The sequence below is a fragment of the Pseudomonas sp. SMV7 genome, assembly GCF_052041995.1.
In the GTDB taxonomy this organism is placed as follows: domain Bacteria; phylum Pseudomonadota; class Gammaproteobacteria; order Pseudomonadales; family Pseudomonadaceae; genus Aquipseudomonas.
On sequence record NZ_JBKGGT010000016.1, the window covers coordinates 1 to 55,552 of the forward strand.

Genomic DNA, 55,552 nt, shown 5'->3' on the forward strand with positions numbered 1-55,552 from the left:
TTTCGTCTCAACCGAGGCGCGCATTCTACGCTTTCCTCATTGCCTGTCAAGCGTTTATTTTGAAGTTTTTCGCGAGAAACTCGTTTAGCTTCAAACACTTGACCCAACATGATGGCTTGCTTCGCTTCGCTACCGCGTTGGAGTGGGGCGCATTATAGGGCGATATCCGAAGCGGTCAACCTTTAATTTCAAAGATCAGAATATTTCTGAAAATCGACGGCGACAGGGCTGACGTGTGCCCGGGCCAACCCACCTGTGCGGTCCCTGGTGCCTGCGGTGTCTGTTCCCTTCCAGAGCAATTGCGCACTATAGTGCTCACTTCAACCTGCCACGGATCGCCGCACAGAAATGAACACCCAACCCCGCAGCCTGGCCGCTACCCTGTTCCCGATCGGCCTGCTGCTCATCGCCATGGCCTCGATACAGTCCGGTGCCTCCCTGGCCAAAAGCATGTTCCCCATCGTTGGTGCACAAGGCACGACCACCCTGCGCCTGATCTTCGCCAGCATCATCATGCTGCTGATACTGCGCCCGTGGCGCGTCCGCATGACAGGCAACACCCTGCGCAACGTGATCATCTATGGCCTGGCGCTGGGTGGCATGAACTTCCTCTTCTATATGGCCCTGCGCACGGTACCGATCGGTATCGCCGTGGCACTGGAATTCACCGGGCCACTGGCGGTGGCGATCTTCTCCTCGCGTCGGCCAATCGACTTCCTGTGGATTGCCCTGGCCATCGTCGGCCTGCTGCTGTTGCTGCCGGCTGGCGATGGCGGGCAGGCCCTCGACCCGGTCGGCGCCGCCTATGCCCTGGGCGCCGGTGTGTGCTGGGCCCTGTACATCCTGTTCGGGCAACGGGCCGGGGCCGAGCACGGCATCCAGAGCGCAGCGCTCGGGGTGGTGGTGGCTGCCCTGTTCGTCGCCCCCATCGGTATCGCCCACGCTGGCACCACCTTGCTCACGCCCGCGGTGATCCCCATGGCCCTGGGCGTTGCGGTGCTGTCCACCGCCCTGCCCTACAGCCTGGAGATGGTCGCGCTAACGCGTATTCCGGCGCGCACCTTCGGCACCCTCATGAGCATCGAACCGGCGTTCGGCGCGCTGTCCGGCCTGCTGTTTCTCAGCGAGGTGCTGACGCTTACCCAATGGCTGGCAATTCTGGCGATCATCACTGCGTCGGTCGGCACCACATTGTCCATGCGCAAGGAGCCGAGCCCGGCGGTCGCCGCAGACTGACATGAGAAATAGTTTCATTTGAGGCAGGAATAGTGATTGTGGCGACCGCCCTCGCTGATTAAGCTGTCACAAAATCATCATCTTTACGCTATCTACTGGACCGAACACGGACGCTGGGGAATTTTCAGGAAGAACCAAAGCGATAACGACGGGGCCAGACAGCTGATCCGCTCCGCATTTAAGGACAGGAATGAAACGTATTTTTCTCATCCTGGCCATCTTGGCCATTGCTGGATGTGCTGCCACGGCCAAGACCGAGGTCAAAAGGGGCAAGAAGGGCCTGCATATCAGTTGCTCCGGCCTTTCTTCGTCGTGGGACAATTGCTACAGCAAGGCTGCAAGTTCCTGCAGCACGCGTGGTTACCGCGTCATTGCCCGGTCTGGCGATAGCGACGAAGAAGCCGGTGACTACCTGTTCGGTATCAACCCGGCGGGCTACACCAGCCGCAGCATGATCGTCATCTGCAAATAACGGAAAGGGCAGCTTGCACGCTGCCCTTTTCGTTTGCGCTGCCTTACACCGGCGCAGTGCGCGCTTCCAGCCAAGCCAGCGCTTCGCCCTGGAGCAACGGCGCCAGTCGCTCACGCACCTGGGCGTGGTAACCATTCAACCAGTCCAATTCCTCTCTGGCCAGCAGTTCGGGCAACAGGCAACGGGTGTCGATCGGGCACAGCGTCAGGGTTTCAAAGTTGAGGAACTCGCCAAACGCGCTCTTGCCGGCCTCGCGCGTGGCGACCAGGTTTTCGATGCGCACGCCCCACTGCCCTGGTCGGTAAGTGCCCGGCTCGATCGAGCTGATCATGCCCGGTTGCATCGCGGTCTGCGGTGTAGGCGCCGCCTGATAGGCAATCACCTGCGGCCCCTCGTGCACGTTCATGAAGTAACCCACCCCATGCCCGGTGCCGTGGCCATAATCCACCTGGTCAGCCCAGATCGGTGCCCGCGCAATGGCGTCCAGCAAAGGCGACAGCACGCCACGCGGGAAGCTGGCACGCGACAGGGCGATCATGCCCTTGAGCACCCGCGTGCAGTCTTGCTTCTGCTGCAGGCTGGGGCTGCCTACCGGCACCATGCGGGTGATGTCGGTGGTACCGCCGAGGTATTGCCCACCCGAATCGATCAGCAGCAGGCCATCGCCCTCGATGACCGCGTGCGACTGTTCGGTGGCGCGGTAATGCGGCATGGCGCCGTTGCCATTGAAGGCGGCAATGGTCGCGAAACTCAACGAAACAAAGCCTGGACGGCGGGCGCGCGCGGCCCGCAACTGTTCGTCGATGGTGAGTTCGGTAATGACTTCCTGACCGAGGCGGGCTTCGAACCAGGCGAAGAATTCGCACAAGGCTGCGCCGTCCTGCTCCATCGCCTGGCGGATGTGAACCAGGTCGTCCTCCCCCTTGCACGCTTTGCTCAGGGTGGTGGGGTTGATCCCCTCTATCAGTTCAACCCCGGCGGCCAGGTTGTCCAGCAGGCCACAAGTGACCCGGGCCGGGTCGACCAGCAAGCGGCTGCCGGCCTGCAGGGCGCCAAGGGCCGCGCCTGCCTCGGCGTAGTCGCGCACCTCGATGCCATCGGCGTCCAGCACCTGGCGCAGATGGTCATCGAGCTTGTCCAGGCCAACGAACAGGACGGCTTGCTGCTGGCTGATCAGGGCGAAGGCCAGGAACACCGGGTTATAGGACACATCACTGCCGCGCAGGTTGAACAGCCAGGCGATGTCATCCAGGCTGGCGATGAAATGCCAGTCGGCTCCCTTGGCCTTAAGGCTCTGGCGCAACTGCTGGAGTTTTTCCGCCCGGCTGACCGTAGCGTGGGGCGGCAAGTGCTGGTAAACCGGGTTGCCCGGCAGCGCCGGGCGCCCATCCCAGACCTGCTCCAACAGGTCCTTGTCTGTCACCAGTCGTGCCCCGCGCAGCTTCAGCCGCTCGCCCAGCTGGCGTGCTGACGCCAAGGCCATGACCGCACCATCCACGGCCACGCTGCCATCGGGCTCGACGTTATCGCCCAGCCATTCCAGCGCGCCAGGCTTGCCTGGGAGCAGCTTCATCAATTCGATGCCGGTGCCTGACAGCTCATGCTCCGCCTGTTCCCAATACCGGCTATCGACCCATAACCCGGCAAAACCAGCCGTGACCACCAGCGTGCCCACCGAGCCGTGGAACCCAGACAGCCATCGCCGCCCCTGCCAGTAGCCCGGCAGGTATTCGGAAAGATGGGGGTCGGCCGAGGGTACCAGCAGGGCATCGATGCCCTCTGCGTCCATGGCCTGGCGAACCTGCGCCAAGCGCTGCGGCACGCTTTGCTCAAGGGTGGTCTGAACGTTCATGCGCTCTCCTGCGGCTACATCACGGTTGATCCAGTGTGCCGATAATGGAACAGCCGTCGAAGCCCTGCAATCGTGGCGACCGACACACGGCATGCATTGCCCGCCACGCCCTGCGCAAGCCAGACATTTCCTACAGCACGGCCAGGACCACCGATCAACTCCCGCTGAACTTCGCCAAAGTAGCGGCTTCACACAGATACATTCATTGCATAAGGCAAATGACCATGCCCAATGCCTGCGCCCCTAAAAGCGGCGTGGTGCTGCTCGACACCCGGGTGCGCACCCCTGACCATGAGCATGCCGTGCATCTCAAGCTTGCCGAAGGCCTGGCCCGCCTGCTGGGTTGCCCGCATGTGCAGCCCAGCCAGCCGCCGACCGCAGCCGATGGCTATTATTACTTGCCCACCGAAACCTTGGTCGACCCCAGGCGCCAGTCCGCCCTGGGCATCCAAAGCGAACACGACCTGTTCGGCGGCCTGGTCGCCTACCCCTACATGGCGACCAAGGCCATTTCGCACCCGTTACCGGGCGGGGCCAGTTTCCCTCAGGGCTGGACCGATGCCTTCGCCCGGCACGCCAGCGACGCCCTGTTGCGCGGCTACACAGTGTTCAGCAAAGCCGACGCGCGCAACGCTGCACGCCTGCTGCTGCGGGACGGCCCATTGCGGATCAAGCCGGTGCTGGCTTGTGCAGGCCGCGGGCAAGCGGTCATTACCGCGGCGGATGCGCTGGAACCATTGCTGGCCGGCATGGATGACCAGCAGCTGGCACTGTGGGGGCTGGTCCTCGAAGAAGACCTGAGCGAAGTGCAGACCTTCAGCGTCGGTCAGGTACGCGTCGCCGGGCAGACCTGCAGTTACCACGGCACCCAACACCTGACCCGCGATCATCAGGGTAGCGAAGTCTATGGCGGCTCCGACCTGGTGCTGGTGCGCGGCGGCTACGATGCACTACTGCAGCTAGCACTGGAGGACCACGTGCGCCTGGCCATCAACCAGGCAATCGTCTACGAGCAGGCAGCCGAGCGGCACCTGCCGGGCTTCATCGCCTCCCGCCGCAACTACGACATCGCCCGCGGCTTCACCGCCCAGGGCCACTTGCGCAGCGGCGTACTCGAACAATCCTGGCGACTGGGCGGCGCCAGCAGTGCCGAACTGCTGGCCTTGCAAGCCTTTGCCGACGACCCGGCATTGCAACAGGTGCGAGCTTCCACCCATGAAGTATTCGGTACCCCCGAATTGCCCACTGACGCCACCCTCTTCTACCAAGGAAACGACAGTGAACTCGGACAACTCAGCAAATTTGCGCGGATTCGCGAATATGACCATTCAGAGTGAAACCGTTGAACTGCAGGTCGAGGGTGACAGCATCGTCGGCACCCTGGTCAGCCCTGGCAGCAAGATGCCGGGCATTCTCTTCGTGCATGGTTGGGGCGGCAGCCAGCAACGCGACCTGGCACGTGCCCGGCACATCACCGGGCTGGGCTGCGTGTGCATGACCTTCGATCTGCGCGGCCACGAGAAGACCGAAAGCCAACGGCTGACCGTTACCCGCGAACAGAACCTCATGGACCTGATCGTGGCCTACGACCGCCTGGTCAGCCACCCTGCCGTCGACAGCAGCGCCATCGCCATCATCGGCAGCAGCTATGGCGGCTACCTGGCCACCCTGCTGACCCGCGAGCGGCCAGTCAAATGGCTGGCCCTGCGCGTACCGGCCATGTATTGGGACGAGGAGTGGGAGATTCCCAAGCAGACCCTCGACCGGCAGCGCCTGAACGCTTACCGCCAGCGCCCGCTCGGCCCGGCGGACAACCGTGCACTGGCGGCCTGCGCCGAGTTCGCTGGCGACGTGTTGCTGGTGGAGTCCGAACAGGACGACTACGTGCCGCACAGCACGCTGATGAGCTACCGCTCGGCATTCGTCAGCGCCCACTCGCTCACCCACCGCATCGTCGACGGCGCCGACCATGCGTTGTCCAGCGAAGCGAGCCAGAAAGCCTACAGCTCGATCCTGGCGTCCTGGATCAGCGAAATGGTCATCGGCGCCCGGTTGGACCGCTATCCACACTATGCGCCCTGGTATGCCTGAGCATCACTCAGTTGACAATGCAGGCCGCCATCGGCACCACGCACCAGGCTGCGCAGCGCCTGGTAGGCGGCAAACCTGACGCCACGCGCCTGATGCCGGGCAAGCAGTTCGAGAAACGGCTCTTCGACGAAATGCACGGCTGCTGCTGCCCACGCCTGGCGGGACTGCCATTGCAGGTACTGCAACACCCGGCTGCCATCGTCACTGGCCTGAATGCTGACCCCCTGTAGCCCTTCACAGCGTATGGCCAGCTCTTCGCTGCGCGCCACCAGCGCCTGGGCCAATGCCGGCTGGCAGACGCCGGGCACTTCATATTCGATCAACTGGGTAAACCACAGGGCATGGGGTGTTGCGATCATGAGCAGTCTCCTTGCTACGGACGCATGCAGCGCGATGCCGGGCAGGGTAAAACCTCAAGTTATATCAAGGTCAAGCGTTTTTCCGCGGCGGATGCGCTGCACTCGCCCTGGCCGGATACCGCAAAGCGCCGGCGATAATCACTCGGTGTGAGGCCGGTGATGCGCTGAAACACCTTGCGAAACGCGCCCGGGTCCTGATAACCGACACCCCAGGCGATCTGATCGACGCTACGCCGGGTGAACTCCAGCAAGCGGCACGCCCGGCCAACCCGCACGTGCTGGCAGTACTCGGTCGGCCGTAACCCGGTTGCGGCACGAAAACGGCGCAGGAAGGTGCGTGCCTCCAGCCCCGCGCAGGCTGCCATGCCGGACAGGTCGGCATCCTGCCCGCCATTGCCTTGCAGCCAGTGCTGGACTTTCAGCACCGCCTCGTCGCCATGTTCCAGGCGCGGGCGGAACACGGCCCCCGGCAACGGCGCCGCCACCGGCTCCACTGCCAGGTAACGGGCGGTTTCCCGTGCCAAGGTCGCCCCCATGAAGCGCTCCAGCAAACGCAAGCCCAGGTCGGTCCAGGCCATCAAGCCGGCCGAGGTGATCAGGTCGCCATCATCGAGCAGCGGCTGCTGGGCTTCGACCCGTACCCTGGGAAAGCGCTGGGCCAACGCCTGCACGTAGTTCCAGTGGGTACAGGCCGGGCGCCCGTCGAGCAGGCCACTGGCCGCGATGAAGAACACACCGATGCACACCGACGCCAGCACCGTACCACGCCCGTGCAGCTCGCGTAGCGGCACGCGGTGGCGCTCCAGCAGCTCGGCTTGCGGTGCCGACTCCAGGCTCGGCGGTATGATCAGCACACGCAGCTCGGACACAGCGACGCCAGGGCTTTCGGGGGCAGGCTGCAATTGCCCCGTCTCGTCAGCCTGCCAGAAGCTGACGCGTACCCGCGGCAATTCGACGGCGCCCAATTCGGCAGCTACCCGGTTGGCCACCAGAAACAGGTCGGCCAGGCCGTGCACGGCAGCACGCTGCACGCCCTGGTACAGCAACAGGCCGATATCCAGGCTGGTGGCATTGTCAGTTTTTGCCCGCATAGTGTCGTTTGCGCCAATCCTCAGGTCAGTCGCCACAGCCTATAACTAACGTCATCCAACGACTACTGCCCAGGAGGCAGCATGAGCAAGCAGGCGCTGATCATCATCGACATTCAGAACGACTATTTCCCCGGCGGCAAATGGACCCTCGATGGCGCTGAACAGGCGGCCGACAACGCCGCACGGCTGCTGGCGGCGGCGCGCCAACGGGGCGACCTGGTGGTGCACGTGCGGCATGAGTTCGAGAGTGCCGATGCCCCGTTCTTCGCGCCGGGTTCGCAGGGCGCTGCCATCCACGCCAAGGTCCGGCCCGAAGCGGGTGAGCCGGTGGTGCTCAAGCACAAGGTCAATGCCTTCCTCGGGACCGACCTCGAACATACCCTGGACCAGCATGGTGTCGAAGCCCTGACCATCGTCGGCAGCATGAGCCACATGTGCATCGACGCCGCTACCCGTGCCGCAGCAGATCTGGGCTACCAGGTGACCGTGGCGCACGATGCCTGTGCAACCTTGCCCCTGGAGTTCGATGGCAAGCAGGTGCCGGCGGCGGACGTGCATGGTGCGGCAATGGCGGCGCTGGCGTTTGCCTATGCCAAGGTGGTGAACACCGACGAGCTGCTGAGAAGCTGAGCGGTGCCGGATTCGCTGGGGGCTGCCGTGCAGCTCCTACGCCGGCAAACTCAAATGACCACATTACGCACGAAGCGCACCGCCAAGGCCCCGTCATTGCGGTAGGCATACCGGCAGTTGCTGGGAAACACATGAAACTGGCCTTGCCGCAGGCAGTGCTCGGCCCCTTCGATGATCAATGTCAGCTGACCTTCGGCCACATAGATCTGCTCGCTCCAGCCCTCGGCGTCGGCCTCGCTGCAGTAGCACTCCCCGGGTGCCAGGGTCCACTCCCAAAGCTCCACCTCGCGCCTCGCCGGGCTGCTGCCCAGCAGCACCGCCCTGCTCTGCGGATGCTCACCCGCCCAGGCCAGTTCTTCGATGCGGCCCGGGTCGCGCTGGTCAGGTGCCTGGATCAGGGTACTGAAGGCCACCCCCAGGGCTTCGGCAATCAGGTCGAGGGTCGTCAGGCTGACATTCTTCTCGCCCGCCTCGATCGCCACCAGCATACGCCGGCTGACCCCGGAACGTTCGGCCAGCGCGGCCTGGCTGATACCTGCGGCGTTGCGCAGCCTGCGTACATTGAGGCTGACATGTTGCAGCACCGAAGCCCGGTGCAAAGATTCTTTGTGCACTATAGTGCTCACTGGTAGGAATTGCGCAGTATACTGCCCACTTTGCGGCGATTGTGCGCCGCCCCTTCCGAGTGCGCAAGACCATGAACCAGCCCAGCAGCAAGCCGACCCCTGCCCTCACCTTTCGCCTGAGCAAGGCCGAACTGGTGCTGGTGTTCATCACCATGCTGTGGGGTGGCACCTTCCTGCTGGTGCACAACGTGATGTCCGTCAGCGGGCCGATGTTCTTCGTCGGCCTGCGCTTCGCAGCCGCCGCGCTGTTCGTGGGTGTGGTCTCGGCGCGGGCGCTGCCAGGGCTGACGTTCACCGAACTCAAGGCCGGCATGTTGATCGGCGTGTCGATCATGCTCGGCTACGGCTTGCAGACCATGGGCCTGCAAACCATCAGCAGCAGCCAGTCGGCATTCATCACCGCGCTGTACGTGCCGTTCGTGCCGCTGCTGCAATGGCTGGTGCTGGGCCGGCGACCAGGCCTGATGCCGAGCATTGGTATCGGCCTGGCGTTCACCGGCCTGATGCTGTTGGCCGGGCCGGAAGGCGGCAGCCTGCACTTCAGCGAGGGTGAACTGGTGACCCTGGTCAGTGCGGTGGCCATCGCCGGCGAAATCATCCTGATCAGCCGCTACGCCGGTCAGGTCGATGTACGCCGGGTCACGGTAGTGCAACTGGCGACCGCCTCGCTGCTGGCATTCCTGATGATCGTGCCAACCCAGGAGCGCATTCCCGATTTTTCCTGGCTGCTAGTGGCCAGTGCGGTGGGCCTGGGTGCGATGAGCGCAGTGATCCAGGTGGCGATGAACTGGGCACAGAAATCGGTCTCACCCACCCGCGCCACCCTGATCTATGCTGGCGAGCCCGTGTGGGCCGGGATCGTCGGGCGTGTTGCCGGCGAACGCTTGCCGGGCGTGGCACTGCTCGGCGGCCTGTTGATCGTGATCGCGGTTGTGGTCAGCGAACTCAGGATGCGCCGCACCGAGGAAAACCAGACAGCACTGGCGGCACAGAGTGAACGCTGACGGCACGCCCACCTCTAAACCTGCGGCTATGCTTTGTAAGAAAGTGTTATAAAAAACCAGCGCTTCACAGCCTGTTTGTAGGATTCTGCGACACCTTGCGTGTTGGTGATCACACCGCTGGCACGTATGATTCCTGGCAAACTTCTCCAGAATAGGCCGCTATGTCATTGATAGTGCTACTGCTTCTGCCGTTCGTTGGCAGTTGCCTGGCAGCCGTGCTGCCGCACAACGCACGTAACGCGGAGTCCATTCTCGCCGGGCTCGTCGCCCTGGTCGGCACGGTCCAGGTAGCACTGCTGTATCCTCAGGTTGCCCACGGCGGCGTGATCCGCGAAGAATTCCTCTGGCTACCCAGCCTGGGCCTGAACCTGGTGCTGCGCATGGACGGCTTCGCCTGGCTGTTCGCGCTGCTGGTGCTGGGCATCGGTGCACTGGTGTCGCTGTATGCGCGCTACTACATGTCGCCACAAGACCCGGTACCACGCTTCTTCGCCTTTTTCCTGGCCTTCATGGGCGCCATGCTCGGCCTGGTGATTTCCGGCAACCTGATCCAGCTGGTGTTCTTCTGGGAACTCACCAGTCTGTTCTCCTTCCTGCTGATCGGCTACTGGCACCACCGTGCCGACGCCCGTCGCGGTGCCTACATGGCGCTGATGGTCACGGGCGCGGGCGGCCTGTGCCTGCTGGCAGGCGCCCTGCTGCTCGGCCACGTGGTAGGCAGCTACGACCTAGACAAGGTCCTGTCTGCTGGCAACGTCATCCGCCAGCATGCACTGTACCCAGTGTTGCTGCCGCTGATCCTCATCGGCGCCCTGAGCAAGAGCGCACAGTTCCCCTTCCAGTTCTGGCTGCCCCATGCCATGGCAGCACCGACCCCGGTATCGGCCTATCTGCATTCGGCGACCATGGTCAAGGCCGGGGTGTTCCTGTTGGCGCGCTTGTGGCCGGTGCTCTCGGGCAGTGAAGAGTGGTTCTGGATCGTCGGTGGTGCAGGCGCGCTTACCCTGCTGCTCGGCGCCTTTGCCGCCATGTTCCAGAACGACCTCAAGGGCCTGCTGGCCTATTCGACCATCAGCCACCTGGGCCTGATTACCCTGCTGCTTGGCCTCAACAGCCCGCTGGCCGCCGTTGCCGCCGTGTTTCACATTCTCAACCATGCCACCTTCAAGGCTTCGCTGTTCATGGCCGCTGGCATCATCGACCATGAAAGCGGCACCCGGGACATCCGCCGCCTGAGCGGCCTGGTCCGCCTGGTGCCGTACACCGCCACCCTGGCGATGGTGGCCAGCGCCTCGATGGCCGGCGTGCCGTTGATGAACGGCTTCCTGTCCAAGGAAATGTTCTTTGCCGAAACGGTATTCATCAGTTCCACCGCCTGGGTGGAGGCCACCCTGCCGCTGATCGCCACCCTGGCCGCGACCTTCAGCGTGGCCTACGCACTGCGCTTCACCGTCGACGTGTTCTTCGGCCCCAGCGCCACGGACCTGCCGCATACCCCGCACGAACCGCCACGCTGGATGCGCGCGCCAGTCGAGCTGCTGGTGCTCACCTGCCTGGTGGTGGGCATCTTCCCGGCCCAGTCGGTCGGCCCGCTACTGGCCGCCGCCGCGCTACCGGTGGTGGGGGGCACCCTGCCGGAATACAGCCTGGCCGTCTGGCACGGCTGGAACGCGCCACTGATCATGAGCCTGGTGGCCATGGCTGGCGGTACCGTGCTGTACCTGGTACTGCGCAAACAGCTGCGCCTGGGCCGTTTCCCGTACCCGCCGCTGATCGAGCGTTTCAACGGCAAGCGCCTGTTCGAGCAAGGCCAGGTGCAACTGATGTTGCTGGCGCGGCGCATCGAACGCCTGCTCACCACTCGCCGCCTGCAGTCGCAATTGTTCATGCTGGTGCTCGCCGCCTTCGTCGCCGGCCTCATCCCCATGCTCTATAGTGGCCTGAGCTGGGGTGAGCGGCCAAAGATTCCCGGTTCGGGCGTGTTCGTCGCGCTGTGGCTGATTGCGATCGCCTGCGCCATCGGTGCCGCTTACCAGGCCAAGTACCACCGCCTGGCAGCGCTGACCATGGTCAGTGTCTGCGGGCTGATGACCTGCATCACCTTCGTCTGGTTCTCGGCGCCCGATCTGGCGCTGACCCAGCTGGTGGTGGAAGTGGTCACCACCGTGCTGATCCTGCTCGGCCTGCGCTGGCTGCCACGGCGGATCGAAGGTGTGTCGCCACTGCCGGGCAGCCTGGATCGTGCGCGCATGCGTCGCCTGCGCGACCTGCTGCTGGCGGTGCTGGTAGGTGGCGGCATGGCGGTGCTGTCCTACGCCATGTTGACCCGGCCAACGCCCAACGACATTTCCTCGTTCTACCTCAGCCGTGCGCTGCCCCAGGGCGGTGGCACCAACGTGGTCAACGTGATGCTGGTCGACTTCCGTGGTTTCGATACCCTCGGTGAAATTACCGTGCTGGTGGCCGTTGCGCTGACCGTGTTCGCCCTGCTGCGGCGCTTCCGCCCTCCGAAGGAAAGCATGCAGCTGCCATCGCAGCAGCGCCAGCTGGCACCCGACGTGGTCACCGACCTGATCAACCCGCGGCATGCCACCGACACCGCGCTGGGCTTCATGATGGTCCCCGCAGTGCTGGTGCGCCTGCTGCTGCCGATCGCCCTGCTGGTATCGATGTACCTGTTCATGCGTGGTCACAACCAGCCCGGGGGCGGCTTCGTCGCCGGCCTGGTGATGTCGGTGGCGTTCATCCTGCAGTACATGGTCGCCGGTACCCAGTGGGTCGAGGCGCAGATGAGCTTGCGGCCGTTGCGCTGGATGGGCACCGGGCTGCTGTGTGCAACCCTGACCGGGGTGGGCGCCATGCTGTTCGGCTACCCGTTCCTTACCACCCATACCGCCCACGTGCACTTGCCGTTGCTCGGTGACGTGCACGTGGCCAGCGCGCTGTTCTTCGATGTTGGCGTGTTCACCGTGGTGGTCGGCTCGACCCTGCTGATCCTCACCGCCCTGGCGCACCAGTCGGTGCGCGCCTACCGCCCGGGCAACCCGGCGAAAACCAGCCAAGCAGGAGCCGCCTGATGGAAGAAGTGATTGCAATCGCCATCGGTGTCCTGGCCGCCTCGGGGGTGTGGCTGATCCTGCGTCCGCGCACCTATCAGGTGATCATGGGCCTGTGCCTGCTGTCGTATGGAGTCAACCTGTTCATCTTCAGCATGGGCAGCCTGTTCATCGGCAAGGAACCGATCATCAAGGACGGCGTGCCCCAGGACCTGCTGCACTACACCGACCCGCTGCCGCAGGCGCTGGTGCTCACCGCCATCGTCATCAGTTTCGCCATGACCGCGTTGTTCCTGGTGGTGTTGCTGGCTTCGCGCGGCCTGACCGGTACCGACCACGTCGACGGCCGGGAGCGTGACGAATGAGCGGCATGAGCCAACTGATCATCGCGCCCATCCTGCTGCCGCTGGTAACCGCAGCGGTGATGTTGCTGCTGGGCGAGAAACACCGGCAGCTCAAGGCCCGGCTGAACCTGCTGTCGACCTTTACCGGCCTGGCCATCGCGGTCAGCCTGCTGTTGTGGGTGCGCATCCAGGGCCAGGCAGAATCGATCGGCGTGTACCTGCCGGGCAACTGGCCGGCGCCGTTCGGCATCGTGCTGGTGGTCGACCACCTGTCGGCGCTGCTGCTGGCCCTCACCGGCACCATCGGTTTCAGTACCCTGCTGTTTGCCCGGGCCCGTTGGGATGCTGCCGGTGCCAGCTTTCACGCGCTGTTCCAGATCCAGCTGATGGGCTTGTACGGTGCCTTCCTCACCGCCGACCTGTTCAACCTGTTCGTATTCTTCGAGGTGCTGCTGGCCGCCTCCTATGGCTTGCTGCTGCACGGTTCTGGCCGCGCCCGGGTACGCGCCGGCTTGCACTACATCGCCATCAACCTGTTTGCCTCGTCACTGTTCCTGGTCGGCGCGGCGATGCTGTACGGCGTGACCGGCACCCTGAACATGGCAGACCTGGCCGTGAAGATCCCGCTGGTGCCAGAGGCCGATCGTGGCTTGCTGCATGCCGGTGCGGCCATCCTGGCCATCGCCTTCCTGGCCAAGGCCGGCATCTGGCCATTGAACTTCTGGCTGGTACCGGCCTATGCCTCCGCCAGTGCGCCAGTGGCGGCGCTGTTCGCGATCATGACCAAGGTCGGCCTGTATGCCGTGCTGCGCCTGTGGACCCTGCTGTTCTCGGGGCAGGCCGGGGCTTCGGCGCACTTCGCTGGCGAATGGCTGGTAGCGGGTGGCCTGGTCACCCTGGCGGTGGCGGCGGTCTCGATCCTGGCCGCGCAGCGCCTGGAGCGCATGGCCGCCCTCAGCATCCTGGTCTCGGCCGGCACCCTGCTCGCTGCCATCGGCTTCGCCCAGTCGGCGCTGACCGGTGCAGCGCTGTTCTACCTGGTCAACTCGAGCCTGGCGCTGTGCGCACTGTTTCTGCTCGCCGAGCTGGTCGAACGCTCGCGCTCGGCCAATGAAGCGCCGCTGGAGGAAGAGGAAGACGCCATGCCGCCGCCGCTGGAGTCACTGCACCCACCCAAGGGCATCAACCTCGACGACGAACAGAAGGTGGTGATCGGCCAGATCATCCCGTGGACCATGGCATTCCTCGGCCTCAGCTTCATCGCCTGTGCCCTGCTGATCATTGGCATGCCACCGCTGTCAGGCTTTATCGGCAAGCTCAACCTGATCAGCGCACTGTTCAATCCCCAAGGCCTGGGTGTGCCACCCGAGCAACCCCTGGGGACATCCGGCTGGGGCCTTGTGACCTTGCTGATCCTGTCAGGCATGGCCTCGCTGATCGCCTTTGGCCGCGTCGGCATCCAGCGTTTCTGGAAGCCCGAGGAGCGCCCATCGCCGCTACTGCGCCGCTATGAATGCCTGCCCATCGTCATCCTGCTCGGCCTGTGCATCTTCCTCAGCCTCAGGGCCGAGCCATTATTGCGTTATACCCAGGACACCGCTGCCAGCCTGCAGGCTCCCGAGCTTTACATCCAGGCAGTGATGGCCGCCCGGCCGATCCCTGGTCCCACCTCGCTCGACGTACAGGTACAGCCATGAAGCGACTGTTCCCTGCCCCGCTGTTATCGCTGTCGCTGTTCGCGCTGTGGCTGTTGCTGAACCTTTCGCTCAGCCCTGGCAACCTGCTGCTGGGGGCCGTGCTTGGCGTGCTGGCACCGCTACTGATGGCACCGCTGCGCCCGCAGCATGCCCATGTGCGGCGGCCGCTGGCCGTTGCCCGGCTGCTCGGCCGGGTCGCTGTCGACGTGATCATGTCCAACCTGCTGGTCGCACGTGGCGTGCTGCGTGCCGGCAAGCAGCCGCCATGCTCGGCATTCGTGCACATCCCGCTGAGCCTGCGCGATGCGCATGGCCTGGCGGCGCTGTCGATGATTACCACGGTGGTGCCCGGCACGGTCTGGTCCGAGCTGGCGCTGGACCGCAGCGTATTGCTGCTGCATGTGTTCGACCTGGATGACGAGGCGGCCTTCATCCGGCATTTCAAGGACACCTACGAACGCCCGCTGATGGAGATCTTCCAATGACAGGCCTGCTCGCCAATGCTGTCCTCGCCAGCCTGTTCATCTTCGCCCTGGCCATGGCCATGGCGCTGATCCGGCTGTTCCGCGGCCCCTCCGCGCAGGACCGGGTCCTGGCGCTGGACTACCTGTACATCCTGGCCATGCTGACCATGCTGGTGCTGGGCATCCGTTATGCCAGCGACACCTACTTCGAAGGTGCCCTGCTGATTGCGCTATTCGGCTTCGTGGGCTCGTTTGCCCTGGCCAAGTTCCTGCTGCGCGGTGAGGTGATCGAATGACCGAGTCCCTGCAACTACCGCTTTGGGTAGAGCTGGCTACCGCCGTACTGCTGCTGGTCGGCAGCCTGTTCGCGCTGATCGGTGCCGTGGGCCTGTTGCGTCTGAAGGACTATTTCCAGCGCATGCACCCGCCGGCACTGGCCTCGACCATCGGCGCCTGGTGCGTGGCACTGGCCTCGATCATCTACTTTTCCTGGCTCAAGGAAGCCCCGGTGCTGCACGCCTGGCTGATTCCGATCCTGTTGTCGATTACCGTGCCGGTAACCACGCTGCTGCTGGCCCGGGCAGCGCTGTTCCGCAAGCGCATGGCCAACGAGCCGGTGCCGGAAGAAGTCAGCAGCGGCCGTGATCGCGGCAACTGACAAGTCGCTTCACGCCTGGCTGAGGCGCTGCAACTCGCGGCGGACCATGGCCACATAAGGCGGCGGGCCAAGGCGGTACAATTCGCTGGCGACCCAGGTCAACCAGGCGCCTTGCAGTTCTGCGCGCCTGGCCAGCAAACGCTCGGCTTCGGCCACGGCACCAGCCTGATGCTGGCGATGAAACTCGGCACGCGTGGCGGGCGTGGCGTCACTGTGGGTCATTCACTGGCCTTGAAGGTGGTCAGTTCACCTTTGCGCCACTTGGCGACCTTGCCAGTCACCGTCTTCAGCAACTTGCCCAGGCCTTCCTGTATTTGCTGCTGCGCAGCGAACACCAGCATGACACCGTGGCCTTCACGGAACACGATGCCTTCGCCTTCGGGGACCGAGACGAAGGCGTAATCGCCTACGCCATAGACGTTCAGCTTGATTTCGCGAAAGCGCATTTCCAGTTTGCCACCTTCCCGGCTGGGCAGTACGGCGGCGCGGAAGTGGTCGCCGACTTTCAGTTCGAGGCGCTGCTTGTCATCGACCACCAATGCGCTTTCGGTGTCAATCTCGGCCATGTACAGGCCTTCGGGATTCTGTTCGGTGACATAGACAAAGCGGCCCTGGAACAGCTGGGCCAATTTACCGCGCAAGTCGCCCAGGGCGAATAACGCATGGGTATCAAGAGTGCTAACTGCCAATGAAGTAATCCTCAACCGGTTACATCCCGCGCTCACCCAAGCTCGGTGAAACACGGCCATTTCTTGTCGATGGCGAAAAGAGTAATGAAGCGATATACGAAGCGTCTGTACCCGCCGGCGATGCGGCGTGCGGGATTCTTTACTCTGGCTTGCCAGATCTGGCCTCAATACAGGCTTTCGGCATATTCCCGATCCGGGAAGTGTAATGTCTGACAGCAAACCCGCCAGAAAGGTGCGACAGGTAATGCCGGAACGCACGTGAAAACGGGGCCGGCAATCCATCAGTGCATTACTGAGGGCAGAATATGCACGAAAACACCGAAATCCGTCGAGAGGCAAAGCGCTTTTCTTGTCGTTGAAACAGCCTGCTCTGCTTTTACCGAGGCCGGCGCAATCGACGCGCTCAGGCCGCCCAGCCTTTCTTCAACTTCTGCAACCAGGCTGCCTGGCACTCCAGCGCCTCTTCGCGCGTGGCGAAGACGGTGCCGCGGCGCTCGCCATTGACCAGCACCACCCAGCAGATGCGTTTACCCAGCGCCCGCAGCGTGGCCGGCACACCCGAGCCAATCATCACGGCGACATCGACCCGGCTATTCATCCTTCCTCCCGGAATTTAATTAGCACCCTAACGATGTAACCATGATACGCCCGCTCGCCGCGCGGAAACAGCGCATCCCGGTATAGCAGTATTACGCGCGGGGCAACAAAACCGCCGCCGGCAAAAAAACGCAAAAAGCCCCAGGGATCGCTCCGTGGGGCTTGCTCCACCGCGCGGGATTACACCTGGCGCTGGTGGCGATCGAGCTGCTCGTGGCGCTCCTGGGCTTCGATGCAGTACTTGGTGGTCGGGCTGATCAGCAGACGCTTCAGGCCGATCGGCTCACCGCTGTCATCGCACCAGCCGAAGCTCTCGTCGGCGATACGCTCCAGGGCCATTTCCAGCTGGGGCAGCAGACGCTGGTCGCGGTCGATGGCATTTACCAGCCAGCTACGCTCCTCTTCGACCGAAGCCACGTCGGCAGGGTCCGACGGGGTGTCCAGGCCTTCGATGGTGGCGCGGCTCAGCTCGATGCGTTCATGGGTTTCGACTTTCATCGCCTGCAGCAGGCCAGCGAAGAAAGCCAGCTGCTCAGCGTTCATGTAGTCATCGGCCGACATGGCCAGCAACTGTTCCTTGGTCATCGATTTCTCTATGAAAAAATGTGCATTTGGGCGATTCATATGCTGCCGACGCCTTGGCATCGGTGGCGGAATTCTTCAAGCGCCAACCGGCACTCTTTTACAGGGGGCGGAAGTCTAAGGCGCCACGTCGCGTGGAGCAACTGCAATCGGGTGGTAATTTGCTTCTATTGTGCAGAATCCGCTGGTCGGTGCTTGGTAGAGTGCTGGGGGGGTAGCCCGGGGAAACATGCGAGGGATTGGTTCGGGCTGCCAGGTGCTTGCCACGACATTTGCAGTGCCTGTGAGACCGAGCGCCGTGCGGGCGGCGCTCGGTCTTACAGGCGACGACCTCTCAAGGCCTGCACCTGAAAAGACTCAACGATCCTTGAACTGCGCCTCACGCTTGGCAATGAAGGCCGCCATGCCCTCTTTCTGGTCCTCGGTGGCGAACGCGGCATGGAACACTCGGCGTTCAAAGCGCACGCCTTCACTGAGGGTAACCTCAAACGCCCGATTGACGCTTTCCTTGACCATCATGCTCACCGGAATCGACTTGCTGGCAATGGTCGCCGCCACCTTCAGCGCCTCTTCCACCAACTCCGCCTGCGGCACGATACGCGCCACCAAACCAGCGCGCTCGGCTTCTTCGGCCCCCATCAGGCGGCCAGTCAGGCACAGTTCCATGGCCTTGGCCTTGCCGACCGCGCGGGTCAGGCGCTGGGTGCCGCCCATGCCCGGCAACACCCCGAGGTTGATTTCCGGCTGGCCGAACTTGGCGTTGTCCGCCGCCAGGATGAAGTCACACATCATCGCCAGCTCGCAGCCACCGCCCAGGGCAAAGCCGGCCACCGCGGCGATGATCGGCTTGCGTCGGTTGGCAATACGGTCGGCATCGCTGAACAGGTCGTCGACGTAGATCTGCGGGTATTGGAGCTCAGCCATTTCCTTGATGTCGGCGCCGGCGGCGAAGGCCTTGGCGGAACCGGTCAGCACCACGCAACCGATGTTCGGGTCACGCTCGAGCTGGTCCAGGGCCTGGTTGATCTCGCCGACGATCTGCGCATTCAACGCGTTCAGCGCCTGTGGGCGGTTGAGGGTGATCAGGCCGACCTTGCCGTGGATGTCCAACAGGATGGTTTCGAATGCCATGCAGTCTGCTCCTTCAAAGATTGCGCGCAATGACCATGCGCTGAATGTCGCTGGTGCCTTCGTAGATCTGGCAAACCCGAACGTCGCGGTAGATGCGCTCCAGCGGGAAGTCGCTCAGATAGCCATAACCGCCCAGGGTCTGCAAGGCATCCGAACAGACCTTTTCGGCCATTTCCGAGGCAAACAGCTTGGCCATCGACGCTTCCACCAGCGCCGGACGCCCGGCATCGCGCAACGCGGCGGCGTGCAGCACCATCTGCCGGGCCACGGCGATTTTCGTCGCCATGTCGGCCAGGCGGAACGCCACGGCCTGGTGTTCGATCAGCGCCTTGCCGAAGCTCTGCCGCTCGTTGGCATAGTCGCGCGCCACTTCGAACGCCGCGCGAGCCATGCCCACCGCTTGCGCGGCAATGCCGATACGGCCGCCTTCGAGGTTGGCCAGGGCAATCTTGTAGCCCTCACCCTCCGCGCCCAGGCGGTTGGCCACCGGCACGCGCACATTGTCGAAAACGATCTGGCAGGTGTCCGAAGCGTTCTGACCAAGCTTGTCCTCGACCCGCGCCACCTGGTAACCCGGCGAATCGGTGGGCACGATGAAGGCGCTGATGCCGCGCTTGCCGGCGTCCGGGTCGGTGACAGCGAACACGATCACCACCCCGGCGTTCTGCCCGGAGGTGATGAACTGCTTGCTGCCGTTGAGCACATAGTGGTCGCCATCCAGGCGCGCACGGGTCTTCAGGCTGCTGGCATCGGAGCCAGCCTGGGGTTCGGTCAGGGCGAAGGCGCCGAGCATCGCGCCGCTGGCCAGCGGGGCCAGGAACTGGGCTTTCTGCTGCTCGCTGCCAAAGCGCAGGATCGGCACGCAACCGACCGAGTTGTGCACGCTCATGATGGTCGAGCAGGCACCATCACCGGCGGCGATCTCCTCCAGGGCCATGGCATAGGCCACATAACCGGTGTCGCTACCGCCCCACTGCTCCGGCACCAGCATGCCGAACAGCCCCATCTCGGCCATTTCCTCGATGGCTTCCCTGGGGAAGCGATGTTGCTTGTCCCATTGCTCGGCAAACGGCTTCAAGCGCTCCTGGGCAAAGGCGCGCACGGCGTCGGCGATCTGTTGTTGTTCGTCAGTTACCAGCATGGTCCACCTCAGTACAGGCATTCGACAGCCATGGCCGTGGCTTCGCCACCGCCGATGCAAATGGCCGCCACGCCGCGGCGCAGGTTGTTCTGGCGCAGGGCCGAGAGCAGGGTCACCAGGATACGTGCGCCGGAGGCGCCGATCGGGTGGCCAAGGGCGCAGGCACCACCATGGATGTTGACCTTGTCGTGGGGCAGGTCGAGGTGCTTCATGGCCGCCAGGGTAACCACGGCGAAAGCCTCGTTGATCTCGAACAGGTCGACCTCGGCCAGGTTCCAGCCGGTGCGTTTCATCAGCTTGTCGATGGCGCCGATCGGAGCGGTCGGGAACAGTGCCGGGGTGTCGGCGAAGGCGGCATGGCCATGGATCACCGCCAGCGGCTTGAGGCCACGCTTGTCGGCTTCGGAGCGGCGCATCAGCACCAGCGCCGCGGCACCGTCGGAAATCGAACTGGAGTTGGCCGCAGTCACCGTACCGCCTTCGCGGAACGCTGGCTTGAGCTGCGGGATCTTGTCCAGACGCGCCTTGGGCGGCTGTTCGTCATCCTTGACAAGGCGCTTTTCCTTGCCCTCGGTGACTTCCACCGGGACGATCTCGGCGGCGAAACGGCCGTTGCTGATCGCTTCCTGGGCACGGGTCAACGAGGCGATGGCGAACTGGTCCTGGGCCTCACGGCTGAAGGCATTGGCCTGGGCGCAGTCTTCGGCGAAGGTGCCCATCAGCCGGCCCTTGTCGTAGGCGTCTTCCAGGCCGTCCATGAACATATGGTCGATGACCCGGCCGTGACCCATGCGATAGCCGCCACGGGCCTTGTCCAGCAGGTAGGGGGCATTGGTCATGCTTTCCATGCCACCGGCCACTACCACATCGGCGGTGCCAGCCAGCAGCAGATCATGGGCCATGATCGCCGCCTGCATGCCCGAACCGCACATCTTGTTCAGGGTGGTGCAGGTGGTGTGTTTGTCCAGCCCAGCCCCCAGCGCCGCCTGGCGGGCCGGCGCCTGGCCCTGACCAGCCGGCAGCACGCAGCCGAACAGGACCTGCTCGACACTGGCGGCATCGATGCCGGCGCGCTCGACGGCGCCGCGAATGGCCGCGCTGCCCAGTTGTGGCGCCGTCAGGCTCTTGAGGTCGCCCTGCAGGCCGCCCATGGGCGTGCGCACGGCGCTGACGATTACGATCGGGTCGTTGGCGAGGGTCATGTGGGTTCTCCTTACTTGGCAGCCATGCGCAGTGCACCGTCGAGGCGGATTACCTCGCCGTTGAGCATGCTGTTCTCGATGATGTGGCGGACCAGCGCGGCATATTCCTGCGGGCGACCCAGGCGTGGCGGGAACGGCACACCGGCTGCCAGCGATGCCCGTACTTCTTCGCTCATGCCGGCCATCATCGGGGTTTCGAAGATGCCAGGGGCGATGGTCATCACCCGGATGCCGAAGCGCGCCAGCTCGCGGGCGGCCGGCAGGGTCAGGCTGGCGACGGCACCCTTGGAGGCCGCGTAGGCGGCCTGGCCGATCTGGCCGTCATAGGCGGCGATGGAAGCGGTGTTGATGATCACCCCGCGCTCACCACTCTCGTCGGCCACCCCTTCGGCCATGGCCGCTGCGGCCAGGCGCAGCAGGTTGAAGCTGCCGATGAGGTTGACGTTGATGACCTTGGCAAAGCTGGCCAGGCCGTGCGGGCCCTGCTTGCCAAGCACTTTTTCGGCCCCGACGACACCGGCGCAGTTGACCAGCCCGTGCAGGCTGCCGAAGGCACGGATAGCCGCGTCGACCGCCGCCTGGGCAGCCTGCTCGTCGCTGATGTCGGCCACCGCGAAGCGGGCGTTGGCGCCCAGCTCGCGGGCCTTGGCTTCGACAGCCTGGGCATTGAGGTCGACCAGCATGACCTTGGCGCCGGCCTCGACCAGCATCTGCGCGGTGGCAGCCCCCAGCCCGGAGGCGGCGCCGCTGACGATGAAGTGTTTGTTGGCTATTTGCATGTTCGGTTTCCTTTCAGGCGCTGGCAGGGGTGGCCTGCTGCGCTTGTTGTTTGGCGACTTCCTGGTTACGCAGGATGAAGCGTTGCAGCTTGCCGCTCGGGGTCTTGGGCAGCTCGCTGACGAATTCGATTTCCCTGGGGTAGGCATGCGCATACAGGCGCTGGCGCACGTGCTGGCGCAGGGTTTCCTCCAGCTCGGCGCTGCCGAGATAGCCGCTGGCCAATACCACGAAGGCCTTGATCAGCTCGGTACGCTCGGGGTCCGGTTTGCCGATCACGGCAGCCTCGACCACTGCCGGGTGTTCGATCAGCGCGCTTTCCACATCGAACGGGCCAACCCGGTAGCCCGAAGTGGTGATCACGTCGTCGCTGCGGCCGACGAAGCTGATGCTGCCATCCGGGTTCAGCTCGACGGTGTCGCCGCTGAGGTAGTACTTGCCGACGAAGGCTCTGGTTGGCAGGCCGTGGTAGCCGGCGAACCAGCACAGCGGCGACTGTTCGCGGTCGACGGCCAGGATGCCCGGCTGGCCGGCGGGCAGTTCGTGGCCCTGCTCGTCCAGCACCACAATGCGGTGGCCAGGTATGGCGAAGCCGGCCGAGCCCAGGTGCACCGGGTGCCGCAGGCCATGGTGGTTGCACAGCACCATGCCCAGTTCGGTCTGGCCATAGTGGTCGTGGATGGTCACACCGAGCTCGTCGGCAAACCAGCGGATCACTTCCGGGTTGAGCGGTTCGCCGGCGCTGCTGACCACGCGCAGGCGGCCCTTGACCGGCCTGGCGAAGTCGTCGCCGGCGGCAATCAGCAGGCGGTAAGCGGTGGGCGAGCCGGCCAGGTTGGTGATGCCCAGCGTGTCGATCACCCGGGCGCAGCTGTCGACGCTGAACGGGCCATCGTAGAAGGTGGTGGCGTGGCCCAGCGACAGCGGGCCGGTAACGGCGTAATACAGGCCATAGGCCCAGCCCGGGTCGGCCAGGTTCCAGAAGTTGTCTTCCGGGCACAGGCCGATGGCGTCACGCATGTAGCCCTGGAACGCGACGATCGCGCGCAGCGGCACCTCCAGCGGCTTGGCCGGGCCGGTGGTACCGGATGTGAACATCAGCAGGAACGGGTCGTTGCCTGAACGCATAACCGGCTCGCAGCGCTCCGTCGTGCTGGCCAGGCTCTGCTGGAAATCCAGCTCGCCGCTGCGGGCGTTGACCGTGATGACAGTCGGGCAGCGGTGTACATCGTCCAGCTTGGCGCGGTTGTTGCTGTCGGTGACGACGACGCGGGCGTGGGACTGCTCCAGACGGTGCTCGATGGCCTTGGGACCGAAGGCAGTGAACAGGGGCTGGTACACAGCCCCGAGACGCCAGGTGGCAAGAATCGTGATCAACAGTTCGGCGGTACGCGGCATCAGGCCAGCGACACGATCTCCCGCTTGTACACCTTGGGCCTTGAGCACTGTGGCGAAACGGGCTGCCAGGTTGCTGAGCTGGTCGAAACTGTACCGTGCAGTGTTGCCGTCGCGGTCCATGCAGACCAGCGCCAGCTTGCCGTCCCCGGCGTGGCGGTCGCAGCATTCGACACAGGCATTGAGGGCAGCGAGGTCACCATGCAGCGCCGCAGCAGCAGCCTGGTCATGGTCGAATGCACGAATGGCCTCGGCGTAATCACGCATCGTCGGACTCCTGGTTTGTTGTTTTTGGAGTTAACCATCGGTCCGACGATGTTCGCGCTGCTCAGGCATGGCGACAATGGCCAAAGCTGTCAATCTGGATGACCGGTTTGGCCGCCTTGGCTCAGCCCTCGCCGCGCTCGCCAGCGCGCAGATAGGACTGGGTCAGCCCGCTGATCAGGCGCTCGGTGTCCACGACTTCCTGGTCGCGCAGCCGACCCAGTTGCGCTTGGTATTCAGCCTGCGCCAAGGCAGGCCTCTGCGCCTGAAGCTGGATCGAGCGCTGGTTGTAGTCAGCTGTGATGGCGGCGAACATCTGCTCATGTCGCTGGCGCAGATAACGGCGCCAGAATTCACGCTGGCTCAGGCTATCGGTCAGGGCGTCGATCGTTTGCGCACGGGTCACCCGCTGGAATGCCTCCTCGACCTGCGAATCTGCCAGTTCCGCTGCCTCGGGGTAGTTCATGGCATGGGGTTGGCAGGGCAACTCCAGGCGCGCACGCAGGCGCACTCGGTAGGCCAGTTGCAAGGCCGCTCCGTCGACATGCTGCCCAGCCAGGCGACGCTGCAAGCCATCTTGGTAAGCTATCCCCTCAAGCTGCTCCAGGCGCAACAGCTGTCGGCCCAGCGCCAGCAACCGGCTTCTGTTCGCCGGGTCGAGCGCCTGGGTTTCCGCCTGGGCCTGGGTGACTTCCAGTTGCAGGGCACTGAAGTGGCTGGCGACCGCATCCGAACAGGACAAGGGCAGGCCGGCACGCTCGAATATCCGTGTGCACAGTACCGGGTCGGCGTCCAGCGCCCCCAGCAATCGCCACACGCCCTCGGCCAGTTCTGTTCGTGCCGCTCCCGCCTGACGATAATCGGCGGTGAATTCCAGGCGGGCCAACAGCCTGAACAACCGGTTGCTCGCTGGTTGCTGCAGCATCCGATGCCACAGGCCCTGTCGTAGCAACTGCTCGGCTGCGTCTGCATCAGCAAGCAGAAGCGTGAGCGTCCGAGGCAGGTCTACCGGCCTGACGGCCTCGGGCAAGTGCCCATGTTCATTGATCACGTCAAGGGCATGAAAGCGCTGCAACGCCATGGCCGACAGCGGGTTGCGATCTACCAGGACGGTGCGGCGGAATGCGTAGGGCATTTGCTGGATCTCGTCCGGCACCGTGCGCAACTGGTTGTCACGCAGGTCGGCACGCTCGAGCGAACCACACAGCTCCAGATACTGTGGCCATGTGCCAAGCCGACAATGGCGCAGGTTCAGGTTGGTCAACCGGGAGAAATGGTGAAGCCTCAGGTCCAGCGCCTCCAGCCGGTTGTAACTGAGGTCGAGGTGGACCAGATTGGGCAGGCCGTGGAGGATCTCGATTGCCTGAGCATCGAGCCGGATCTGGTTATGTGCCAGGCGCAACACCCGGACATCCGGCAGATAGGCGATGCCCGAGGGCAGGCGTAGCAACTGATTGCCGCTCAGGTTCAGCTCGGTCAGCGCAGTGAACGGCCGCAGGAAATCGACCGGGATATCGTTGACCAGCGTACCGTGGAGGCTCAGCACCGTAACGCGATGAAACTCGATCTGCGGCGGTAACGACGGCAGCGTGCGCAATTGCGTGCCCGTCAATGACAAGCGCTGCCCCTGCGCCTGACCTTCGCCAGCCGCAACCACATCACCTTGTAATCGCCATGCCCGAAGAATGCTGTCTGCGCTCAACCTGCGCGCGGCTTGGCGACTTTCCTGCAACTCGCTGGCGACCCAGCGGTTCAACTGCTGGACCAGCTGGTCGTGGTCGTCCTGCAGTTCCACCAGCCGCTCGAATATCGGGCGCTCGCCCTCCTGCAGGCGCGCCAGTTCCACATCCAGCGCTGGCTCGTCCAGGCCTGGATACAGCGCGCGCAGCCGGTCGCGAATGATCGCCTGTTCGTCCCTGGGGCTGACGCCAGGATGGTCGCTGAGGGGGTAACCCACACGTCCATCCTGCAGCCGACGGCCCGGGTTGAACCAGCTGCGCTGTTCGGGCCAGCCAAGCATGCGGGTCACGCCCCAATGCGAAGCGGGCAACTGTGCCAGCAACTGGTCACGCAACTGTTCCGCCGAGTCGATACCTGGCCGCTGCGCGGGTACCAGCGCTGCAAAGATGGCCTCGAAGATGCAGCCGGGGTCGGCCAAGGTAACCGCTTGCTGCTCACCCAGGCCGTTGTAAAGCTGGAACCTGCCATTGCTGCGCACCAGTATCCTGTCGGCCTGACCTTGCCCGGCGCTACCGAGGAGCTTGATCGAGCGCCCATCCACCTCACCCTCACGCAGGTCGATCGCGATGTCTTCGAGGTCGAGGCTATCGAGCAAGGTCAGCGCCAGCTCCCCCGTTTCATCGCTGTAGCCGGTACTCAGGTATAACCCGGCCAACGCCCGGTTCAGACGTGCCAGGCGCAACAACGAACGTGCGGCTTGCGCACAATTCAACGGCAAGCGTTGCTCGACCCGTGCCATGTCCCGCTCAAGTTCGCTTGCCTGCCCGACCACTTCTTTCACATAGGCCGAAGGCAACCCCGGAAAGTCACGCCTGAGCAACAGCGTCAGCGGGTCCTCGGCAAATGGCTGCTGCGTCAGCCGGGCAAACAATTGCGGCCGTAGTTCAGCTTCATGCTCCAGCACCTTGGCCAGCCCCTTGCCAACCTGCGGCTGGCCCTCACACCAGGCCAGCAGCTCACTGTCGGGCGGCATCAGGGTGTTCCGGCGAGCGCGCGAGAAGAACGTTTCGATGCGTGCCTGTGCCTGGAAAGCCCGCAGGGTCTGCCCAAGGCTTACCGGGGCGCGGCGGTTCTCCACCAGCACGCCTCGCAGCTCTTCGAGGTCGACACCCGCCACCTGCAGTACCTGCTCTGCCTGCCCAGCCTCGATGGCCGGATGCTGTGGCCACAGCACATCGAGCATCGGCCCGGGTTCTTCCCAGGTCAGCGGCTGCTCGCGCAGCAAACGCCAGCCGCGCTCCCCATTGTGCAGTACCACCGGGCCGTAACCGCCATCCAGCGAGGCATGGCGCAACCGATAGGGCCCATCGGCAACGGGCTTGTGCACCTCCAGGTAATGCCCATCGATGCGCACCCAGCGGCGCTCACCCACGGCAAAGCGCCCGTCCTCCTGCAAATCGATGGTGTCTGGCATGGACCGGTACTGGGCAGGGTCATAGCGCCACAGGCGACTCTCCCCGTTGCCCAGGCTGACCGGTTCCAGGCCATCGACGAAAGCGCTGCGCAGGAAACCGGCCGCCGTCACCGTAGCCGCTGTGGCCGCCAGCGTCTCGGCGACGCAAAGCAGATGATCCAGCGCTTCGTGCTGGTGGCCCCTGGTCCAATCCGTCACCCCTTCGAACACGTCCGAGCAGACCTGGACCACCAGTTGCCCCAGCAGCAAGGCGCCCACCACCGGAATGAAGAACCCGGCCAGGTTCGCAAGGTCCAGCCCTGCGGCTTTCCACTCGGCGTGCCTGGCCCGTACCGCGAGGCTGTCGGCATCGGCGCTCGAGACCAGCAACAGACGCGCATCATCCTTGACCCGCTGTACCTGCAAGGTTGCCAGTTGGGTGAAAATGCTGCCTTTCCGCGGCACGCTTGCAAGCTGCAAGTCTGGCCGCTCGTCACGCAGGCGTTGGCCGAGCAGCGTGAGGAAACTTGCGCGCTGCTCAAGGCTTATCAGCTGAGTGAAGTACTGCCGGTAGGCCTTCTTCTGCAGCTGCTGCGCGATGGCGTTGTTCATGGCTGCCGGCGTTTCGAAGTGACGCAAGGCCTGCTCGGGATCGCTGGGCAGGTACAGCACGGTACCCCGCTCCTCCCCCTTGTTGTCACGTAACTGGATCAGCAGGCCGTCAGCCACCGGTTGCCCGAGCATCGTCAGCAGCCTGGGAGCACCCTTGAGCCCTTGCGGGCGATGCACCTGGCTGTCGTCGACGACCTCGCGCAAGGCAATCTGGACCTCGGCGCTGATGTCGCCCTGTAACGCGGCCACTTCGATCGCAAGCTTCAGGCCCGAGCGCTTGTCCTCGGCCAGGATCACCTGGGTAGCCGGGCTGAACACCCGGCGCAGCTCATCCTGATAGCACCGCCCCACATCCAGCTCGCGGCACGCAGCGATGAACGCGTCCAGCGATGCGGTCAATGGCTGATCCCGGCCTGGCAGCACCAGCCCTGTGCCTTTGAAGTAGCTGGTACCTGCAGCAAAGTTGCGGATTAGCCGCTGCAAGCCGTTTTCACGGCTTTCGCTGTATTCGTAGATCTGCATCAATGTGCCGGGAAGCCTGGCAAACCGTGGTGCAACCTGAAGCCATTCGAGCTGGGCAAACGCCACCCCTTCCGGCAACGGCGCATCCAGCAACGCCGCCAGGCGCTTTTCGGCGAACTGCGGCGGCGGCAGCAGGTCAAGCATCAGCACATGCAGGCGGGCCTGGCTCGCGTGGTGTGCGTTCAGGCTATTACGCAGGGTCTTGATCTGGGCGCGTGAAGCGCGTTTGAGCCAGGCCGGCAACCGGGCTCCGATGAATTGATCGTGACTGGCAGTGGCAGCGGGCATGAGTGGCTCCTGAGTGTTGAGCAGAGCCGCTCATGCTGTACACCTGGCAAGGCACAATGCAGAGGGAAGTGCGTCGTGTACCTGGAGCTGCCGCCTGGCCGCCAGGCCTGCACCTCAACGCCCCGGGGCGCGGGCCTGGATCAAGGCGCGATAGTGCCCGGGGTTGCAGCCGAACCACTTTCGGAAGGCCTTGTAGAACGAACTGCTGTCGGCAAAGCCCAGGCGTTCGGCGATCTCGCCCAGGGCAGCCTCTTCCCCGCTCAGCCAGGCAATCGCCAATTCCCGTCGCACGCTGTCCTTGAGGCCTTGGTAAGTCTGCCCTTCTTCGGCAAGACGACGGCGCAAGGTCGATGGTGACAAGCACAATTGCCGGGCCAGGCTGTCGCCATCCGGCCATTGCCCAGGGGCCTGATGCAGCAAGTCATGGCGAATACGCCGGGCGAAGCTGGCCGGGTCGCGGTACTTGACCAGGATATTGCCAGGGGCTTCGGCAAGAAAACGCTGCAGTTCTTCCTGCGTGCGCCTGATCGGCAGGTCAAGGCTGTCGGCGGCAATGATCATGCGCGTGCGCGGGCGCTCGAACTGCAGGTTTTCCGAAAACATCACCCGGTAGTCATCACAGAACGGCGGCTCGGCACAACGCAGGTCGATGGCCAGGATCGGGATGCGCCGCCCGGCCAGCCAGCAGGTGACGCCGTGCACGATCATCCAGAAGGTGAAATAGGTGAAGGCCCGGCGTGGCGCGTCACGCGGTTCGTTGATGACGATCTCGGCCAGGCCTTGCTGGCGCACCAGGCTCGGCTGCAGGTCTTCAAGCATCAGCGAGAGGAACGCCAGTGCGGTGTCCAGGCCGGCGCCGAGCGTCGGCTGCGCCATGCTGGCCCGGCACATGAAGGCCAGGCTGCCGCTGCGCAGGCCACGTGGGTCCATGGCGAAGAATTCGTCGTTGCAGCGCCGCGTCAGCAAGCGCCAGAGGCGCGCATAGGCTTCGGCGCTGACGCGGGCCTGTGGCAGGTGCAGTTGTTCGACGGCAATGCCGGCCCTGGCCAGCAGGCCGCTGTCGGGCTCGCCAGCGGGGCAGGTCTGCAACAGTGCCTCACGCACCAGCTGCATGGAAATGGTGTCTTTTTCGCTCATCGACGATGGTGTCCGCTCAATCTCGGCCATCTTAGGCCGCCCCATGCAAAACAGCCATCACAGCTGCGCAGCCAGGCCCAGGAACGCCTGAATCAGGCGCAGCTCCCGGCGCCGCTCCAGGCAACCGACCAGGTGCTGGTTGACCAGGCCTCGACCGGCCAATGGCCGCGCCACTACCCGCGGGTCGTTGGCTACCTCGGTCGACGACACCACGCCGACGCCCAGTTCGCAGGCCACGGCCTCGGTCACCGCTTCGCGGCTGTCCAGCTCAAGCACTACCCGGGGCTGCACAGCCGCCTGGCTGCACGCCTTGTCAAAGGTGCGCCGGGTTGTCGAGTTCGGTTCGCGCAACACCATGATCTGCTCGTGCAGTGCGGCCAGCGGCAGGTCGCCCTCGCCGCTGGCCCAGGCATGCCCCGCCGGCAGCAAGGCGCACAGCCGCGAATCGCACAGGCGCTGCAAGTGCAGGCCCTTGCGCGGCTCGATCTCGGTCAGCACCGCCACATCGGCGTGCTCGCCAAGCAGTGCCGCGAGGGTCTCCTGGGCGTTGCCCAAACGCAGGTTGACCGTGATGCCCGGGTAACGCTCGCGCAGCATTGCCAGCATCGGCATGACCCGGTGCGGGCCGTCTGCCGCCACCTCCAGGCGGCCGGTCAGCAACTGGCGGTTGGCCTCGAGCATGGCCTGCGCCTCTTCGGCCAGGCCGAACATGGCGCGGGTGATGGCGGCCAGGCGGGTACCTTCCTCGGTCAACTCCACCCGCCGGGCGGTACGCCGCAGCAAGGTGATCTGGTAATGCTCCTCCAGCGCCTTCACGTGCCCGGTCACCGCCGGCTGGCTGATGAACAGGCGCGCGGCGGCACGGGTAAAGCTGCCTTCACGGGCAACCGCGTCAAAAGCGCGAAGCTGAAACAGGTTCATGGGTATCGGTCTGACTTATAGCTCGGATAACAACAAACAATTTGATTGATGAGAGTCGGAATTGCAACCTAGCCCCCGTAGTTTCAGCCCACCGCTTGCGAGGAATAACGGCATGAGCAACGCCCCGATCCTGCTGACTCCAGGTCCCCTGACCACATCGATCCGCACCCGCCAAGCCATGCTGGTGGACTGGGGCTCATGGGACCGCGACTTCAACCAGCTGACTGCCAGCGTCTGCGAGCAATTGCTGGCGATCATCGCCGGCAGCGCCAGCCACTACTGCGTACCGTTGCAGGGCAGCGGCACCTTCGCCGTGGAAGCCGCCATCGGCACCCTGGTGCCACGTGACGGCAAGGTCCTGGTGTTGATCAATGGCGCCTATGGCCAGCGCCTGGCGAAGATCTGCAAGGTTCTCGGCCGCGCCTGCAGTACCTTCGAAACCGCTGAAGACCAACCGACCACCGCCGCCGATGTCGACCGCCTGCTGGCCGCCGACCCGACGATCAGCCATGTCGCGCTGATCCATTGCGAAACCAGCACCGGCATTCTCAACCCGCTGCGCGAGATCGCCCAGGTGGTCAAAGGCCACGGCAAACGCCTGATCATCGACGCCATGAGTTCCTTCGGCGCACTGCCCATCGATGCCCGCGAAATCCCCTTCGAGGCACTGATCGCCGCTTCCGGCAAGTGCCTGGAAGGCGTCCCCGGGATGGGCTTCGTGTTCGCCGAAAAAGCCGCCCTGGCCGCCGCCGAAGGCAATGCCCACTCGCTGGCCATGGACCTGCACGACCAGCACGCCTACATGGCCAGGACCGGCCAATGGCGCTTCACCCCGCCAACCCATGTGGTGGCCGCGCTGCATGAAGCGCTGCAGCAGTACAACGAGGAAGGCGGCCTGCCAGCGCGGCATCGGCGCTACGCCGACAACTGCAAGACCCTGCTCGCCGGCATGGCCGCCCTCGGCCTGCGCAGCTTCCTGCCAGCCGAGATCCAGGCGCCGATCATCGTCACCTTCCACGCACCGCAGGATGCCCGCTACCAGTTCCAGGCGTTCTACGAGCGGGTCAAGGCCAAGGGTTTCATCCTCTACCCGGGCAAGTTGACCCAGGTCGAAACCTTCCGCGTCGGCTGTATCGGCGTGGTCGGGGCGGACGGCATGCAAGCCGCTGTCAATGCCGTGGCCGACGCGCTGCGGGAAATGGAAGTAGTGGATATCTGACCCTTTGCCCACCCGAATTCAGGAATCAGCGCACATGAACTACAGCAACCCCACCCAACTGCAGGCCGCCATTCTCGACTGGGCCGGCACCGTGGTCGACTTCGGCTCCTTCGCTCCGACCCAGATCTTTGTCGAAGCCTTCGCCGAGTTCGATGTGCAGGTCTCCATCGAGGAAGCCCGCGGCCCGATGGGCATGGGCAAATGGGACCACATTCGCACCCTGTGCAATGTGCCGGAAATTGCCGAGCGCTACCGCCAGGTCTTTGGCCGCACCCCGACCGATGATGATGTCACCGCCATCTACAACCGTTTCATGCCGCTGCAGATCGAAAAGATCGCCGTGCACTCGGCGCTGATCCCCGGCGCCCTGGAAACCCTCACCGGGCTGCGTCAGGACGGGCTGAAGATCGGTTCGTGTTCTGGCTACCCGAAAGTGGTGATGGACAAGGTGGTGGCGCTGGCAGCACAGAACGGCTATGTGGCCGACCACGTGGTGGCCACCGATGAAACCCCGAACGGCCGCCCCTGGCCGGCCCAGGCCCTGGCCAACGTGATCGCGCTGGGCATCGACGATGTGGCAGCCTGCGTGAAGGTCGACGATACCGTGCCGGGCATCCTCGAAGGCCGTCGTGCCGGCATGTGGACCGTGGCCCTGGTGTGTTCGGGCAATGCCCTGGGGCTGACCTGGGAAGGCTACCGCACGCTGAGCGCCGAGAAGCTGGAAAGCGAACGCCAGCGCATCCACGCGCTGTTCGCCGGCTCCCGTCCGCATTACCTGATCGACACGATCAATGAACTGCCCGAAGTGATCGCCGACATCAACCGGCGCCTGGCCAAGGGCGAGATGCCGCAGGCATCCTGAACCTTCATCGGGGCCGCGCTGCGGCCCATCCCCCTACTCCGGCAACTGCACCTGCGGCTTGGTCGCGGCGAAGATCGCCCAGCTCGACAAGAACAGCGCCGCGATCAACGGCCCGATGACGAAACCGTTGAGGCCGAACACGGCCAGCCCGCCCAAGGTCGACACCAGGATCAGGTAATCCGGCATGCGCGTATCCTTGCCCACCAGGATCGGCCGCAGCAGGTTGTCCACCAGGCCGATCACCAGCACGCCGAACGCGGTCAGGATCACCCCCGGCAGGATCGCCCCGGTCAGCAGGAAATACGCCGCTACCGGCGCCCATACGATGCCCGCGCCCACCGCCGGCAGCAGCGACAGAAACGCCATCAGCACCGCCCACACCAGCGCGCTGGGAATATCCAGCACCCAGAAGATGAAGCCACCCAGTGCCCCTTGGGTAATGGCCACCAGCACATTGCCTTTCACCGTCGCCCGCACCACGCGGTTGAACTTCAACTGCAGGCGGCGCTTCTGCTGCTCGGGCAGCGGTACCGCCAGCCGTACCCGGCGGGCGACCTCCGCGCCTTCGCGCAGGAAGAAGAACAACAGGTACATCATGACGCCGAAGCTGACCACGAACTCGAACGTGCCCTGGCCAAAGTTGAACGCCTGGCTGGCCAGCACCTGGCTGCCCTGGGTCGCCCACTTGCTGATCTTGTCGCGCAGCCCGTCCAGGTTGCCCATGCCCATGCTGTCCAGGCCGCGCTGGGCGAAGGTCGGGAGCATGTCCTTGCCACGCTCGACATAGCCGGCGATGTCCAGTTGCCCGCTCTCGATGCGCTGGTACAGCACGGCGCCCTCCTGCACCAGCAGGGCACTGGTGATGATGACCGGCAACACCGCGACCAGCAGGCACACCAGCAGGGTGGTGGCCGCAGCCAGGTTGCGTCGGCGCCCGAAGCGGATCAACAGGTGGCGCTGCAACGGGGCGAACAGGATGCCGAGTATTACCGCCCAGAAAACCGCGCCATAGTAGGGCAGCAGGATCCATACGAAGGCAATGGTCACCAGCGCCAGGAGCACTGCCAGGGCTCGGTTCTGTAAAGCGGTTTCGTTCATCGCCTGTCCTCGCGTGGCTTCTGGGATATTAGTGCGCGCCGCGTGGGTAAAAGTGCCACGCTTTCCTTGATGCAAATCAATACTCGCAATGTCCGTGAGCACTAGCATCCGCGCCTTTTGCCCCGGTGCGCACATGAACCCTACCGCCAAGCCCGAACTGCTGGCCCCCGCCGGCACCCTCAAGACCATGCGCTACGCCTTTGCCTATGGTGCCGACGCGGTCTACGCCGGCCAGCCGCGCTACAGCTTGCGGGTGCGCAACAACGAGTTCGACCATGCCAACCTGGCGCTGGGCATCCAGGAGGCGCATGCCCTGGGCAAGCGCTTCTACGTGGTGGTCAACATCGCCCCGCACAATGCCAAGCTGAAGACCTTCCTCAAGGACCTGGCGCCAGTGATTGAAATGGCGCCGGATGCGCTGATCATGTCCGACCCGGGCCTGATCATGCTGGTGCGCCAGCATTTCCCGCAGATGCCGGTGCACCTGTCGGTGCAGGCCAATACGGTCAACTGGGCCAGCGTCCAGTTCTGGCAACAGCTGGGCCTGAGCCGGGTCATCCTGTCGCGCGAGCTGTCGCTCGAAGAAATCGAGGAAATCCGCCAGCAAGTGCCGGACATGGAGTTGGAGGTGTTCGTCCACGGCGCCCTGTGCATGGCCTATTCCGGGCGTTGCCTGCTGTCGGGCTACCTCAACAAGCGCGATGCCAACCAGGGCACCTGCACCAACGCCTGCCGCTGGAAGTACGACGCCACGCCCGCCACCGAGAATGCGACCGGCGACATCGTGCGCGAAGTACAACCGACCCTGGGCCTGGGTGCACCGACCGACCAGCTGTTCCTGCTCCGCGAGAGCAACCGCCCCGGCAGCGAAATGCCTGCGTTCGAGGACGAACACGGCACCTACATCATGAACGCCAAGGAACTGCGTGCCATCCAGCATGTCGCCCGCCTGGCCGGCATAGGCGTGCATTCGCTCAAGATCGAGGGCCGCACCAAGTCGCATTTCTACTGCGCGCGTGCCGTGCAGGCGTACCGCCAGGCCATCGACGACGCGGTGGCCGGGCGGCCATTCGACCGCGCGCTGATGGACAACCTCGAGTCGCTGGCACAACGTGGCTATACCGAGGGTTTCCTGCGCCGCCATGTGCACGACGAATACCAGAACTACCAGCGTGGCAACTCGGTATCCGAGCGCCAGCAGTTCGTGGGTGAGCTGACCGGGGCGCGTGTCGATGGCCTGGCCGAAGTCCGGGTGAAAAACCGCTTCGCGGTGGGTGACCACCTGGAGCTTATGACGCCGCGCGGCAACTACCACTTCGACCTGCACCGCTTGTGCAACCGCCAGCAGCAGCCGATCGAGGTGGCGCCAGGTGACGGCCATGTGGTGTACCTGCCGATTCCCGAGCAGGTGGCCCTCGACCACGCCCTGCTGATGCGCGACCTCGGCAATGACGAGGTGGCCAGCTGACAATCCTGTAATGTGCGGCTCAGCTGCCTGACAGCTGCCAGGGGCGAACATCCTCCAAGCCGCTTACACTAAGCGGCTGACCTACCGCTGGAAGGAGTGCTTCCCCATGCTGCGCAAACACCTGCTGACCCTGGGCCTGCTGGCCGTCACCGGCCTGGCCCAGGCCGCCGAGACCATCGACGTGTACCGCGACCCCAATTGCGGCTGTTGCAAAGCCTGGATCAGCCACCTGCGCGACAACGGCTTCACCGTCAACGACCACGTCGAGCCGAACATGAGCGCGCTCAAGCAACGCCTGGGCGTGGCGCCACGCCTGGCGTCCTGCCATACCGGGGTGATCGACGGCAAGTTCGTCGAAGGCCACGTGCCGGCCGACCAGGTACGCCTGCTGGCCAAGCGCAACGACCTCAAGGGCCTGGCCGTGCCGGGCATGCCGATGGGCTCGCCGGGCATGGAAATGGGTGACCACAAGGATGCCTACCAGGTCATCGGCGTGACCCGGGATGGCAACGATACCGTGGTCGCCAACTACTGATGGCGGCCACCCGCGCCGGCACTGATACAAATGGTGAAAACCAGCCTGACAGGTTTCATGCCTGGTAACACCTTTCGCGCTCCGTGTGGTCCATCGACTGTTACAGTCGCCTCTTCCTACATGGCCCTACACGGAGTGCCCCCATGCTGCGCGCAACCGCCCTGGCCCTCGCCTGCCTTGCCGGCAGCCCGGCCATCGCCACCGAGTCGCCCACCTATGGCCCCCAGCTCGAAGGCTTCAGCTACCCCTATCCACTCAGGCAGTTCAATTTCCAGTCGCAGGGCCAGGCCCTGCAGATGGGCTACATGGACGTGCCTGCCCAGGGCCAGGCCAACGGCCGCAGCGTGGTGCTGATGCATGGCAAGAATTTCTGCGCCGCCACCTGGGAGGCCAGCATCGATGCCCTGAGCAAGGCTGGCTACCGGGTCATCGCCCCCGACCAGGTCGGCTTCTGCAGCGCCAGCAAGCCGGCGCATTACCAGTACAGCTTCCAGCAACTGGCGAGCAACACCCATGCCCTGCTCGAGCAGCTGGGCGTGAAGCAGGCGGTGGTGCTTGGCCACTCCACCGGCGGCATGCTCGCCACCCGCTACGCGCTGATGTACCCGCAACAGGTGGAACGCCTGGCGCTGGTCAACCCTATCGGCCTGGAAGACTGGAAAGCCCTGGGCGTGCCCTACCGCACGGTTGACCAGTGGTATGCCCGCGAGCTCAAGCTGGATGCCGAGGGCGTGCGCGAGTACGAGCGCAGGACCTACTACGCCGGGCGCTGGAAGCCGGAGTACGAGCGCTGGGTACAGATGCTGGTCGGCCTGAACAAGGGGCCAGGGCATGAAGCGGTGGCGTGGAACTCGGCACTGATCTACGACATGATCTTCACCCAGCCGGTGTACTACGAGTTCAAGGACCTGCAGATGCCGACGCTGCTGCTGATCGGCGACCGCGACACCACCGCCATCGGCAGTGATATCGCGCCGCCGGAAGTAAAGGCCAGGCTCGGCAACTACGCCGTGCTGGGGCCGCAGGTGGCCAAGCTGGTGCCCAAGGGTGAGCTGCTGACCTTCGAAGGCCTGGGGCATGCGCCGCAGATCGAAGAGCCGCTGCGGTTCAACCGTGCGCTGGTCGAGTGGCTGGGCAAATGAACCGATAGTCGAGGGGCTGCCCGGCGGCCCCTACCCTTTCCAGACTTGCGCCTCGGTCCAGCCCAGTTCGGCGAAATCGTCCGCCCGCAGGCCCGCCTCTTCCTCGCAGAAAAACTCGTCCAGCTGCGGTGGCCGGATTGCCGTGTCGCTGAGCATCGCGTGCACCTGCCCCCGATGATGCACCTGGTGCTCGAACAGGTGAGCCAGCAGGCGCAAGCGTGGCTCACGCTGCACCCGGTCGGGCCGCACGATGTTCACGTAGCGCCCCAGCTCGTCATCACGCAAGCCACGGCAATAGGTGATCAGCCGGTGATCGGCCTGGGCCTGCTCGGCATGCAGATCGGTACAGGTGGCGAACGGCTGTTCCGGCGCGAAGAAGCGCTCGCCATCGGCGTCGGGCAATTCCCCGCGCTGCTCGCATTCGAGCATGTGCAGGTAGAACCAGTCCACCGTCAGCAGGTGGTTGAGGGTGGCCTTGATCGATGGGAAAAAACTGCAGCGCGGGGCGACGAATTCGTCCTGGGTCAGTTGCAGGCACGCCTTGTACAGGCGGTGGTTGGCCCAGCCATTGTTGTAGGCCTGGGTCAGCAGATAATGCGACAACGGCTCCATGGCTACACTCCTTTTCAGGCGAAGCGTTGCAGTTGCATCTCCCGTAGCCGGCTCAGGGTCCGTTGGTACGGGAACGCCAGGTACCCTTGAGTGTAGAGGGCATCGAGCGGCACCTGAGCCTCCAGGTACAACGCCACCCGGCGGTCATAGCATTCGTCGACCAGGGCAATGAAGCGGCGCACCGCATCATCCTTGGGTGACAGCGCTGGCAGTTCCCGCTCGCCCGCCGCCACGCGCTGCGCGCCATCCTCGGTGCCACGGGCGATGCGCCCGGCCCGCTGTTCACCGCCGAGCGCCGGAATGCCCGATACCAGGATGGCCGGGAAGCGGTCGCACAAGGCCATGAATTCCATGGCTGCCAGCGGCTGTTCGCACAGGTCGCTGAAGCGGCACCAGACAGCCTGCCGGCTGCGCCGCACCACCTGCACCTGCCTGGCCCCCAGGGCCAGGGGCTGATCATCGCCCGCATCGCCCGGGCTGAGCTGGCGGAACACTTCATCCAGCTGGCTGGCCTGCCCCGCCTGCGCCACCCAGTAACGCTGGCGGGCGGCGCCGGGGTGCAGGCGATGGTCCTGCGCGCCGACCACCGGCAGTACCTGCATGTGCCGCTGGATGGCGGCGATCGCTGGCAGGAAACGCTCACGGTTGAAGCCATCGTGGTAAAGCTGCTCGGGTGGCTGGTTGGAGGTGGCGACAAGCACCACACCCTGGTCGAACAGCACCTGGAACAGGCGGCCGAGGATGATCGCGTCACCGATGTCGCTGACGAACAGCTCGTCGAAACACAGCACGCGGATCTGCGTGGCCAGCTCCCGGGCCAGCGCCAGCAGCGGGTCGACGGTACCGTTGAGCTGGAACAGGCGCTGGTGGACCCAGGCCATGAAATGGTGGAAGTGCTGGCGCCGACTGGGGGCCTGCAAGCAGCGGTGGAACTGGTCCATCAGCCAGGTCTTGCCACGGCCGACCGGCCCCCACAGGTAGATGCCGCGGCTGGCGCGACCTTGTTCGACCGCCTCGAAGCAGGCCTGCAAAGCCTCGACGGCACGGGCCTGGGCAGGGTCGGCAACATAGCCCTGGGTGGTCAGGGCTTGCTGGTAGAGGGAGTGGGGATCGATAGCCATGCGGCATTCTACACGGCTGACATACCGCGGACCTTGTGGAAACAACGGTCTTATCTGAAGTCAAAAGGCTGCCGCGATCCCTGTGGGAGCGGGCGTGCCCGCGAACACGGGCGAAGCCCGTGCCATCCACCGCGGCGCCTGCTTCGCGGGCACGCCCGCTCCCACAGGGGCCGCGTACAGCTGTGGTGATCAAGCGCCGCCCAGGCCTACCTTGAGCAGCGCACCGTCCTTGTCATCGGTCAGGACATACAAGTATCCGTCCGGCCCCACCCGTACATCGCGGATACGCGCTTTCAGCTCACCCAACAGCCGCTCTTCATGCACCACCTTGTCGCCATCCAGCTGCAGACGGATCAGCTCCTGGGTGGCCAGCGCGCCAATGAACAGGTTGTGGTCCCACGCCTTGAACGTCGGGCTGTCGTAGAACGCCATGCCGCTGACCCCCGGTGACTGCTCCCAGACATGGTGTGGGTCGACCATCCCGTCCACGTGCTTGCCCCGGGCCTCGGGAACAGGCAGCAGCGAGTAGTTGATGCCATGGGTCGCCACCGGCCAGCCGTAGTTCTTGCCAGGCTTGGGGATGTTGATCTCGTCGCCGCCACGCGGGCCGTGCTCGTGGGTCCAGAGCTTGCCGGTCCAGGGGTTGAGCGCGGCGCCTTGCTGGTTGCGATGGCCGTATGACCAGATCTCCGGTCGCACATTGTCCTGGCCGACGAAGGGGTTGTCCCGGGGTACCTCACCGTCTGGCAGGATGCGCACGATCTTGCCTTGCAGCTTGTCCAGGTCCTGGGCAGTCGGGCGCTGGTTGTTCTCACCGAGGGCGATGAACAGGTAGCCGTCACGGTCGAACACCAGGCGCGAGCCGAAGTGGTTGCCGACCGACAGCTTGGGCTCCTGGCGGAAGATCACGCTGAACTGCTCCAGCCGGGCACGGTCCGTGGACAGCTGGCCACGGCCCACTGCGGTACCGGCCTTGCCATCACTGCCCTCCTCGGCATAGGACAGGTAGACGGTGCGGTCCTTGGCAAAATCCGGGGACAGCACGACATCCAGCAGGCCGCCCTGGCCTTCGGCCCAGACCTTCGGCACGCCGCTGATCGGTGGGCCGACCTTGCCTTCGGCGTTGACCAGCCGCAGGTTGCCGGCGCGCTCGGTGACCAGCATGTCCTTGCCGCCCGGCAGGAACGCCAAGGCCCACGGGTGGCGCAGGCCATCGGCCAGGGTGCTGACGGTCAAGGTACCTTCTTCACTGCGAAATTGCTGTTCGGCCGCCGCCTGTGCCAACAAGGGCAGCAGGGCGGCGGCAGTCACGGTGACCAGCCAGGTTGCTTGGCGCATGCAGGATTCCTTTGCGTACTTGGCTCACGGCGCGCGTGGATTGTCGCGAGGCGGCCGGGTGGGTTGCAGGTTCGGGGTCTGTTGCTGGCGACGCAGATTGTCGCCGTTGCCAATGCCACGATTATCCAGCGTGGGTGGGCGCGGGGCAGGCTCGGTGGACGGGCCACGCAGCGGCGGCGTGGCCGGCATGCTGCCTTGGCGGCTGTTGGGGTTGGCGCGCTGGATCGGGCTGTTGTAGGGGTTGTTGTTGCCGGCAGCGATGTGCACGGGTGGCTGGGCTGCGGCGTGCGCGGGCAGGCACAGCGCCAGGCCGAGTGCCAGGATGGGCAATGTCGGGGTCATGCTTCACCTCCTGTACGGAAAGGCCGTGCCTGGTGGGTTTGATAGCCTACGGCGCGAAGGGTTCGCGGCAAAAGTGTGAATGCGGGTGGAGATGATTCCCGATGTTTCAGTATGGGCCTTGGGGGCTGCTGCGCAGCCCTTTCGCGACACAAGGCCGCTCCCACAAAGGTCGTGGCAGCGGCCGCGGGTTACTGGCCCTTGCCTACCTTGTGCCGCGCCGCATACAGGCACAGCATTTCCATCGCCAGGGTCGCCCCCGCCAGCGCGGTGATATCGGCGTGGTCATAGGCCGGTGCCACCTCCACCAGGTCCATGCCCACCAGGTTGATACCACGCAACCCACCGAGAATTTCCAGCGCCTGCAGCGTGCTCAGCCCGCCGCACACCGGCGTGCCGGTACCGGGCGCATAGGCCGGGTCGAGGCAGTCGATATCGAAGGTCAGGTACACCGGGCGCTCACCCACCCGCTGGCGGATCGCCGCAATCACCGCCTCGGTGCCCTGGCGCTGCACCTGGCGGGCATCGAGGATGGCAAAGCCCGGGTTGTCGTCATTGGTGGTGCGCAGGCCGATCTGCACCGAACAGGCCGGGTCCACCAGGCCTTCGCGGGCGGCATGCCAGAACATGGTGCCATGGTCGATGCGCTGGCCCTCCTCGTCCGGCCAGGTGTCGCTGTGCGCATCGAAGTGGACCAGCGCCAGCGGGCCGTGGCGCCGGGCGTGGGCCTTGAGCAGCGGATAGCTGATGAAATGGTCGCCGCCCAGGGTGAGCATGGCGCAGCCCGCCTCCAGAATATGCGCCGCATGCGCCTCGATGCTGTCCGGTACCGATTGCGGCGTGCCGCTGTCGAAGGCGCAATCGCCATAATCGATCACCGCCAGGTGGTCGAACGGGTCGAACGTCCACGGCCAGTGCCGGGCCCAGGCCTGCTGCACCGAGGCGGCGCGGATCGCCCGTGGGCCGAAGCGCGCGCCGGGGCGGTTGCTGGTAGCGGTATCGAACGGCACGCCGCTGACGACCACATCGACGCCACGCAAATCGCGGCTGTAACGGCGGCGGGAAAAACTGGTGATACCGGCGTAGGTACTTTCCGCGGCGGTGCCATACAGGCTGTCGCGGGTCATGGCCTGGTCATTGTTTGCAGCGTGTTCCACGGTCGGGCTCCTATTCATCTTCGGTTACTGGCGGCTGCGGAAGGCGGCCCACAGGCGGTTGCGCTGACGCAGGTCGGCCAGGGCCATGCTGCGGTCGGCATATAGCCGCTGGCGTACTGCCTGCGGCGGATAGATGTCCGGGTCATTGCGCACGGCTGCGTCCACCAGCGGCGTGGCTGCCTGGTTGGCGTTGGCGAAGAACAGCGTATTGGTCAGCGTGGCAACCGACTCGGGCTTGAGCATGAAGGCAATGAACGCCCGCGCCGCTTCGAGGTGCGGGGCGTCCCTGGGGATGACCAGGTTGTCCTGCCACACCAGCGTGCCCTCGCGGGGGATGCGGTAGACCAGCTCGAACGGCTTGCCGGCGCGGCGCGCCTGGTCGGCGGCCATCGCTGCATCGCCGTTGTAGGTCAGTGCCAGGCACACGCTGCCGTTCGCCAGGTCGCTGATCTGCCGGCCATTGGCGACATAGCCGATCGAAGGCTGCAATTGGCTCAACAGCTGCTGCGCCGCAGTCAGGTCGGCCTTGTTCTGGCTGTACGGGTCCTTGCCCAGGTAGTTCAGGGCGACGCCGATCACTTCCTGCGGCGAGTCGGGCATGGCGATGCCACAGTCCTTGAGGCGGCTGGCGTACTCGGGCTTGAACAACAGGTCGAGGCTGTCCAGCGGCACATCGCCCAGGCGCTGGCGTACCGCTTCGACATTCACCCCCAGGCCCAGGGTGCCCCAGGTGTAGGGCACGGCATGGCGGTTGCCGGGGTCGGCTTCGGCGAGCTTGGCCAGCAGGTCCGGGTCGAGGTTGGCATAGCCGGGCATGCCCTGGGCATCGAGCGGCTGCAGGGCATTGGCCTTCAGCGCGCGGGCCAGTACGCTGGAGGACGGCACCACCACGTCGTAGCCACTGCCCCCGGTCAACAGCTTGGTTTCCAGCACCTCGGTGGTGTCGAAGGTGTCGTAGCGCACCTTGTAGCCGGTCTCCTGCTCGAAGCGCTGCAGGGTTTGCGGGGCGACGTAGTCGGCCCAGCTGTAGAGATTGACGACCTTTTCCTCGGCCTGCAGTGGCAAGGCCAGGAGCAGAGATAGCAGGCACAACGGGCGATGCATGGCGGACACCTCGGCAAATGGGTGGATGCCGCGAGCATGCCAGCCGGGTTACATTGCAGAAATGGCAAGTTTGCAAAGCTGACATTCACCAGGAGCAATGTAATGCTCGGACAACTGCACGACCCCGACCTGCACCTGCTGCGGCTGTTCGTCACTGTAGTCGAGGCCGGTGGCTTCAGCGCCGCCCAGGGCGTGCTGGGCCTGAGCCAACCCACCATCAGCCAGCGCATGGCGCAGCTGGAGACGCGCTTGGGCTACCGCCTGTGCAGCCGGGGCAAGGGCGGTTTTGCCCTGACCGAAAAAGGCGTGTTACTGCTGGACGCAACGCGTGGCCTGCTGCTGGACATCGAGCGTTTCCGCCAGCAGGCCAATGGCGTTGCCGGGCAGCTGCTGGGGACGGTTCGGGTCGGCATGGCAGAGAACCAGGACAAGGCGGTGAACCTGCGGCTTGCCGCGGCCATCGCGGCGTTTCGCCGGCGTGCCGAGGCGGTGCAGCTGGAGCTGATCAGTGCGCCACCGGCGGAGCTGGAGCGGCTGTTGCTGGAGCAGCGGCTGGATTACGCCATCAGCTATTTCTCCGGCAACCAGGCGGCGTTTGATTACCAGCCGCTGTTCGAGGAGCAGCAGCGGCTGTATTGCGGCAACGGGCATGTGCTGTTCGGCGTAACGGCCGTGGCGCGCGAACGCTTGCTGGAACTGGACCAGGTGCGCCATCCGTACCGGTTTCTCAAGGGCGGCGAGCCGTTCCAGAGCCGGCGCAGCATGGCAGTCGCGGAGCAGATCGAGAGCGTGCTGACGTTTGTCCTGTCGGGGCGGCATATCGGTTACCTGCCCCGTCATTACGCGCAGACGTGGGAGGATGAGGGGCTGTTGTGGGCGCTGGATCCGGGGCTGGATTTCGTGGTGCCGTTTACCTTGGCCCGGCATCGCGCGCAGGGGGTTGGCGAGGCACAGCAGGCATTTGCGCAGGATTTGCTGGCGGCGTTTGCCTGAACCGGCCGCATCGCGGGCTTGCCCACAGGTACGGCACTGGCGCTGTACCTGCAGGCGCGGCTTCAGCCGCGATCACCGGCGCAGCCGGTGCCATCCACGGCGTCGCCGGCTTCGCGGATAAATCCGCTGCTACAGGTGTGAACCGCGCCGGCTTCGGGTTGATGCTGTACCTGTAGGGGCAATTTCACCCCGGGGCCAGGTTTAGTAAGCCATGCTCCAGGTCAGGGTGTAGGTGCGCCCACGTCCCTGGTAGTCATACAGGTACGCCGGCCCGTAGGTTGGCGAGTAGAACAGCGTCGCGCGCTGCCCCCACACCGTGCTGTACTGCTTGTCCAGCAGGTTCTGGATGCCGGCGCTGAAGGTGCCGAAGCCGGTGTCCTGGCTACCCAGCAGGTCGAAGGTGGTGTAGCCGTCGATCTCGTGGTCGGCGTCGTCCTTCAAGCTGAACGCGTGGTTGGCCTGCAACCGCGCCGTGCGCCCGTCACCCTTCCAGCCGACAAACGCGGTGGCCTTGGACAGCGAGGCATAGCGGGCATCCCGCTTGATCCAGTCGCCATCGGCATCCTCTTCTTCGGAACGGGTCAGGTGCAACGTGCCGCCGGTTTCCCAGCCGCTCTGGAAGTGGCGGGTCAGCGCACCTTCGAAACCGAAGTCACGGCTCTTCTGCTCTTCCACATCAATGGTCAGGGTTCGCGAATCGACGTTGATGATCTTGTCCGACCAGATGTAGTACAGCGCTGCCTGGGCATCCCAGTCCAGGTCGGCATAGCGCCAGCCCAGTTCCACCTGGCGGCTCTTGATACCGGCCAGCGGGTTGTCGGCGACACTCAGGCCGGGCTTGCCGTAGTACTTGGCCGGGTCGGGCAGGTCGAAGCCTTCGCCGTAGTTGGTCCACACCTGGTGACCGTTCTTGAAGTCGTAGATCGCGCCGACGTTGAACAGGTTGACCTGGTAATCGTTGCTACCACCCGGCACGCCCTTGAAGTCGCTGACATCCACGTCCATCTGCTGGCGCCGTGCGCCACCGGACAGGGTCAGGTTGTCGCTGGCATGCCAGTCCAGCTGGGCATACAGCGAAACACCGTCGACCTGATAGCTGGGGTAGCGCGCGGCCTTGCTGTCCTTGTCCAGCTGCAGGCCGCCGGATTCGGAGGAAGTCTGGGCGTTGAAGGTGGTCTGCTGGGCATTGAAACGCTCATGGTCCAGATCGACACCATAGGTCAGCTTCAGCGTGTCCCACTGCTTGGCGAACAGGCCCTTGAGGCTGGTGACCTCGAAGTTCTGCTGCGAGGCGGCAAAGTACACCCCGCGCGAGCCCGTGGGGGTGGCGCGGTTGTAGTACGGGAACGGGTAGAAGTTGTCGTTTTCCTTGCGGTACGAGGCCTGCAGGTAGAAATCCTGGCCCAGCACGTCGGTGTGGTGGTAGTTGGCGTTGAGCAGCAGGCGCCGGGTACGCGGCTCCAGCCCGGACGAGTAGCCGCTGCGCAGCTCGGCGTCTTCCAGGTCGGACGGGGCGTTGTAGTTCAGGTTGGGGAAGTAGATACCCGTGCTGCCATGGTTACCCGAGTCATAGTACTGGGCCAGCAGGTCGAGGCTCTGCTGGTCGTTCAATTGCAGCCCGAGGGTACCGAGCACGTCGACAGTGCGGTTGTACTGCAGGTCGGTCTGGGTGTTGTCGATGAAGATCTGCTCGCCCGCACCGTCGTAAAAGGCTTCGTTCTGCTCGCCGGAGATACCCAGGCGGGCATTGACCCGCTCGTTGCCACCGCTGATCGACTGGGCGATACGGGTGGCCAGGTCGTCGCTGTTGTTGAAGCCGCTGCTGGCGCCAAGCTGGGTCTCGAAGCGCGCCGGGCCCGGTTCGCCCTTCTTGGTCACGATGTTGATGATGCCGCCGGTGGCGCCGCCGCCGTAGATGGCGCTGGCGCCGGACAACACCTCGACCCGCTCGACGTTGAACGGCGAAATGCTGTCGAACTGGCGCGACAGGCCGCGCGAGCTGTTCTGGCTGACCCCGTCGATCATCACCAGTACGTTGCGCCCGCGCATGTTCTGGCCATAGTTGGTGCGCCCTTCCGGCGCCAGGTCGAGGCCTGGCACCAGTTTGCCGATGGCTTCCTTCAGGCTGACGCCGCTGTCGATCTGCTCGCGCAGCTGCTGTTGGTCGACCACCCACACGGTGCCGGGGATTTCACTGATCGCGGTACTGGTGCGCGAGGCCACGCTGACTTCGATCGGCTTTAGGTTAACGGCCTGCGGCGCCGTTTCGGCCTTGTGCAGGGTCACCGTGCCGGCATCGCTGAACTGCCAGCGCATGCCGCTGCCGGCCAGCAGCTGCTGCAGCGCCTGCTCGATGCTGTAGCTGCCCTGCAAGGCCGGGCTGGCCTGGCCGGCGACATCGGCGGTGGTGTACAGCAGGTGCAGGCCGGCCTGGTCGGCGAAGTGGGTCAGGGCCTGATCCAGGGGCTGGGCTGGCAGGTCCAGCTGGACCTGGCGCGCCTGGACCTGGGCCTGCTCGGCAGCAGTCGCGGCGCCTGCGTGCAGCGGGCCGAGCAACAGGGCCAGGGCACTGCAGGAGATCAGGGCGTGGTGAAAAGGGACACGGCGGCGGGGCAAGGGCTTGAGCATCAGAGGCACGGATGAGCTTCCAGACAAGTCGTAAATGAGAATGAGTTGCTGATCAGTCCCCCTACGACGATCTGGCGTGCCGAAACTTGCAGTGGCAAATGGAAAATATTTCCATTCCCGTGCCGCGAAGCGGCACGCACAGGCAAATCAATAAACCACTGCAAGCCACGGCAGGTAGGTAACCCGCAGGCCATAGCGCTGCTCCAGGGTCCGCAACAGCGCTTGCGGCTCATCGAGGTCGAACACCCCGCTGACTTCCATCGCCGCCAGCTTGCTGTCCGACAACACGATCCGCCCATGCCGGTAACGCTCGAGCTCCGCCAGCACCTGCCCCAGCGGCTTGCCGTTGAAGATCAGTTTGCCGCGCTGCCAGGCCATCTGCGCGCTGGCATCGGCAGCGACGGGCAGCGCATGCCCGCCAACCCTGGCCTCGCCGCGCGCCAGCACCACATGGCCATCACGGCGTACGCTGAAGGTGGCCGCACTGCCCTGCACAGGCTCGCCGGCGGTGTCGACCACAAACGGCCGCGGATCATCGCGGGTCTCGAACAAGGCCTCCCCGGACTCCAGCACTACCCGCCGTTCGTGGTCATTGAACACCACGCTCAGGGCACTGGCGCTGTTCAACGTCACCCGCGAGCCGTCGGCCAGGACAATGACCTGCCGCTGCCCTACCCCGGTGTGATAATCCGCCAGCAGCACCGGCGCCTGCTGCCAACCGGCCGCACCAACGGCCAGCAACAGTGCAGCAGCCAGCCCTGCCTGCCTGAGGTGGTTGCGGCAATGGCGCAGGGCCTGGCCGATGTACTTGGCCACCATGCTCTCGGAGACGCCCAGCCGTTGTGCGACCTGCGCCTGGGTCAGGCCGTCGATGCGGTTGAGCAACAGGGCCTGGCGGGCATTGGTGGGCAGCTGCAGCAGCGCCTGGTCGAGGGCTTGCAAGCGCTCGCGGGCCAGCAACGCAGCCTCCGGCGCCGGTGCCGGGCAGGCTACCTCGCCGGCCTCGTCGCCATACCCGTGGCTGGCCGCGATGCGCTGTTCGCGGCGCAAGGCATCGATCGCCAGGTTGCCGGCCACGCGGAAGATGAAACGCCGCGCATGCAGCACCGGTACCGCCTGCTGGTCGATGTTGACCAGCTTGAGGTAGGTTTCCTGCGCCACATCGGCGGCCCGCTGGCGGTCGCTCATGCGCCGGGTCAAGAATTGCAGCAGGTCGTCGTAGTGTTCCTGGAAACTCGTCAACAGGCCCGACACGGGTGAAGTCAGCATGGGGTAGGTACGGCCAGTAAGAGAAATTATCGGACGTGAATGAGAAACAGTATCTTTCATCTGTACCGACACTTTCAACGCCGTCACGCATTTGCCACACTGACCGACCGCTCACTACGACAAGGTCGTCCGCCATGACTGCCCGTCTGTATCGCTACACCCGCCTGTCGCTGATCGTGCTGCTGGCCTGCGCCCAGGCGGCCTGTGCCCTGCTCCAGCCACGCGACCCGGTGACGATCAGCGTGATCGGCATCGAGCCGCTGCCAGGGCAGGAACTGGAGCTGCGCATGGCCGTGAAAATGCGCGTGCAGAACCCTAATGAGACGCCGATCGACTACGACGGCATTGCCTTGAACCTGGAGGTGAACGGCCAGCCGCTGGCCGCTGGGGTGAGTGACCAGCAAGGGCATATCGGCCGGTATGGCGAAACAGTGGTCGTGGTGCCGGTGAGCATCACGGCATTCGCCGTCCTGCGCCAGGCCTATGGGCTGGGCCAGGTGGATTCGCTGCAGGGCTTGCCTTACAAGCTACGCGGCAAGCTGGCCGGCGGCGCGCTGGGGACGGTGCGCTTTACCGACGAAGGCCAGCTGGACCTGCCCAAGGGCACCTACCGCTAGGCGCCGGGCCAGGGCTGCTCAGCGGTTGGCGCTGGCGGCGGCCATCAGTTTGTTGACTTCGCTGCGCACCATGTTGGCGTATTCCGGTGGCGACATGCCGTCCAGCTCGGCACGCACCCACTCGGCCCACTTGCCCTTGCGCCGGGGCTTTTCGGCGATCAGCCGCGCCGCTTCGCCCTTGGCCTTGCCCAGGTTGTTCTGCCACAGCTCGAACAGCCGGGCCTTCTCTGCCTCGATCTGTGCCCGTTCCTCGAAGCTCATGTTGGCCAGATTGAAACTCATGAATCACCTGCCTGATCGTAAATGGCGGCTATCTTACACCAACAGCTCAGCCACGCGCCGAGGCAACTTTTCTGGCGCACCGGTATCCATTGTTCAAACCAACCATCGACGAGGACGCGTTCATGGCCCGCAAAAACGCCACGCTGACTGACAGCGATCAGATCAAGGACCAGGTATTCAGTGAACTGCAGGCGCTGATCGAAGAATCAGAACGGCTGCTGAACGATAGCGCCGCCCTGGTAGGTGACGAGGCAGAAACCTTGCGCGCCCAGGTGAGCCTGAAACTGCGTCAGGCGCGCCATGCCGCCAACCGGGTGCGCAACAAGGCACAACCGGTGGTGGAGGCGACCCAGGACTACATCGGTGGCCACCCGTGGCAGACCGTGGCGGTTTCTGCCGGCCTCGGGCTGCTGGTCGGGCTGCTGCTGGGGCGCCGCCACTGAGGCCCGGGCCGCCGGGTGCGAGTCAGGCGGCCTGCGCCAGTGGGATACCACTGTGGAAGCGCAGTTCCTGATCCGCTGACTGGATCAGCTCGACTTCCGCTGCGCGGACCAGTTCCACCCGGCGGGCGATGTCTGCCTCATCGCCGTAGTGATGCGCCAGTTTCAGGTAACCCTGGTAATGGCGCGCTTCGCTTTTCAGCAGGCCGTGGTAGAAGCGGCCCAGCTCCTCGTCCAGGTGCGGCACCAGCGCGGCAAAACGCTCGCAGCTGCGCGCCTCGATGAACGCCCCGACTACCAGCGTATCGACCAGCTTGACTGGCTCGTGGGCCCGCACCAGCCGCCGCAGCCCCGACGCATAGCGCCCCGCCGACACCGGGCGCAACGGCACGCCACGGCGTTTCATCAGGCGCAGCACCTGCTCGTGGTGCACCAGCTCCTCGCGGGCCAGGCGCGACATCATGTTGATCAGGTCAAGGTGGGTGTTGTACTTGGCGATCAGGCTCAACGCGGTGCTGGCGGCCTTGAATTCGCAGTTCTTGTGGTCGATCAGCAGGGTTTCCTGGTCGGCCAGCGCCGCTTCGATCCAGGCATCTGGCGTCGGGCAACCAAGAAAGGCGTCGATTTCGGGGATCAGGGACATAAGCGTGCAACCACACAGGCCAGGCAGGGCTGGCGATTATACCGGCGGCGACGGGCGACGCCAGTGACTATGCTTGATGTGTATCAAGCGCCAGCGGGGGAAGCGCCGACTATAGTCAGGCATTGGTCGCCACCTTTGAACGGAGTTCACGCCCATGCAAGCCGTCCGCAGCATCCTCGTCGTGCTCGACCCTACGCACGCCCACAGCCGGGCCCTGACCCGGGCCAAGCTGATTGCCGGCGTCACCGGCGCGCGCCTGCACTTGCTGATGTGCGACAAGAAGCATGACCACAGCGCACTGCTGAGCCTGCTCGGCAGCCAACTGCATGATGACGGCTACGACAACGTCACCCATGAACAAGCCTGGCATGACAGCCTGCATGAACCGATCATCACGGTGCAGCAGGCCGAAGGCTGCGAGCTGGTGATCAAGGAACACCGCCCGGACAACCCGCTGAAAAAGGCCCTGCTTACCCCCAGCGACTGGAAACTGCTGCGCCAGTGCCCGAGCGCCGTGCTGATGGTCAAGAGCGAGCGACCATGGGCCGGTGGCAAGATCCTCGCCGCCGTGGACGTGGGCAACCAGGACGAAGACCACCGCCGCCTGCATGCCAGCATCATCGACCATGGCTTCGAGATTGCCGAGCTGGCCAAGGGCGAGCTGCATGTGATCAGCGCGCATCCTTCGCCAATGCTGTCGGCCTCGGACCCGGTGTACCAGTTGAGCGAGACCATCGAACAGCGTTATCGCGAGGCATGCAAGGCGTTCCAGGCCGAGTACGACATCAGCGAGGAGCGCTTGCACGTGGCCGAAGGGCCGGCAGATGTGCTGATTCCGCATACCGAGCGGAAGCTCGATGCGGTGGTGACGGTGATCGGTACGGTGTGCCGCACGGGAATTTCCGGGGCATTGATTGGCAATACCTCGGAAGTGGTGCTGGATGCGCTGGTGGGGGATGTGCTGGTGCTCAAGAGCGAAGAGGCCATTGCCCACCTGGCCGAGCTGGCCCGCGGCTGAATCCAGCCTGTCGGGACCCTGTCGCCGGTAAGCCAGCACCCACAGCGACCGCACTGACCTCGCGTCATTTGCAGCTCACTGCCCGCTTCGCGGAAAAATCCGCGCCTACAGTTGACGCTGCACCTGTAGGAGCGGCTTCAGCCGCGATCACCGGCATAGCCGGTGCCAGCCACCGCGTCGCCTGCTTCGCGGATAAATTGACGCGGTACCTGTGCGCGCTGGCCGGCGATGGGCTGCCAAGCAGCCCGGTGGCTAGCCCAACGCCTCCCGCACCTTCGGGTCGAGCCCCTCCCCTGCAGTGGCCTCGATCCGCTCCACCAGTTGCCGGCGCATCGCCGGCGTCCAGAAGCTGTGCAGATGGTTGCGTACCCCCTGCACCGCCAGCGCGTGGTCCGGCTCGCTGTCGAAGTAATGGGCAATCTGGTTGGCCATCTTGACCAGGTTGTCGACACTCATCGGCGCACCTCGGCCTTTTCTGCACTACGGCGTTCCTGCAGCAACCGCCGCTGTTCCTCACTGAAGTCCTGGTAACGCTTCTGCCACTGCGAAGGCTGGAATACCTTTACCACCTCCACCGCCGTCACCTTGTACTCGGGGCAGTTGGTGGCCCAGTCGGAGTTGTCGGTGGTGATTACGTTGGCTCCCGATTCGGGGAAGTGGAACGTGGTGTACACCACCCCCGGGGCCACCCGCGTACTGACCTTGGCGCGCAACACGGTCTGCCCGGCGCGGCTGCCTATGCCGACCCAGTCACCATCATGGATGCCGCGGCTTTCGGCGTCGGTCGGGTGAATTTCCAGGCGGTCGGCGTCATGCCAGGCGACGTTGGCGGTGCGCCGGGTCTGGGCGCCGACGTTGTACTGGCTAAGGATGCGCCCGGTGGTCAGCAGCAGCGGGTAGCGGTTGTTGACCTTCTCGTCGGTGGCCACGTAACCGGTGAGCATGAAGCGCCCTTTGCCGCGCACGAACTGGTCGATGTGCATGGTCGGTGTGCCGTCCGGCGCGGCGTCGTTGCACGGCCACTGCAGGCTGCCGTGGCGGTCGATTTCGGCGTAGCTGACGCGATGGAAGGTCGGCGTCAGGCGGGCGATCTCGTCCATGATCTCGGACGGGTGACGGTAGTTCATCGGGTAGCCCAGGGCATTGGCCAGGGCCACGGTCGCCTCCCAGTCGGCCTTGCCGGCCAGCGGCTCCATCACCTTGCGCACGCGCGAGATGCGCCGCTCGGCGTTGGTGAAGGTGCCGTCCTTTTCCAGGAACGAGCTGCCCGGCAGGAACACATGGGCAAACTTGGCGGTTTCGTTGAGGAAGATGTCCTGCACCACCACGCACTCCATGGCCAGCAAGGCTGCGGTGACGTGCTGGGTGTTGGGGTCGCTCTGGGCAATGTCCTCGCCCTGGCAGTACAGCGCCTTGAAACTGCCGTCCAGCGCCGCCTCGAACATGTTGGGGATACGCAGGCCCGGGTCAGGCTGCAGGGTCACGCCCCAGGCACGCTCGAACTCGGCGCGTACGCCCTCGTTGGAAATGTGCCGGTAGCCGGGCAGCTCGTGGGGGAACGAGCCCATGTCGCAGGAACCCTGCACGTTGTTCTGCCCGCGCAGCGGGTTCACCCCTACCCCTTCACGGCCGATGTTGCCGGTGGCCATGGCCAGGTTGGCGATGCCCATCACTGCGGTACTGCCCTGGCTGTGCTCGGTCACGCCCAGGCCGTAGTAGATGGCTGCGTTGCCGCCGCTGGCGTAGAGCCGGGCGGCAGCGCGAATCTGTTCGGCGGGTACGCCACAAACCGGGCCGAGCACCTCAGGGGCGTTTTCCGCCAGGCTGACAAAATCGCGCCAGCGGGTGAATGCCTCAGTCTCGCAGCGCGCGTCGATGAAGTCCTGGGCCAGCAGGCCTTCCGTGACGATCACGTGGGCCAGGGCATTGAGCATGGCCACGTTGGTGCCCGGGCGCAACTGCAGGTGCAGCTCGGCGCGGGCATGCGGCGAATCGACCAGGTCGATGCGGCGTGGGTCGATCACGATCAGCCGCGCGCCCTGGCGCAGGCGGCGCTTGAGCTGCGAACCGAACACCGGGTGCGCGTCGGTGGGGTTGGCGCCGATCACCAGCACCACGTCGGCCTGCATCACCGAATCGAAGCTCTGGGTACCGGCGGACTCACCCAGGGTTTGCTTGAGGCCGTAGCCAGTGGGCGAATGGCACACCCGCGCGCAGGTGTCGACGTTGTTGTTGCCGAACGCGGTGCGTACCAGCTTCTGCACCAGGTAGGCTTCTTCGTTGGTGCAACGGCTGGAGGTGATGCCGCCAATCGAGTCGCGCCCATACTTGAGCTGAATGCGGCGGAACTCGCTGGCCGCGTAGCTCACCGCCTCGTCCCAGCTGACTTCCTGCCAGGGGTCTTCCAGGCGCTTGCGGATCATCGGCCTGGTGATGCGGTCCGGGTGGGTGGCGTAGCCCCAGGCGAAACGGCCCTTGACGCAGGCATGGCCGTGGTTGGCGCCGCCATTCTTGTCCGGCACCATGCGCACCAGCTGGTCGCCTTTCATTTCGGCGCGGAACGAACAGCCGACGCCGCAGTAGGCGCAGGTGGTAACGACCGAGCGCTCGGGCTGGCCCAACTGCACCAGGCTCTTTTCGGTCAAGGTTGCGGTCGGGCAGGCCTGCACACAGGCACCGCATGACACACATTCGGAGGTGAGGAAGTTGTCCCCTCCCGCCGCCGCCACGCGGGACTCGAAGCCGCGGCCGGTGATGGTCAGGGCGAAGGTGCCCTGAATGTCCTCGCAAGCACGCACGCAGCGGCTGCAGACAATGCACTTGCTTGGCTCGTAATCGAAGTACGGGTTGGACACGTCTTTCTTTTCGGCCAGGTGGTTGGCCCCGTCGTAGCCATAGCGCACCTCGCGCAGGCCGACCTGGCCGGCCACGGTCTGCAGCTCGCAGTTGCCGTTGGCGGAACAGGTCAGGCAGTCCAGCGGGTGGTCGGAGATGTACAGCTCCATGACGTTGCGGCGCAGCCCGGCCAGGCGTGGGGTTTCGGTGCGCACCACCATGCCTTCGCTGACCGGCGTGGTGCAGGACGCCGGGTAGCCGCGCATGCCTTCGATTTCCACCATGCACATGCGGCACGAACCAAAGGCTTCGAGGCTGTCGGTGGCGCACAGTTTGGGGATGCTGGTGCCAAGCATGGCGGCGGCACGCATTACCGAAGTGCCGGCGGGGACGGTCACGGAACGGCCATCGATGCTCAGGCTGACCTGCACTTCGCTGTCGCGCGCCGGGGTGCCGAGGTCGCTGCTTTTATCAGAAGCGGGGTCGAAGAAATTGATCACTGCGCGGCCTCCGTGTGGGTCAGCCCGAAATCGGCGGGGAAGTACTTCAGGGCGCTGGCCACCGGGTAGGCGGTCATGCCGCCCATGGCGCACAGCGAACCGTACTGCAGGGTGTCGCACAGGTCGCGCAGCAACAAGGCCTGGTCATGCCGTTCGGTCAGGTCGCTGGTGGCGATCAGGCGGTCGACCACTTCCATGCCGCGGGTCGAGCCGATGCGGCACGGGGTGCACTTGCCGCAGGATTCCTCGGCGCAGAATTGCAGGGCGAAGCGCGCCATGCTGGCCATGTTCAGGGTGTCGTCGGCCACCACCACACCGCCATGGCCGAGCATCGCGCCCATGGCCGCGAAGGCTTCATAGTCCAGCGGCGTATCGAAGTGGCTGGGCGGCACCCAGGCGCCGAGCGGGCCACCGACCTGCGCAGCCTTCAGCGGCCGACCACTGGCCGTGCCGCCGCCATAGCCTTCCACCAGCTCGCGCAGGGTCAGGCCGAAGGCTCGCTCGACCAGCCCGCCGTGGCGAATGTTGCCGGCCAGCTGGAACGGCATGGTGCCCAGCGAGCGGCCCATGCCGAAGTCACGGTAGAACGCCGCGCCCTTGGCCAGGATCACCGGCACCGAGGCCAGGGTCAGTACGTTGTGCACCAGCGTCGGCAAGCCGAACAGGCCTTGCAACGCGGGCAGCGGTGGCTTGGCACGGACGATGCCGCGCTTGCCTTCGATGGACTCGAGCAGTGCGGTTTCTTCCCCACAGATATAGGCACCGGCGCCGACCCGCACTTCCAGGTCGAAGGCCTGGCCGCTGCCGGCCACGTCGTGGCCAAGGTAGCCAGCCTCGCGGGCGATGGCGAAGGCCTGGTCGAGCACGCGGATGGCGTCGGGGTATTCCGAGCGCACGTAGATGTAGCCCTTGTCGGCGCCCACGGCGAGGCCGGCGATGATCATCCCTTCGATCAGCAGGAACGGGTCGCCTTCCATCAGCATGCGGTCGGCGAAGGTACCCGAGTCGCCTTCGTCGGCATTGCACACCACGTACTTCTGCTCTGCCCCGGCGTCACGCACGGTGCGCCACTTGATGCCCGCGGGGAAGGCCGCGCCACCGCGGCCACGCAAGCCGGAATCGAGCACGGCGGCGACCACATCGGCACCGCCCAGGGCGACAGCTGCTGCAAGGCCGGCGAAACCGCCATGGGCGCGGTAATCGTCCAGCGACAAGGGCCGGGTGATGCCGGCGCGGGCGAACAACAGGCGCTGCTGGGTCTGGAGATAGGGAATTTGCTCGACCGGGCCCAGCGCCAGCACGTGGCCAGCGGGTTCACCGGCCAACGCATCGAGCAAGGCCGGTACGTCTTCAACGCAAACCGGGCCGAAACCCAGGCGCCCGTGCGCACTGTCGCTCTCCAGCAGCGGCTCCAGCCAGTAGAGCCCGCGTGAGCTGGTGCGCTGGATGTCCACGGCCAGCTGGCGGCGTTCGGCCTCACGCTGCAAGGCATCGGCGACCTGGTCGGCGCCAACCGCACGGGCGACCGAATCACAGGGGATGTACAGCTTCAGCATGCGGCGTCCTCCCGGCAGGCGTTGACCAACGCCCGCAGGCGTTCGGGGGTGAGGCGCGCATGGACCTGGCCATCCAGCTCCAGGGCCGGCGAGCAGGCGCAGGCGCCCAGGCAATAGACCGGGCGCAGGCTGATGGCGCCGTCGGCGCTGGTGCCATGGTCGTCCAGCGCCAGCTGCTCGCGCAGTTGCGCGGCCAGCGCCTCGGCCCCCCGGCTCTGGCACGACTCGGCACGACACAGGCGCAGGGTATGGCGCGCCGGTGGCGTGGTGCGGAAATCGTGGTAGAAGCTGATCACCCCGCGCACCTCGGCGAGACTGAGGTTCAGCGCATGGGCGATTTCGGGAACGACGGCATCGGGGACGTAGCCGATGGCGCGCTGGATGGCATGCAGGATCGGCAACAGGGCGCCGGGGGTATCCTTGTCGCGGGCGAGAATGTCGCGGATCACGGGCAGGTGGAGCAAATCATCAGGCATACAGCGGACCTCGGCATCACGGACCCCGCCTGAATGGTTGTAAGGGCAGGTATCCGGCGTGTTCTGCTGCGGCACGCCGGCCACGTCACGGTTGCGTGGTGCCAGCGGCCTCCTTGCCTGCGGCCGCACGTCTGCGCGTACTGGTCCGAGGCATCCTGCAAGCATGGCACTTGTGGCGCCGGAGGGTTGCGTGCGAGCGACCAGGCGCATCCTGAAACCGACGCGGGGTTCGCACTGCTGTTCGGGCTGCGCTGGCGTTGTTGTAGGCGCGGGCTTCGCGATCGGGCTGCGGAACTGCCTGGCGATCAGTGCTTCCCTTGTGCCGCCTC

Annotated in this window: 53 protein-coding genes (1 of these 53 cut by a window edge); 21 read left to right on the forward strand and 32 right to left on the reverse strand. The window is 64.9% G+C overall.

The genetic code is table 11. The features are described 5' to 3' along the window. Positions 1-348 precede the first annotated feature (348 nt). Both rhtA and ACLEJP_RS18610 read left to right on the forward strand, forming a co-directional pair. Positions 349-1,236 (forward strand): threonine/homoserine exporter RhtA, encoded by an 888-nt coding sequence (rhtA, locus tag ACLEJP_RS18605; RefSeq protein ID WP_440808674.1) that lies wholly within the window; start codon positions 349-351, stop codon positions 1,234-1,236. 190 nt (positions 1,237-1,426) lie between these two features. Further along, positions 1,427-1,708: a hypothetical protein gene (locus ACLEJP_RS18610; protein ID WP_296231646.1), complete on the forward strand. Its 282-nt coding sequence runs from the start codon at positions 1,427-1,429 to the stop codon at positions 1,706-1,708. Between the two features lie 43 nt (positions 1,709-1,751). Here ACLEJP_RS18610 and ACLEJP_RS18615 read toward each other — a convergent pair whose 3' ends face one another. After that, complete coding sequence (locus tag ACLEJP_RS18615; RefSeq protein ID WP_440808676.1) at positions 1,752-3,560, reverse strand: aminopeptidase P family protein; 1,809 nt, start codon at positions 3,558-3,560, stop codon at positions 1,752-1,754. Between the two features lie 218 nt (positions 3,561-3,778). Between ACLEJP_RS18615 and ACLEJP_RS18620 the strand changes: the two genes are divergently transcribed. Both ACLEJP_RS18620 and ACLEJP_RS18625 read left to right on the forward strand, forming a co-directional pair. After that, complete coding sequence (locus ACLEJP_RS18620) at positions 3,779-4,897, forward strand: DUF3182 family protein (protein ID WP_440808679.1); 1,119 nt, start codon at positions 3,779-3,781, stop codon at positions 4,895-4,897. Further along, positions 4,881-5,651 (forward strand): alpha/beta hydrolase family protein, encoded by a 771-nt coding sequence (locus ACLEJP_RS18625; RefSeq protein WP_440808682.1) that lies wholly within the window; start codon positions 4,881-4,883, stop codon positions 5,649-5,651. The genes ACLEJP_RS18620 and ACLEJP_RS18625 overlap by 17 nt, the downstream gene beginning before the upstream one ends. On the opposite strand, the gene ACLEJP_RS18630 is transcribed toward ACLEJP_RS18625, so the two are convergent. Together ACLEJP_RS18630 and ACLEJP_RS18635 are read right to left on the reverse strand one after the other, a co-directional pair. Continuing rightward, positions 5,630-6,010 (reverse strand): antibiotic biosynthesis monooxygenase, encoded by a 381-nt coding sequence (locus ACLEJP_RS18630; protein ID WP_440808683.1) that lies wholly within the window; start codon positions 6,008-6,010, stop codon positions 5,630-5,632. The two genes, ACLEJP_RS18625 and ACLEJP_RS18630, sit on opposite strands and share 22 nt — an antisense overlap. Positions 6,011-6,069: 59 nt before the next feature. Further along, on the reverse strand, positions 6,070-7,101 hold the full coding sequence (locus tag ACLEJP_RS18635; protein ID WP_440808685.1) for a GlxA family transcriptional regulator: 1,032 nt from the start codon (positions 7,099-7,101) through the stop codon (positions 6,070-6,072). 81 nt (positions 7,102-7,182) lie between these two features. Here ACLEJP_RS18635 and ACLEJP_RS18640 point away from each other — a divergent pair, with 81 nt between their 5' ends. Continuing rightward, a complete protein-coding gene (locus tag ACLEJP_RS18640; protein ID WP_440808688.1) occupies positions 7,183-7,731 on the forward strand; it encodes a cysteine hydrolase family protein in 549 nt (182 codons plus the stop codon). Positions 7,732-7,781: 50 nt separating this feature from the next. Here ACLEJP_RS18640 and ACLEJP_RS18645 read toward each other — a convergent pair whose 3' ends face one another. After that, positions 7,782-8,345: a helix-turn-helix domain-containing protein gene (locus ACLEJP_RS18645; protein ID WP_440808690.1), complete on the reverse strand. Its 564-nt coding sequence runs from the start codon at positions 8,343-8,345 to the stop codon at positions 7,782-7,784. Positions 8,346-8,428: 83 nt separating this feature from the next. Here ACLEJP_RS18645 and ACLEJP_RS18650 point away from each other — a divergent pair, with 83 nt between their 5' ends. The 7 genes from ACLEJP_RS18650 (at position 8,429) to ACLEJP_RS18680 (ending at position 15,580) form a co-directional block, all read left to right on the forward strand. Then, entirely contained in the window at positions 8,429-9,361 is a 933-nt protein-coding gene (locus tag ACLEJP_RS18650) for a DMT family transporter (RefSeq protein WP_440808692.1), read from the forward strand. A 161-nt stretch (positions 9,362-9,522) separates the two neighbouring features. After that, a complete protein-coding gene (locus ACLEJP_RS18655; protein WP_440808695.1) occupies positions 9,523-12,438 on the forward strand; it encodes a monovalent cation/H+ antiporter subunit A in 2,916 nt (971 codons plus the stop codon). Further along, positions 12,438-12,782: a Na+/H+ antiporter subunit C gene (locus tag ACLEJP_RS18660; protein WP_225777117.1), complete on the forward strand. Its 345-nt coding sequence runs from the start codon at positions 12,438-12,440 to the stop codon at positions 12,780-12,782. The genes ACLEJP_RS18655 and ACLEJP_RS18660 overlap by 1 nt, the downstream gene beginning before the upstream one ends. Beyond that, a complete protein-coding gene (locus tag ACLEJP_RS18665; protein ID WP_440808698.1) occupies positions 12,779-14,458 on the forward strand; it encodes a monovalent cation/H+ antiporter subunit D in 1,680 nt (559 codons plus the stop codon). The genes ACLEJP_RS18660 and ACLEJP_RS18665 overlap by 4 nt, the downstream gene beginning before the upstream one ends. Then, complete coding sequence (locus ACLEJP_RS18670) at positions 14,455-14,943, forward strand: Na+/H+ antiporter subunit E (RefSeq protein ID WP_440808701.1); 489 nt, start codon at positions 14,455-14,457, stop codon at positions 14,941-14,943. Before ACLEJP_RS18665 ends, ACLEJP_RS18670 begins: the two co-directional genes overlap by 4 nt. Further along, positions 14,940-15,218, forward strand: coding sequence for a K+/H+ antiporter subunit F (locus tag ACLEJP_RS18675; protein WP_440808704.1), 279 nt, complete (start codon positions 14,940-14,942; stop codon positions 15,216-15,218). Before ACLEJP_RS18670 ends, ACLEJP_RS18675 begins: the two co-directional genes overlap by 4 nt. After that, complete coding sequence (locus tag ACLEJP_RS18680; protein ID WP_440808706.1) at positions 15,215-15,580, forward strand: Na+/H+ antiporter subunit G; 366 nt, start codon at positions 15,215-15,217, stop codon at positions 15,578-15,580. Before ACLEJP_RS18675 ends, ACLEJP_RS18680 begins: the two co-directional genes overlap by 4 nt. Positions 15,581-15,589: 9 nt before the next feature. Here the strand turns inward: ACLEJP_RS18680 and ACLEJP_RS18685 are convergent, their stop codons facing one another. From ACLEJP_RS18685 to ACLEJP_RS18740, 12 genes are all read right to left on the reverse strand, one after another. Continuing rightward, positions 15,590-15,802, reverse strand: coding sequence for a hypothetical protein (locus ACLEJP_RS18685; RefSeq protein WP_440808708.1), 213 nt, complete (start codon positions 15,800-15,802; stop codon positions 15,590-15,592). Further along, positions 15,799-16,269, reverse strand: coding sequence for a hypothetical protein (locus tag ACLEJP_RS18690; protein WP_225777112.1), 471 nt, complete (start codon positions 16,267-16,269; stop codon positions 15,799-15,801). Before ACLEJP_RS18690 ends, ACLEJP_RS18685 begins: the two co-directional genes overlap by 4 nt. Before the next feature lie 403 nt (positions 16,270-16,672). Next, positions 16,673-16,867 carry a hypothetical protein gene (locus ACLEJP_RS18695; protein WP_440808710.1) on the reverse strand — a complete coding sequence of 65 codons (195 nt, stop codon included), beginning with the start codon at positions 16,865-16,867 and terminating at the stop codon, positions 16,673-16,675. A 179-nt stretch (positions 16,868-17,046) separates the two neighbouring features. Beyond that, a complete protein-coding gene (locus ACLEJP_RS18700) occupies positions 17,047-17,451 on the reverse strand; it encodes a TraR/DksA family transcriptional regulator (protein WP_225777110.1) in 405 nt (134 codons plus the stop codon). A 354-nt stretch (positions 17,452-17,805) separates the two neighbouring features. Continuing rightward, the gene (locus ACLEJP_RS18705; protein ID WP_440808714.1) at positions 17,806-18,579 is read right to left on the reverse strand and encodes an enoyl-CoA hydratase; all 774 of its coding nucleotides are present in this window, start codon (positions 18,577-18,579) and stop codon (positions 17,806-17,808) included. A 13-nt stretch (positions 18,580-18,592) separates the two neighbouring features. Further along, the gene (locus ACLEJP_RS18710; protein ID WP_440808716.1) at positions 18,593-19,720 is read right to left on the reverse strand and encodes an acyl-CoA dehydrogenase; all 1,128 of its coding nucleotides are present in this window, start codon (positions 19,718-19,720) and stop codon (positions 18,593-18,595) included. Between the two features lie 8 nt (positions 19,721-19,728). Then, complete coding sequence (locus ACLEJP_RS18715) at positions 19,729-20,922, reverse strand: acetyl-CoA C-acyltransferase (protein ID WP_440808718.1); 1,194 nt, start codon at positions 20,920-20,922, stop codon at positions 19,729-19,731. An 11-nt stretch (positions 20,923-20,933) separates the two neighbouring features. After that, positions 20,934-21,701 (reverse strand): SDR family NAD(P)-dependent oxidoreductase, encoded by a 768-nt coding sequence (locus tag ACLEJP_RS18720; protein WP_440808719.1) that lies wholly within the window; start codon positions 21,699-21,701, stop codon positions 20,934-20,936. 13 nt (positions 21,702-21,714) lie between these two features. After that, positions 21,715-23,361, reverse strand: coding sequence for an AMP-binding protein (locus ACLEJP_RS18725; protein ID WP_440808721.1), 1,647 nt, complete (start codon positions 23,359-23,361; stop codon positions 21,715-21,717). Positions 23,362-23,482: 121 nt separating this feature from the next. Then, positions 23,483-27,913, reverse strand: a complete 4,431-nt coding sequence (locus ACLEJP_RS18730) for an NEL-type E3 ubiquitin ligase domain-containing protein (protein WP_440808723.1) — start codon at positions 27,911-27,913, stop codon at positions 23,483-23,485. Positions 27,914-28,027: 114 nt separating this feature from the next. Next, a complete protein-coding gene (locus tag ACLEJP_RS18735) occupies positions 28,028-29,050 on the reverse strand; it encodes an AraC family transcriptional regulator (RefSeq protein ID WP_289130018.1) in 1,023 nt (340 codons plus the stop codon). A 57-nt stretch (positions 29,051-29,107) separates the two neighbouring features. After that, on the reverse strand, positions 29,108-29,971 hold the full coding sequence (locus ACLEJP_RS18740) for a LysR substrate-binding domain-containing protein (RefSeq protein ID WP_440808726.1): 864 nt from the start codon (positions 29,969-29,971) through the stop codon (positions 29,108-29,110). Between the two features lie 112 nt (positions 29,972-30,083). Between ACLEJP_RS18740 and ACLEJP_RS18745 the strand changes: the two genes are divergently transcribed. Together ACLEJP_RS18745 and phnX are read left to right on the forward strand one after the other, a co-directional pair. Next, positions 30,084-31,190, forward strand: a complete 1,107-nt coding sequence (locus tag ACLEJP_RS18745; protein ID WP_440808728.1) for a 2-aminoethylphosphonate--pyruvate transaminase — start codon at positions 30,084-30,086, stop codon at positions 31,188-31,190. 34 nt (positions 31,191-31,224) lie between these two features. Next, on the forward strand, positions 31,225-32,052 hold the full coding sequence (gene phnX / locus ACLEJP_RS18750; protein ID WP_440808730.1) for a phosphonoacetaldehyde hydrolase: 828 nt from the start codon (positions 31,225-31,227) through the stop codon (positions 32,050-32,052). Positions 32,053-32,085: 33 nt separating this feature from the next. Here phnX and ACLEJP_RS18755 read toward each other — a convergent pair whose 3' ends face one another. Then, positions 32,086-33,150, reverse strand: a complete 1,065-nt coding sequence (locus tag ACLEJP_RS18755) for an AI-2E family transporter (protein WP_440808733.1) — start codon at positions 33,148-33,150, stop codon at positions 32,086-32,088. Positions 33,151-33,283: 133 nt separating this feature from the next. Here ACLEJP_RS18755 and trhP point away from each other — a divergent pair, with 133 nt between their 5' ends. The 3 genes from trhP (at position 33,284) to ACLEJP_RS18770 (ending at position 36,295) form a co-directional block, all read left to right on the forward strand. Beyond that, positions 33,284-34,618 carry a prephenate-dependent tRNA uridine(34) hydroxylase TrhP gene (trhP, locus tag ACLEJP_RS18760; RefSeq protein ID WP_440808735.1) on the forward strand — a complete coding sequence of 445 codons (1,335 nt, stop codon included), beginning with the start codon at positions 33,284-33,286 and terminating at the stop codon, positions 34,616-34,618. A 106-nt stretch (positions 34,619-34,724) separates the two neighbouring features. Then, the gene (locus ACLEJP_RS18765; RefSeq protein ID WP_440808737.1) at positions 34,725-35,153 is read left to right on the forward strand and encodes a DUF411 domain-containing protein; all 429 of its coding nucleotides are present in this window, start codon (positions 34,725-34,727) and stop codon (positions 35,151-35,153) included. Positions 35,154-35,296: 143 nt separating this feature from the next. Further along, a complete protein-coding gene (locus tag ACLEJP_RS18770; RefSeq protein WP_440808740.1) occupies positions 35,297-36,295 on the forward strand; it encodes an alpha/beta fold hydrolase in 999 nt (332 codons plus the stop codon). Positions 36,296-36,325: 30 nt separating this feature from the next. Here the strand turns inward: ACLEJP_RS18770 and ACLEJP_RS18775 are convergent, their stop codons facing one another. The 6 genes from ACLEJP_RS18775 to ACLEJP_RS18800 form a co-directional block, all read right to left on the reverse strand. Continuing rightward, positions 36,326-36,907, reverse strand: a complete 582-nt coding sequence (locus tag ACLEJP_RS18775; RefSeq protein ID WP_440808743.1) for a DinB family protein — start codon at positions 36,905-36,907, stop codon at positions 36,326-36,328. 14 nt (positions 36,908-36,921) lie between these two features. Next, positions 36,922-38,028 carry a cell division protein ZapE gene (gene zapE / locus ACLEJP_RS18780; protein WP_440808746.1) on the reverse strand — a complete coding sequence of 369 codons (1,107 nt, stop codon included), beginning with the start codon at positions 38,026-38,028 and terminating at the stop codon, positions 36,922-36,924. A gap of 189 nt (positions 38,029-38,217) precedes the next feature. Beyond that, positions 38,218-39,366, reverse strand: a complete 1,149-nt coding sequence (locus tag ACLEJP_RS18785) for a PQQ-dependent sugar dehydrogenase (protein ID WP_440808748.1) — start codon at positions 39,364-39,366, stop codon at positions 38,218-38,220. 24 nt (positions 39,367-39,390) lie between these two features. Then, positions 39,391-39,708: a hypothetical protein gene (locus ACLEJP_RS18790; protein ID WP_440808751.1), complete on the reverse strand. Its 318-nt coding sequence runs from the start codon at positions 39,706-39,708 to the stop codon at positions 39,391-39,393. Positions 39,709-39,896: 188 nt separating this feature from the next. Continuing rightward, positions 39,897-40,862, reverse strand: coding sequence for an agmatinase (gene speB / locus ACLEJP_RS18795; protein WP_440808752.1), 966 nt, complete (start codon positions 40,860-40,862; stop codon positions 39,897-39,899). Between the two features lie 24 nt (positions 40,863-40,886). Next, entirely contained in the window at positions 40,887-41,966 is a 1,080-nt protein-coding gene (locus ACLEJP_RS18800) for a polyamine ABC transporter substrate-binding protein (RefSeq protein WP_440808754.1), read from the reverse strand. 102 nt (positions 41,967-42,068) lie between these two features. On the opposite strand from ACLEJP_RS18800, the gene ACLEJP_RS18805 reads away from it, so the two are divergent. Next, positions 42,069-42,959 carry a LysR family transcriptional regulator gene (locus ACLEJP_RS18805; RefSeq protein ID WP_440808756.1) on the forward strand — a complete coding sequence of 297 codons (891 nt, stop codon included), beginning with the start codon at positions 42,069-42,071 and terminating at the stop codon, positions 42,957-42,959. A 201-nt stretch (positions 42,960-43,160) separates the two neighbouring features. Here the strand turns inward: ACLEJP_RS18805 and ACLEJP_RS18810 are convergent, their stop codons facing one another. Beyond that, positions 43,161-45,587: a TonB-dependent siderophore receptor gene (locus ACLEJP_RS18810; RefSeq protein WP_440808879.1), complete on the reverse strand. Its 2,427-nt coding sequence runs from the start codon at positions 45,585-45,587 to the stop codon at positions 43,161-43,163. Positions 45,588-45,734: 147 nt separating this feature from the next. Further along, a complete protein-coding gene (locus ACLEJP_RS18815) occupies positions 45,735-46,856 on the reverse strand; it encodes a sigma-70 family RNA polymerase sigma factor (protein WP_440808758.1) in 1,122 nt (373 codons plus the stop codon). A gap of 134 nt (positions 46,857-46,990) precedes the next feature. On the opposite strand from ACLEJP_RS18815, the gene ACLEJP_RS18820 reads away from it, so the two are divergent. Next, a complete protein-coding gene (locus ACLEJP_RS18820; protein ID WP_440808761.1) occupies positions 46,991-47,473 on the forward strand; it encodes an LEA type 2 family protein in 483 nt (160 codons plus the stop codon). A gap of 18 nt (positions 47,474-47,491) precedes the next feature. Here the strand turns inward: ACLEJP_RS18820 and ACLEJP_RS18825 are convergent, their stop codons facing one another. Further along, positions 47,492-47,755, reverse strand: a complete 264-nt coding sequence (locus ACLEJP_RS18825) for a hypothetical protein (protein ID WP_025338356.1) — start codon at positions 47,753-47,755, stop codon at positions 47,492-47,494. A 122-nt stretch (positions 47,756-47,877) separates the two neighbouring features. Here ACLEJP_RS18825 and ACLEJP_RS18830 point away from each other — a divergent pair, with 122 nt between their 5' ends. Beyond that, complete coding sequence (locus tag ACLEJP_RS18830; RefSeq protein WP_440808763.1) at positions 47,878-48,198, forward strand: DUF883 family protein; 321 nt, start codon at positions 47,878-47,880, stop codon at positions 48,196-48,198. A gap of 22 nt (positions 48,199-48,220) precedes the next feature. Here ACLEJP_RS18830 and ACLEJP_RS18835 read toward each other — a convergent pair whose 3' ends face one another. After that, complete coding sequence (locus ACLEJP_RS18835) at positions 48,221-48,838, reverse strand: tRNA-(ms[2]io[6]A)-hydroxylase (RefSeq protein ID WP_440808764.1); 618 nt, start codon at positions 48,836-48,838, stop codon at positions 48,221-48,223. Positions 48,839-48,992: 154 nt separating this feature from the next. Here ACLEJP_RS18835 and ACLEJP_RS18840 point away from each other — a divergent pair, with 154 nt between their 5' ends. Continuing rightward, positions 48,993-49,856 carry a universal stress protein gene (locus ACLEJP_RS18840; RefSeq protein WP_440808766.1) on the forward strand — a complete coding sequence of 288 codons (864 nt, stop codon included), beginning with the start codon at positions 48,993-48,995 and terminating at the stop codon, positions 49,854-49,856. Between the two features lie 252 nt (positions 49,857-50,108). Here the strand turns inward: ACLEJP_RS18840 and ACLEJP_RS18845 are convergent, their stop codons facing one another. The 5 genes from ACLEJP_RS18845 to ACLEJP_RS18865 form a co-directional block, all read right to left on the reverse strand. Continuing rightward, positions 50,109-50,312 (reverse strand): formate dehydrogenase subunit delta, encoded by a 204-nt coding sequence (locus ACLEJP_RS18845; RefSeq protein WP_440808768.1) that lies wholly within the window; start codon positions 50,310-50,312, stop codon positions 50,109-50,111. After that, on the reverse strand, positions 50,309-53,191 hold the full coding sequence (fdhF, locus tag ACLEJP_RS18850; protein ID WP_440808770.1) for a formate dehydrogenase subunit alpha: 2,883 nt from the start codon (positions 53,189-53,191) through the stop codon (positions 50,309-50,311). The genes ACLEJP_RS18845 and fdhF overlap by 4 nt, the downstream gene beginning before the upstream one ends. Beyond that, on the reverse strand, positions 53,188-54,747 hold the full coding sequence (locus tag ACLEJP_RS18855; protein ID WP_440808772.1) for a formate dehydrogenase beta subunit: 1,560 nt from the start codon (positions 54,745-54,747) through the stop codon (positions 53,188-53,190). Before ACLEJP_RS18855 ends, fdhF begins: the two co-directional genes overlap by 4 nt. Further along, on the reverse strand, positions 54,741-55,223 hold the full coding sequence (locus ACLEJP_RS18860) for a formate dehydrogenase subunit gamma (protein ID WP_440808773.1): 483 nt from the start codon (positions 55,221-55,223) through the stop codon (positions 54,741-54,743). The genes ACLEJP_RS18855 and ACLEJP_RS18860 overlap by 7 nt, the downstream gene beginning before the upstream one ends. 305 nt (positions 55,224-55,528) lie before the next feature. Next, positions 55,529-55,552 carry the 3' end of a hypothetical protein gene (locus tag ACLEJP_RS18865; protein ID WP_440808776.1) on the reverse strand. It continues 552 nt past the right edge of the window, so the window shows 24 of its 576 coding nt (coding positions 553-576); its start codon lies off the right edge, out of view; the stop codon is at positions 55,529-55,531.

What these genes read in the sequence shown, in the direction of transcription:
- ACLEJP_RS18650 (WP_440808692.1), top strand. Translation starts at nt 8,429, where the DNA reads ATGAACCAGCCCAGCAGCAAGCCGACCCCTGCCCTCACCTTTCGCCTG.
- ACLEJP_RS18765 (WP_440808737.1), top strand. Translation starts at nt 34,725, where the DNA reads ATGCTGCGCAAACACCTGCTGACCCTGGGCCTGCTGGCCGTCACCGGC.
- ACLEJP_RS18715 (WP_440808718.1), bottom strand. Translation starts at nt 20,922, where the DNA reads ATGACCCTCGCCAACGACCCGATCGTAATCGTCAGCGCCGTGCGCACG.
- ACLEJP_RS18805 (WP_440808756.1), top strand. Translation starts at nt 42,069, where the DNA reads ATGCTCGGACAACTGCACGACCCCGACCTGCACCTGCTGCGGCTGTTC.
- ACLEJP_RS18830 (WP_440808763.1), top strand. Translation starts at nt 47,878, where the DNA reads ATGGCCCGCAAAAACGCCACGCTGACTGACAGCGATCAGATCAAGGAC.
- rhtA (WP_440808674.1), top strand. Translation starts at nt 349, where the DNA reads ATGAACACCCAACCCCGCAGCCTGGCCGCTACCCTGTTCCCGATCGGC.
- ACLEJP_RS18820 (WP_440808761.1), top strand. Translation starts at nt 46,991, where the DNA reads ATGACTGCCCGTCTGTATCGCTACACCCGCCTGTCGCTGATCGTGCTG.
- ACLEJP_RS18655 (WP_440808695.1), top strand. Translation starts at nt 9,523, where the DNA reads ATGTCATTGATAGTGCTACTGCTTCTGCCGTTCGTTGGCAGTTGCCTG.
- ACLEJP_RS18770 (WP_440808740.1), top strand. Translation starts at nt 35,297, where the DNA reads ATGCTGCGCGCAACCGCCCTGGCCCTCGCCTGCCTTGCCGGCAGCCCG.
- ACLEJP_RS18840 (WP_440808766.1), top strand. Translation starts at nt 48,993, where the DNA reads ATGCAAGCCGTCCGCAGCATCCTCGTCGTGCTCGACCCTACGCACGCC.
- ACLEJP_RS18660 (WP_225777117.1), top strand. Translation starts at nt 12,438, where the DNA reads ATGGAAGAAGTGATTGCAATCGCCATCGGTGTCCTGGCCGCCTCGGGG.
- ACLEJP_RS18730 (WP_440808723.1), bottom strand. Translation starts at nt 27,913, where the DNA reads ATGCCCGCTGCCACTGCCAGTCACGATCAATTCATCGGAGCCCGGTTG.
- ACLEJP_RS18680 (WP_440808706.1), top strand. Translation starts at nt 15,215, where the DNA reads ATGACCGAGTCCCTGCAACTACCGCTTTGGGTAGAGCTGGCTACCGCC.
- ACLEJP_RS18845 (WP_440808768.1), bottom strand. Translation starts at nt 50,312, where the DNA reads ATGAGTGTCGACAACCTGGTCAAGATGGCCAACCAGATTGCCCATTAC.
- ACLEJP_RS18615 (WP_440808676.1), bottom strand. Translation starts at nt 3,560, where the DNA reads ATGAACGTTCAGACCACCCTTGAGCAAAGCGTGCCGCAGCGCTTGGCG.
- ACLEJP_RS18835 (WP_440808764.1), bottom strand. Translation starts at nt 48,838, where the DNA reads ATGTCCCTGATCCCCGAAATCGACGCCTTTCTTGGTTGCCCGACGCCA.
- ACLEJP_RS18630 (WP_440808683.1), bottom strand. Translation starts at nt 6,010, where the DNA reads ATGATCGCAACACCCCATGCCCTGTGGTTTACCCAGTTGATCGAATAT.
- zapE (WP_440808746.1), bottom strand. Translation starts at nt 38,028, where the DNA reads ATGGCTATCGATCCCCACTCCCTCTACCAGCAAGCCCTGACCACCCAG.
- ACLEJP_RS18670 (WP_440808701.1), top strand. Translation starts at nt 14,455, where the DNA reads ATGAAGCGACTGTTCCCTGCCCCGCTGTTATCGCTGTCGCTGTTCGCG.
- ACLEJP_RS18620 (WP_440808679.1), top strand. Translation starts at nt 3,779, where the DNA reads ATGACCATGCCCAATGCCTGCGCCCCTAAAAGCGGCGTGGTGCTGCTC.
- ACLEJP_RS18785 (WP_440808748.1), bottom strand. Translation starts at nt 39,366, where the DNA reads ATGCGCCAAGCAACCTGGCTGGTCACCGTGACTGCCGCCGCCCTGCTG.
- ACLEJP_RS18720 (WP_440808719.1), bottom strand. Translation starts at nt 21,701, where the DNA reads ATGCAAATAGCCAACAAACACTTCATCGTCAGCGGCGCCGCCTCCGGG.
- trhP (WP_440808735.1), top strand. Translation starts at nt 33,284, where the DNA reads ATGAACCCTACCGCCAAGCCCGAACTGCTGGCCCCCGCCGGCACCCTC.
- ACLEJP_RS18640 (WP_440808688.1), top strand. Translation starts at nt 7,183, where the DNA reads ATGAGCAAGCAGGCGCTGATCATCATCGACATTCAGAACGACTATTTC.
- ACLEJP_RS18755 (WP_440808733.1), bottom strand. Translation starts at nt 33,150, where the DNA reads ATGAACGAAACCGCTTTACAGAACCGAGCCCTGGCAGTGCTCCTGGCG.
- ACLEJP_RS18610 (WP_296231646.1), top strand. Translation starts at nt 1,427, where the DNA reads ATGAAACGTATTTTTCTCATCCTGGCCATCTTGGCCATTGCTGGATGT.
- ACLEJP_RS18695 (WP_440808710.1), bottom strand. Translation starts at nt 16,867, where the DNA reads ATGAATAGCCGGGTCGATGTCGCCGTGATGATTGGCTCGGGTGTGCCG.
- ACLEJP_RS18825 (WP_025338356.1), bottom strand. Translation starts at nt 47,755, where the DNA reads ATGAGTTTCAATCTGGCCAACATGAGCTTCGAGGAACGGGCACAGATC.
- ACLEJP_RS18815 (WP_440808758.1), bottom strand. Translation starts at nt 46,856, where the DNA reads ATGCTGACTTCACCCGTGTCGGGCCTGTTGACGAGTTTCCAGGAACAC.
- ACLEJP_RS18740 (WP_440808726.1), bottom strand. Translation starts at nt 29,971, where the DNA reads ATGAACCTGTTTCAGCTTCGCGCTTTTGACGCGGTTGCCCGTGAAGGC.
- ACLEJP_RS18705 (WP_440808714.1), bottom strand. Translation starts at nt 18,579, where the DNA reads ATGGCATTCGAAACCATCCTGTTGGACATCCACGGCAAGGTCGGCCTG.
- ACLEJP_RS18700 (WP_225777110.1), bottom strand. Translation starts at nt 17,451, where the DNA reads ATGACCAAGGAACAGTTGCTGGCCATGTCGGCCGATGACTACATGAAC.
- ACLEJP_RS18745 (WP_440808728.1), top strand. Translation starts at nt 30,084, where the DNA reads ATGAGCAACGCCCCGATCCTGCTGACTCCAGGTCCCCTGACCACATCG.
- ACLEJP_RS18675 (WP_440808704.1), top strand. Translation starts at nt 14,940, where the DNA reads ATGACAGGCCTGCTCGCCAATGCTGTCCTCGCCAGCCTGTTCATCTTC.
- ACLEJP_RS18685 (WP_440808708.1), bottom strand. Translation starts at nt 15,802, where the DNA reads ATGACCCACAGTGACGCCACGCCCGCCACGCGTGCCGAGTTTCATCGC.
- ACLEJP_RS18735 (WP_289130018.1), bottom strand. Translation starts at nt 29,050, where the DNA reads ATGAGCGAAAAAGACACCATTTCCATGCAGCTGGTGCGTGAGGCACTG.
- phnX (WP_440808730.1), top strand. Translation starts at nt 31,225, where the DNA reads ATGAACTACAGCAACCCCACCCAACTGCAGGCCGCCATTCTCGACTGG.
- ACLEJP_RS18790 (WP_440808751.1), bottom strand. Translation starts at nt 39,708, where the DNA reads ATGACCCCGACATTGCCCATCCTGGCACTCGGCCTGGCGCTGTGCCTG.
- ACLEJP_RS18710 (WP_440808716.1), bottom strand. Translation starts at nt 19,720, where the DNA reads ATGCTGGTAACTGACGAACAACAACAGATCGCCGACGCCGTGCGCGCC.
- ACLEJP_RS18775 (WP_440808743.1), bottom strand. Translation starts at nt 36,907, where the DNA reads ATGGAGCCGTTGTCGCATTATCTGCTGACCCAGGCCTACAACAATGGC.
- ACLEJP_RS18635 (WP_440808685.1), bottom strand. Translation starts at nt 7,101, where the DNA reads ATGCGGGCAAAAACTGACAATGCCACCAGCCTGGATATCGGCCTGTTG.
- ACLEJP_RS18725 (WP_440808721.1), bottom strand. Translation starts at nt 23,361, where the DNA reads ATGCGTGATTACGCCGAGGCCATTCGTGCATTCGACCATGACCAGGCT.
- ACLEJP_RS18665 (WP_440808698.1), top strand. Translation starts at nt 12,779, where the DNA reads ATGAGCGGCATGAGCCAACTGATCATCGCGCCCATCCTGCTGCCGCTG.
- ACLEJP_RS18800 (WP_440808754.1), bottom strand. Translation starts at nt 41,966, where the DNA reads ATGCATCGCCCGTTGTGCCTGCTATCTCTGCTCCTGGCCTTGCCACTG.
- ACLEJP_RS18855 (WP_440808772.1), bottom strand. Translation starts at nt 54,747, where the DNA reads ATGCTGAAGCTGTACATCCCCTGTGATTCGGTCGCCCGTGCGGTTGGC.
- ACLEJP_RS18860 (WP_440808773.1), bottom strand. Translation starts at nt 55,223, where the DNA reads ATGCCTGATGATTTGCTCCACCTGCCCGTGATCCGCGACATTCTCGCC.
- ACLEJP_RS18810 (WP_440808879.1), bottom strand. Translation starts at nt 45,587, where the DNA reads ATGCTCAAGCCCTTGCCCCGCCGCCGTGTCCCTTTTCACCACGCCCTG.
- ACLEJP_RS18625 (WP_440808682.1), top strand. Translation starts at nt 4,881, where the DNA reads ATGACCATTCAGAGTGAAACCGTTGAACTGCAGGTCGAGGGTGACAGC.